General features: G+C 60.6%; 32 protein-coding genes and 1 pseudogene (1 of these 33 running past the window's edge). 10 read left to right on the forward strand and 23 right to left on the reverse strand.

The genetic code is table 11. The features are described 5' to 3' along the window. Positions 1-599: 599 nt before the first annotated feature. Entirely contained in the window at positions 600-845 is a 246-nt protein-coding gene (locus tag IVA81_RS13365; protein WP_247317882.1) for a helix-turn-helix transcriptional regulator, read from the reverse strand. Positions 846-1,015: 170 nt separating this feature from the next. Between IVA81_RS13365 and IVA81_RS13370 the strand changes: the two genes are divergently transcribed. After that, positions 1,016-2,005 carry a restriction endonuclease gene (locus tag IVA81_RS13370; protein ID WP_247317886.1) on the forward strand — a complete coding sequence of 330 codons (990 nt, stop codon included), beginning with the start codon at positions 1,016-1,018 and terminating at the stop codon, positions 2,003-2,005. A 57-nt stretch (positions 2,006-2,062) separates the two neighbouring features. On the opposite strand, the gene IVA81_RS13375 is transcribed toward IVA81_RS13370, so the two are convergent. From IVA81_RS13375 to IVA81_RS13420, 10 genes and pseudogenes are all read right to left on the reverse strand, one after another. Beyond that, entirely contained in the window at positions 2,063-3,430 is a 1,368-nt protein-coding gene (locus IVA81_RS13375) for a DNA methyltransferase (protein ID WP_247317889.1), read from the reverse strand. Between the two features lie 524 nt (positions 3,431-3,954). Further along, a complete protein-coding gene (locus IVA81_RS13380; RefSeq protein ID WP_247317891.1) occupies positions 3,955-4,464 on the reverse strand; it encodes a DUF5681 domain-containing protein in 510 nt (169 codons plus the stop codon). Next, entirely contained in the window at positions 4,454-5,011 is a 558-nt protein-coding gene (locus IVA81_RS13385) for a hypothetical protein (RefSeq protein ID WP_247317894.1), read from the reverse strand. The genes IVA81_RS13380 and IVA81_RS13385 overlap by 11 nt, the downstream gene beginning before the upstream one ends. Positions 5,012-5,518: 507 nt before the next feature. Next, a pseudogene (locus IVA81_RS13390) lies at positions 5,519-5,799 on the reverse strand (single-stranded DNA-binding protein); the annotation flags it as partial. After that, on the reverse strand, positions 5,783-6,643 hold the full coding sequence (locus tag IVA81_RS13395; protein ID WP_247317911.1) for a YqaJ viral recombinase family protein: 861 nt from the start codon (positions 6,641-6,643) through the stop codon (positions 5,783-5,785). The pseudogene IVA81_RS13390 and the gene IVA81_RS13395, both read right to left, overlap by 17 nt. Before the next feature lie 682 nt (positions 6,644-7,325). After that, complete coding sequence (gene terL, locus IVA81_RS13400) at positions 7,326-8,765, reverse strand: phage terminase large subunit (protein WP_247317914.1); 1,440 nt, start codon at positions 8,763-8,765, stop codon at positions 7,326-7,328. Beyond that, entirely contained in the window at positions 8,762-9,178 is a 417-nt protein-coding gene (locus IVA81_RS13405; protein ID WP_247317931.1) for a DUF5681 domain-containing protein, read from the reverse strand. The genes terL and IVA81_RS13405 overlap by 4 nt, the downstream gene beginning before the upstream one ends. After that, entirely contained in the window at positions 9,171-10,514 is a 1,344-nt protein-coding gene (locus IVA81_RS13410) for a DNA methyltransferase (protein ID WP_247317946.1), read from the reverse strand. The genes IVA81_RS13405 and IVA81_RS13410 overlap by 8 nt, the downstream gene beginning before the upstream one ends. A gap of 59 nt (positions 10,515-10,573) precedes the next feature. Then, the gene (locus IVA81_RS13415; protein WP_247317949.1) at positions 10,574-11,449 is read right to left on the reverse strand and encodes a hypothetical protein; all 876 of its coding nucleotides are present in this window, start codon (positions 11,447-11,449) and stop codon (positions 10,574-10,576) included. An 870-nt stretch (positions 11,450-12,319) separates the two neighbouring features. Further along, positions 12,320-12,565 carry a PilZ domain-containing protein gene (locus IVA81_RS13420; RefSeq protein ID WP_247317954.1) on the reverse strand — a complete coding sequence of 82 codons (246 nt, stop codon included), beginning with the start codon at positions 12,563-12,565 and terminating at the stop codon, positions 12,320-12,322. A gap of 358 nt (positions 12,566-12,923) precedes the next feature. Between IVA81_RS13420 and IVA81_RS13425 the strand changes: the two genes are divergently transcribed. Both IVA81_RS13425 and IVA81_RS13430 read left to right on the forward strand, forming a co-directional pair. Then, complete coding sequence (locus tag IVA81_RS13425) at positions 12,924-13,142, forward strand: hypothetical protein (RefSeq protein ID WP_247317957.1); 219 nt, start codon at positions 12,924-12,926, stop codon at positions 13,140-13,142. Between the two features lie 551 nt (positions 13,143-13,693). Beyond that, positions 13,694-24,451 (forward strand): Ig-like domain-containing protein, encoded by a 10,758-nt coding sequence (locus IVA81_RS13430; protein ID WP_247317974.1) that lies wholly within the window; start codon positions 13,694-13,696, stop codon positions 24,449-24,451. 979 nt (positions 24,452-25,430) lie between these two features. Here IVA81_RS13430 and IVA81_RS13435 read toward each other — a convergent pair. Next, positions 25,431-26,771, reverse strand: a complete 1,341-nt coding sequence (locus IVA81_RS13435; RefSeq protein ID WP_247317976.1) for a helix-turn-helix transcriptional regulator — start codon at positions 26,769-26,771, stop codon at positions 25,431-25,433. A gap of 777 nt (positions 26,772-27,548) precedes the next feature. Between IVA81_RS13435 and IVA81_RS13440 the strand changes: the two genes are divergently transcribed. After that, positions 27,549-38,354 carry a VCBS domain-containing protein gene (locus IVA81_RS13440; protein WP_247317979.1) on the forward strand — a complete coding sequence of 3,602 codons (10,806 nt, stop codon included), beginning with the start codon at positions 27,549-27,551 and terminating at the stop codon, positions 38,352-38,354. A 144-nt stretch (positions 38,355-38,498) separates the two neighbouring features. Here IVA81_RS13440 and IVA81_RS13445 read toward each other — a convergent pair whose 3' ends face one another. From IVA81_RS13445 to IVA81_RS13460, 4 genes are all read right to left on the reverse strand, one after another. Continuing rightward, a complete protein-coding gene (locus tag IVA81_RS13445; protein ID WP_247317982.1) occupies positions 38,499-38,717 on the reverse strand; it encodes a hypothetical protein in 219 nt (72 codons plus the stop codon). A gap of 33 nt (positions 38,718-38,750) precedes the next feature. Continuing rightward, positions 38,751-38,915 (reverse strand): hypothetical protein, encoded by a 165-nt coding sequence (locus IVA81_RS13450; RefSeq protein WP_247317985.1) that lies wholly within the window; start codon positions 38,913-38,915, stop codon positions 38,751-38,753. Positions 38,916-39,388: 473 nt separating this feature from the next. Beyond that, the gene (locus tag IVA81_RS13455; RefSeq protein WP_247317988.1) at positions 39,389-39,634 is read right to left on the reverse strand and encodes a PilZ domain-containing protein; all 246 of its coding nucleotides are present in this window, start codon (positions 39,632-39,634) and stop codon (positions 39,389-39,391) included. Positions 39,635-40,244: 610 nt separating this feature from the next. After that, positions 40,245-40,916 (reverse strand): hypothetical protein, encoded by a 672-nt coding sequence (locus IVA81_RS13460; protein ID WP_247317991.1) that lies wholly within the window; start codon positions 40,914-40,916, stop codon positions 40,245-40,247. Positions 40,917-41,407: 491 nt separating this feature from the next. Between IVA81_RS13460 and IVA81_RS13465 the strand changes: the two genes are divergently transcribed. After that, positions 41,408-41,662, forward strand: coding sequence for a hypothetical protein (locus tag IVA81_RS13465; RefSeq protein WP_247317994.1), 255 nt, complete (start codon positions 41,408-41,410; stop codon positions 41,660-41,662). A 658-nt stretch (positions 41,663-42,320) separates the two neighbouring features. Further along, on the forward strand, positions 42,321-44,441 hold the full coding sequence (locus IVA81_RS13470; protein WP_247318015.1) for an MASE1 domain-containing protein: 2,121 nt from the start codon (positions 42,321-42,323) through the stop codon (positions 44,439-44,441). Here the strand turns inward: IVA81_RS13470 and IVA81_RS13475 are convergent. Then, positions 44,436-45,098 carry a response regulator transcription factor gene (locus IVA81_RS13475; protein ID WP_247318018.1) on the reverse strand — a complete coding sequence of 221 codons (663 nt, stop codon included), beginning with the start codon at positions 45,096-45,098 and terminating at the stop codon, positions 44,436-44,438. The genes IVA81_RS13470 and IVA81_RS13475 overlap by 6 nt on opposite strands. 502 nt (positions 45,099-45,600) lie before the next feature. Here IVA81_RS13475 and opgC point away from each other — a divergent pair. Beyond that, on the forward strand, positions 45,601-47,037 hold the full coding sequence (opgC, locus tag IVA81_RS13480) for an OpgC domain-containing protein (protein ID WP_247318021.1): 1,437 nt from the start codon (positions 45,601-45,603) through the stop codon (positions 47,035-47,037). A gap of 560 nt (positions 47,038-47,597) precedes the next feature. On the opposite strand, the gene IVA81_RS13485 is transcribed toward opgC, so the two are convergent. Then, positions 47,598-47,891 carry a hypothetical protein gene (locus IVA81_RS13485; protein ID WP_247318039.1) on the reverse strand — a complete coding sequence of 98 codons (294 nt, stop codon included), beginning with the start codon at positions 47,889-47,891 and terminating at the stop codon, positions 47,598-47,600. Positions 47,892-49,031: 1,140 nt separating this feature from the next. Next, the gene (locus tag IVA81_RS13490; protein WP_246918874.1) at positions 49,032-49,295 is read right to left on the reverse strand and encodes a hypothetical protein; all 264 of its coding nucleotides are present in this window, start codon (positions 49,293-49,295) and stop codon (positions 49,032-49,034) included. A 602-nt stretch (positions 49,296-49,897) separates the two neighbouring features. Here IVA81_RS13490 and IVA81_RS13495 point away from each other — a divergent pair. Further along, complete coding sequence (locus IVA81_RS13495; RefSeq protein ID WP_247318042.1) at positions 49,898-50,164, forward strand: hypothetical protein; 267 nt, start codon at positions 49,898-49,900, stop codon at positions 50,162-50,164. Positions 50,165-50,246: 82 nt separating this feature from the next. Here the strand turns inward: IVA81_RS13495 and IVA81_RS13500 are convergent, their stop codons facing one another. Next, on the reverse strand, positions 50,247-50,984 hold the full coding sequence (locus tag IVA81_RS13500; protein ID WP_247318422.1) for a metallophosphoesterase family protein: 738 nt from the start codon (positions 50,982-50,984) through the stop codon (positions 50,247-50,249). A gap of 606 nt (positions 50,985-51,590) precedes the next feature. Between IVA81_RS13500 and IVA81_RS13505 the strand changes: the two genes are divergently transcribed. Beyond that, positions 51,591-53,018, forward strand: a complete 1,428-nt coding sequence (locus IVA81_RS13505; protein WP_346659389.1) for an undecaprenyl-phosphate glucose phosphotransferase — start codon at positions 51,591-51,593, stop codon at positions 53,016-53,018. Between the two features lie 42 nt (positions 53,019-53,060). Here IVA81_RS13505 and IVA81_RS13510 read toward each other — a convergent pair whose 3' ends face one another. The 3 genes from IVA81_RS13510 to IVA81_RS13520 all read right to left on the reverse strand — a co-directional run bounded on the left by IVA81_RS13510 (position 53,061) and on the right by IVA81_RS13520 (position 56,567). Further along, positions 53,061-53,348, reverse strand: a complete 288-nt coding sequence (locus IVA81_RS13510) for a hypothetical protein (RefSeq protein WP_247318048.1) — start codon at positions 53,346-53,348, stop codon at positions 53,061-53,063. Positions 53,349-53,737: 389 nt separating this feature from the next. Then, entirely contained in the window at positions 53,738-55,969 is a 2,232-nt protein-coding gene (locus IVA81_RS13515; protein ID WP_247318080.1) for a Wzz/FepE/Etk N-terminal domain-containing protein, read from the reverse strand. Positions 55,970-56,000: 31 nt separating this feature from the next. Then, the gene (locus IVA81_RS13520; protein WP_247318084.1) at positions 56,001-56,567 is read right to left on the reverse strand and encodes a hypothetical protein; all 567 of its coding nucleotides are present in this window, start codon (positions 56,565-56,567) and stop codon (positions 56,001-56,003) included. Positions 56,568-57,184: 617 nt separating this feature from the next. Here IVA81_RS13520 and IVA81_RS13525 point away from each other — a divergent pair. Then, a protein-coding gene (locus IVA81_RS13525) for an acyltransferase (RefSeq protein WP_247318086.1) crosses the window boundary here: on the forward strand, positions 57,185-57,671 show its start. 716 nt of this gene lie beyond the right edge of the window; only the first 487 of its 1,203 coding nucleotides appear in the window; it begins with the start codon at positions 57,185-57,187; the stop codon falls past the right edge of the window.

A 57,671-nucleotide genomic window follows, 5' to 3' on the forward strand; every position in this document is an offset into this window, starting at 1 on the left:
ACGAGCGATGAAATTCGAAAGCCTGTCCGCATGGCGCCGATTCTCCGTTGAAGAACCACAGTCGCCGGCGAACTTCATCAGAAATGAGTCAGAGCCCAATATTGACCCCCTAAGCCGGGGGATCGGCGTCCAAAATTGGACGCCGATGAGGCGTCAAATTTGCAAGCCGATTGACACTCCAGGACCTCGCGCATCTGCTCGCCTTGTTCGTGATCCATAGGGGTAGGACGATAGACTTGCATAGCCGGGCTCGCTGTTTGACGGGAGCGCAAGTGGCGTTCTCACGCAGATAAACCAGCGCCGTCCGTGGATGAGGACACAGCGCGCGGTGGGAACGGTCAAAGTCCGCTCGGGGTCAAAAGGCGCCCTTGGCCACTCGAGTTGCGCTGTTCGGCTCATTTTCCAAAAGCTGACATCGTAGTCCTCCCAGCGAAGGCGACAAATCCTCGGACCATCATTGTTGTGCCCTGCACCAGAGGGCTGAGCTCTTGAAGTTTTTCCCAAATAAAGCTTGTAGCTGAAATCGGGAACGCTCTGGGCTGACATCCGGCTTACGGCGAGCCAAGCTAGGCGCGATCGGAGCAGCACTGGACCCGCAGCTATTGCTGTCTTCCGCTTATGAACCGTCGCAGCAGTTTCAGCGGATCGGCGCCAAGTGCCTCGGCGATGGCGATGAACTCGATGACATCGAGGCGGCGCTCGCCGCCCTCGTATTTGGCGACAAAGGATTGCGGCTTGCGCAGCTTCTTGGCCAAGCCTTGCTGGCGCATTCCCGCTTTATGTCGCGTTGCGACAAGAAGTGCGATCAAACGGGCATATTCGGCGGATTTGAGGGACTTTTCCATGGCCGCCGGGGCTTTGCGATTCGGCGGCAGTCAATCTGATCCCGAATCGGGATTATCCCAAAATAGGATCAGATTAACTCTGTTCTGCTAACGGTAGCAGATCCGGCTCGACTTCGGGGGCGGGCAGAGCGAAGTGGGCATCAGTTGCTCGCGTGAGCCGATGGTGTCCGATGAATAAAGTAACCTTGGTAGATCAGACGGGGTGGACGGGCGATGGCTCGCAAGCTGCGCCTCTCAAAGTGGGCGCAGTGCGCTACATCAAGCTTGGGCCCGGCCGGAAATGGGCCAATGCTGCGATCCGACGCGGCATCGTCCCGCTTGATTTTCGCGGCGTCGGCCACGACGCCTGTGTCACGGGAGATTGGGACGATGTCCGCCGGCAATTGATAGCGATGGGCCGGAAACAGCGAGCTCTGAAGGACGACGAGCGCGAACTGAAGGATTTTTATAGTCTCGGGCCGGACACGCTGTGGTTTACCATTGTCGACGGACATGTCTGGTGGACCTTTGCGCAAGATAGGGTTCTCGAAGGGGACCGGAGCGATGTTGATGCGCCCCCCAGGTTTCGTCCGGTCCGAACTCCTTGGCGCAACACAAGCCTGACGGGCCGTTTGCTGACGGCACGCAGCCTCAGCTCGGCTCTCAGCAGTATCGCAGGCTATCAACGAACGATTTGCGCAGCGCGAGAGGCCGACTATTTGCTGCGGCAAATTCGGGGAGAGGCTGAGCCGCTTCGTCTCAAGGCCGACCGATTGCTTGGCGAGGTTTCGGCTACCGCTGCGGACTTGGTCCGCCGGCTGGATTGGCGGGATTTTGAGACGCTCGTTGATCTGATCTTCGCTCACAGCGGCTATAAGCGCCAAAGCGCGCTCGGGGGAGCCCAGCCGGATGTCGATTTTGTCGCCCGGCAGCCGCTGACAGGAGGCAGCGCCTGGGTGCAGGTCAAGTCGCGCGCGACGCAGGCGGTGTTTGAGGACTATCTCAAGCGCTTTCTCCGGCAGGCTGGGGCGAGCGCCTTCTTCTTCGTCTATCACTCAGCCGATCGACCGATCCGGATGCAGACAAATACGCCCAACGTCTACATCTGGTCGGCGGACTTGGTCGCAAGCGCCGCGGTAGAGGCCGGCCTGTTCCGCTGGGTGACCGAGCGCATGCTTTAGCGAGGCTAAGTTCAGCAGCTCGGCCGCCGCGGGACCGGCCGAGCCCTAGCCCTGCGGTTATTCGGCTGCCTCGCTAAGGTACGCCTCTTTGCCTAGACGGCGCGCGGCAACCGCCTCGAACGGCTCTCCGGTCGCGTCCAGGACTGCATCAAGTCCGCACACGGCCTTGAGCCGCCGGAGCACAACGTCGCAATAGCGCGGGTCGATCTCGATGCCGTATCCGACGCGCCCCGCGCGCTCTGCCGCGATCAGCGTCGTGCCCGAGCCGAGGAAGGGATCGAGGACTGGCCCCTTCCTGCGCGAACAGTCGTGGATCGCGTCCTCCACCATCGCAACGGGCTTGACCGTCGGATGCAGCTTCAGGTCCTCGCGGCCCTCGCCGAAGGCGTTGACGCCGGCATAATTCCATACATTGGTGGGGTTGCGGCCGAACTTGCCGAGTTCGATATTGTTGATGTGCGGTGCCGAGCCGGACTTGAACACGCAGACGAGTTCATGCTGGGAGCGGTAGAAGGAGCCCATGCCTGCGTTGTTCTTGGTCCAGACGCAGAGGTTCTTCAGCTCGCTGTAGACGCCTTCCGCTGCTGTGAGCATCTCCTGAACGTGCCGCCAATCGATGCACTGAAAGTGAATCGCGCCGTTTATGGAGTGCGCGACGAGGTGTCGGAACACCGCGTTGAGAAAGGCGACAAACTCGCTCTTGGACATTTCGCCGGAGGCCATCGCGAATTCGGGATGGATGATCTCGCCCCTGCCGGAGACGTGGCCGGCAATCGGCACGTTATAGGGCGGATCGGAGAAGATCATCTGGGCGCGCTTGCCGCCGAGCAGGGCTTGGTAGACCTCAGGATCGGTCGAATCGCCGCAAATGAGCCGGTGCTCCCCGATGCGCCATAGATCTCCGCTTTGGCTGATTGGCGGGCCGGCCGTGGGCTCCTCGGGCTGGTCTGCAGCATCATCACTCTCGTTTGCGCTGTCCGAGACTTCGCCGATGAGGATGTCGATCTCTGGCGCCTCAAATCCGGTGATGGTGATGTCGAGGTCGATCTCGAGCTCGGATAGATATTGCAGCTCGAGCCCGAGCAGACGCTTGTCCCAGCCGGCGTTCTCCGCAAGCTTATTGTCCGCAATGACGTAAGCCCGGATCTCCGCCTCGCTCATGTCAGCGAGACGAACGGTCGGCACCTCAGCGAGCCCGAGCAGCTTCGCCGCGGCAAGGCGCCCGTGGCCCGCGATGACGCCGTCGTCCTGGTCGATCAGGACCGGATTGGTGAAGCCGAACTGCCGGATCGCGCTGGCGATCTGCTCGATCTGCTTCTTGGAATGAGTGCGGGGGTTGGTTGCTCGTTGTTTGAGGTTGGATGGGTCCCGATAGTTTATAGCGAGCTGGCGATGTCGCGGCTGGCTTGGCAGTTGGTGTTGCATGAGGAAGTCTCCTTGGTTGAACAGCAAGGAGGCTTAGACGCCGGTCGCCCTCAATTCATTCAGAACAAATGATCGCTATTTTCGTGAATGGAGTTGGTTCAGGAATGATCTCCAATGGATAGGAAGCTTCCATCTTGTCACCACCTCCGCGGCGATGCGTTCGTGTGCAGGTCTGTGGAGCCGGCCCTTCGGGATTGGCCTGTTTTCGGCCCTGCGGTCGGCCCTTGCGGCGTCGCGGGCCTCATCCAGCCTCCAGATGTAATCAGCTCGGGCCAGCCAGAGGCGGGTCTGAAGGGAGCTCTCCCTCGGCGGACGGCCGCGCTTGGCCTTCAATTCGCCCCTCAACGCCTTTGAGAGTATCGGTCCCAGCCACGGTGGAAGCGGCTGGTCGGGGTTGGCCTCGAGCAGACGTGCAAGCTGCTCTGCGGTGGGCAAGACGCCAGCTTGAACTTGCCGTCTCCAAAATTCGAAGCTGGTTTCATCAAACAGGTCGTACAGCGTCGGCTCCTGGCTACTCATCTCCATCAGCCTCTGTATTTCTGGTAGTGCGCGAGCAAGGCACGGCCGTAGACCGTCGGCTCGCCCAGGACGGCTTTGGTGAATTCCTCCGCATCGAGGTTGATGGCGCTGCCAGGCTCGACCTTATTCTTGTTAAGCTCCTCCGCTCTCGCGATCCATTCCTCCTCCGACAAAATCTCAGGCACGAGGAGGACACCTGCTTTCGCGTCCGGCTCACGCGGGGCGAGCTTTGTTCGGAGCTTGTGCAGTTCCTCACTCGCCGCAGGCAATCCCGCAGCAGCAAGTGCGACGAGTTGGCGAAGCACGATATCGAGCCGCGTCAGCCTTTGCCGCCGACCTGCCTGTTCATACGAAAGCCTTTTCGAGGCGAATTTTCTGGTAATTGCGCTGACACTGACCGCACCCTTAGGTCTGCCAGCCGGATTACCGGATCTTCCTTCCTTGAAGCGCCTCGCCGCAGGTGGAGGCTTTCGCCCCGACGCGGAGGCGCCGTTTGGTGGCTTGCTAGTAGACATTCTCGCCCCCTGCGCGGGCAGTGGCGAGTGCCTCTTCCTTCAACGTTTGGAGCCGCGCGAGGTCGCCTTCATAGTCCAGCAGATAAGGTCGCAACGTCGCTTCGTCCCATGGAGGCGCGCCCTCCCTCAGGAAAACGTATCCTGCAAGGTCAATCGGCACGTCTTTCGGGATATGGATCACGGCGGACTGCTGCAGGACCTCTGGCTCGAGCAAGCAAGCCCGCTCAAACTCCCTTATGAGCTGCTTGATCGCCTGGAGCTGTCCGCGAGCCGCTTTTACGAACAGGCTAAGAAGCATAGCCTCATGCGGATGCAGTTTGGTGGCCTGACCGCCAAGCTTGACCTCGACAAGCTGATCTAACAGCCCTGCAACATGCGGCTCCTTGGGGGAGCGGCTTGGTCGATTTCCTGTGCCGTGACGGTGTGGTTGTGGCCGCCTTCCGAACTGCGTGTGCTTTGGCGGCTTTCCGTACCCGACATCATAGTCACGCGTCTTCGCTCCAGCGCGAGCTGGCTCGTGTTCCGGGTTGTCGTCGTCAGATCTCATCGTCTCAACTCCTTGTTTGGCGTAACGCCCAGGAGTGAGACCTCTTATGCAGCAGAAGCCACGCAAAGATGCCGCACACCGAGGCGCCACTGGGGCACGTCGTGTTCATGTCGGTTCTATGAGTGTTTCTGAAGCGGCGAATAGGCGGACCTAATCGTCAGGTTTAAATAGGAAATAAAATCGATGTCGTCAAACACATTTGGACGCCTCGATGCCTGCATCGGAGACGAAGACGGAAGATGGAGCGCTCTCGTTCGCTGCTCCCGATACCCGCAGCCATTCACTTGAAATTCCCGCCAGGGCTGGCGCGGGAATTTGGCCGCTAAATGGTTGAATTCGCTGGTTTTGTTGCGGCCTAGATCGACTGACCGCCGACATCCATGCCATTTGGCCTGTTAATTCCCGATCGAATGGTCGGCGGCGTTACCGCTCGGCTTGCGTCACCTTGCCCTCGCTGGGTAGCACGCCGGGCTGACCAGCTCGAGCTTCGTCAACGCGCATATATCCAGGCGCGTCCAGATCGTAATTCCGACGAGGGCAAATAGAGCGTACCGGCGGGCATAAGTCAGCGCCGTGGTCTGGATGGTGGCGATCTCCTGCCGGCTCAAGGTCTTGCGCACGACGTCGAGGCCGCTCGCCAGCGAGGCGTAGCGAAAGGTGCGGTCGTCATCGCGCAGGAACGGGGAGCGGATCATCCCGGTCAGGGTTTTTTCCGGGTTGGTCAGTTCGGCTTGGGCGCGGGCCAAAGCCGCTGCGATCGCCCCGATCTGCTCACTGGCCTGGTGCATGGACGCGCTCCATCTCCACCGGATCAAAGCTGATGGCGCCGGCTCTGGAGCGCTTGGCGCGAATGCCGTGGCCGAACGCTTCCTTGGCATCTTCAGGCAGCAGCTTCTTGAGCTCGGTCTTGGCGAGTTCGTGCTCGCCATGGGCGTCGCGGGTGCGCAGATAGGTCGCCGCGCATGCGGCCCACAGATTGGAGGCGGTCATGTCGACGACCTTGACGGCGGCGAGCCGCGGCCGCGGGGTCTCGATCCCGAACAGCAGCGGCGGCTCGCCGCTCTGCACGCAGCGCCAGAACTTTTTCTCCGCCGTCAGCAGCAGGTGTTGGTAGAGCGGGTCGGCATGCACAGTGATCTCGACCCATTTGCCGCCGCCGGTGATGATTGAAAGCACGGCCGCGCGCGCCGCGACCACCCACATGTTGTGCTGCAGCTGCGCCATGTGCTTCTCGGCCGCCGCCTCTTCGCTAAAAGCCCAGGGCAGCATGAACTTGGCCTCGAACACTGCGCCGGTCGGCGCGACGATGCCGTCCAGCGTCGCCGCCATCCAGGCATGGACGGGGTGCTGCACCCGCTTCTGGATGTCGGTGATCGCGTGCCCGGTGACGCTCTGGTACCAGCTGCGGTTAAGGTCTTCGGTGGCGATGCCGAGCTGAACGATCAGGTTGTGCGACAAATCTTGCGGCGCGATCTCGCCGCGCTTTTCCTGCCACAGGCGCAAGAGCTCGTCCTGGTCGTCGCCCATGATGATGCGGGCGTCCGAGCCGCCGATAAAGGCGCGGCGGTCGTGGCGGTTGAACGTGAGTACGGATTGGGGCGCCGCGGCGCCGTCGGTTGCAATCGTGGTCACCGGTCTCTCCTGATTTGGCAAACGCGGCTTGCCGCCGCACCACCAAAAGCCCCGCACCGGCGAGGAGAGAGACCGGGGCCAACGGCCAAGGCCCGGTCCCATCAGTAACGCTCCGTTTGCGAGAGAATGCCAGTCCTTTCTGCAGCGAATTTGCTGCTCTTTTGGGCTAAAAATCCTTGAGATGTCAGGGCGTTGGAGCGAGCTTTCCGGTGCCGAAACCTGCCCCGGTCGAGGAGCTCGGAGATGACGTCAATTCGACAAATCGAAGCCAATCGCGCCAACGCCAAGCGCAGCACCGGACCGAGAACGATGCCCGGAAAGGTGAGGTCCAGCCGCAACGCTTTGCGCCACGGACTCGCCACGAGTTGCAAGCCGGATGTGCCGACGTTTGTAGCTGCAATTCGCGCGGGCCTCGGCTGTGAGATTGGACCCGAAACGGCCGCCGCGGTTGCGGATGCCAAGTGCGAGCTATGGCACGTGCGACTGGTCCGCCACGCGCTGTTGACCGCCCTCGGTGGGGACCCGGTTGGAGATGTCGCGCTCCGGCTCGAGGCGCTTGGGCGTTACGAGCGCAGCGCGCTGGCCGCGCAGAAGCGCGCGTTTCGATCGCTAAGGTCAGCGCGCGTGTAAGCTTGCGATTGGCTTCGTTCTGGAGAAACTCTCGATCTTGCCCGGTGACCGATCATGGGAAGCCGTAGCCATAACCCTCTCGGCCGACCGAAATGATGTTGAGCTGGATGTCATCGAACATCGGGTGGTTGCCCGCCCAGTTCAAGAATTGCGAGGTACTGTCCACCTGGTCGTCATGCTTGCCATGGGGAAACGCCAACAGCTCCAGCAGATAGTCGTCCAGCCAGGGAGCATCTATGGGCAGATGCACCTGTCCGGCCTCGATCCGGAAGGATTGTGCCGCCATGCGATCGACCTTGCTGCCTTCGGGCTTGATGCCGATTGGCCGCGGCATGCCGTTCGGCGTATTGCGTTGCAGGTCCTGCAACATCGCGATGCCGGGCCCGGCGTCCTCGACCAAAACCGCGTCCGCGTTATATTTTATAGCCAGCGCGACCACGGCGCGCCGCAGGTCGGGATATTGATGTCGGCCGCGGTAGAGATCCACGAGGTAGTAGTCATTCTTGATCATGCGCCAGGTGGTGCAGACCGAATAATCGTTGGCCTTTCCGGTCATCATGGCGGTGTCCCAGCTCTGCACGACATAGCCGGATGGACCTGCGGCCGGCAGTTGATCGTAGCTTCGAAACCAGTCGCGCTTGATCAGGTTGCCCTCGAGTGGCACCGGCCGTTGCTGGTATTGCGCCGAGAATTGCAGGCTGCCGATTTCGGCCTTGATCCGCTCCAGCACCAGCTTGCTTTCGCGCCGCGGGTGCAAGAGGTCACCAGTGCGACGAGTAAAGACGCGATTGTTGCCGATGGCGATGGTGCTATCGTCGACGGCAATGGCCGGCAGATCGAGGTGATGCCAGCCGCCGGCTTGCAGCAGATGACCTGCGAGGTCATCTTCATGCAGGCGCTGCATCACGACGACGATGCGGCCGGTGTCCTTATCATTCAATCGCGAGACCAAGGTGCCGCCGAACCAATCGGTGACGCGCCTGCGCGCGGCCTCCGACATTGCCTCCTCGGCCTTGAGCGGATCGTCGATGATGATGAGGTCCGCACCCCGGCCGGTCAGCGTGCCCCCAACTGTGGTCGCGTAACGGCTGCCGCCGGCCGTGGTCACGAGTTCGGTGCCGGTGTCCTTAGCCGGGCGCATGGCCGGAAATAGCTCCTGATACCAAGGCGACTCGATCACCATTCTGAACTGGCGGTGCAGCTCGGCGGAAAGCTCGCTCGCGTAGCTGACCACGATGATGCGGCGGCTCGGGTCGTGGCCGAGCCACCAGGCGACGAACGCGACCGAAACGGACAGCGACTTGAGCGAGCGCGGCGGCTGGTTGATGAGGAGCCGAGGGCAATCGCCGGCGTGGACGCGCATGAGCTGATGGGCGATCGCATCGATATGCCAGTTCGTCAGATAGTCGCTGCCGGGGAAAACGGTCATGAAGGCCCGTTGGATGAAATAACGCACATCCGTTCGCAGCAACGCCGCCACCACCGACATCATGTGTCGTCCTCCCCCTCGCGCTTGGGCGGAGCCGCAGCGGTCGCCTCAGCCAAGATTTGCTGCCGAAATGCCTCAAGGATGGCCTGATCGTCGACGGAGGAGCTTTTGGTGGCGTCCTCCGTGGCGTTGCCGCTCATCGCCATCGCGTAGTAGAGAAACTTGTCGAGTGCCCTGACCTCGCCTTTCAGAGCTTTCTCGCGCAAGCGAAGCAATGCCGCCTTTTGCGTGGTGACGCGTCGGGATCTGCCACCGTCGTTCAGCGCGACCGGCGCCAGTAGGGTGTTTTTCAGGTCGGTAGCAAAATTCAAGCTGCCCTTCGGACGCCCACGCGGGTTGCCGGATTGGCCCGGGTTGAACCGGCTGTGCAGCGGCGGGCTGCCGTAGCCGACGCCGTTGTTCGATTTTTTAGCCATCGGCGTGCTCCAGCTTCGTGGCGCCGGTCTGGCCAAACGGCGCGCCGGTCGCGGCGTGGACCGCCACCTTGCCGGTCAGATGCTGCCAGCGGCGGATGGTGACGTCGACGTAGGCGGGGTCGATCTCGATTAGCCGCGCCCGGCGCCGGGTCCTCTCCGCGGCGATCAAGGTCGTGCCGGCACCGCCGAACGGGTCGAGCACAATGTCGTGTTCGTTGGTGCAATCGCGGATCGCGTCTGCAACCAGCGCGACCGGCTTGACGGTCGGGTGCAACGAGAGCTTTCCTTTGGATGAGTTTGACCAGGTATTTTGGCATGGATAACTCCAGACGTTCGAGCGGTTTCGACCGTTCCGGCCCAACTGCACGTTATTGACGTGTGGCGCGCGCCCCTTCTTGAACACGAAGACGAGTTCATGCCCGGACCGATACAGCGATCCCATGCCGGCGTTTGTTTTGGCCCAAACACACAGGTTCTTCATTTCCGTGTAGATGGGGCTAGCGGCCGCCAGCAACGGTCCAATCCCGCGCCAGTCCATGCAAAGGAAATGAATGGCGCCATCCCTGGTGAAGCTGGCGAGATGGGCAAAGCTTGTCGCTAAGAACGCTTCGAATTCAGCCGTCGACATCTCGCCGGATGCCATCGCAAACTCCGCATGGGTGATTCTCCCCTTGCCGGATACGTGCCCATCGACCCTCTGGTTATACGGCGCATCCGCGAACGCCATGTCTGCCAACTCACCATCCATGAGCCGACGGTAACTTTCTTCATCCCTTGCATCGGCGCAGAGTACGTGGTGCTCGCCGAGTGTCCAGATATCGCCAGGCTTGGTGATTGGTGGCTCAGCTGCCGTTGCGGGCAAGTCGTCTTCCCAATCGTCTGAATCGGACGCAGCGGCGTCGAGTTCTCCCATCGAAAATCCGGTTAGTTGCAGGTCGATCTGTGGGTCGATGGTCAGGAGCTCACTCAATTCGAGACGCAGAGCCTCGACGTCCCAACTGGCCTCTTCAGTTACGCGGTTGAGCATAAGTCTCAGCATTCGCAGCTGAGCCTCGCTGAGATCGGTAATGGTGACGGCGAGGACATGATCCAGGCCGATCTGCGCCGCCGCTGCAACGACCGCCCATCCCGCTATCACCCGTAGCATCGCGTCAACGAGAATAGGAAGAACTTGACCGTACTGGCCCAAGCTTATCGCCAGCGTGTCGATTTGACGCTTGGGGTGGCGACGCGTTTGGTTGCCGAGCGGCGGCTTGAGGTCGCCGATCCGAACGGGAACGGCTTTCAAATCATGGCGAAGTGCATCGCCATTGGTTGGTAGGGTGTAGTTCTCCAAGAGAGCCTCCGTGTGCGATATGCCTGTCGGCATATTGGCGGGAGGCGCGCACGATGCACTTAGAAGGACGTGGACCTGATCCCCGATTTGCGATCGCGGGTGCGATTTCGCCGTTCGATGGCGGCGGCCATCAGGCTGCAGACATTTTGTGCGGTGATGGACGGAACGCAACTCTGCAAGAAATTCAGCACAAACTGTCCGGCGGCCGTCTGGGGGGTACCCTTATACTCTAAGCCCAGATAGGGACTGTGGGTGAATGTGCCGCCGTAGCGCTCGATTAGCTCGCCGAGGGAAATTACGGCGTACAGCAGCATCGGCCGCGGGAGCGGTCCGCCGCGTTTTTTGCTGGATTCGAGCGCGCTACGGGTCGCACCCTCGAGTTGCTGGGCGATCCGCACGGCATCAGCGAATTCTCGCACCTCGTAATGGCACGGGTTGGTGAGGTCCCGAAAGGTCTTATCCTGAAAGATCCTATGCTGTGCGGGCTCGTTCAGCAGGGTAAGATATTGCGCGAGGTGGTCGGCCGCATCGGCCAACATGATAAGCTCAGCGTTGCCTGCCTGCCTGGCGCTGCCGGCAAGTGCCCGCAATCGGCTTGGAAAGGAATAGGCGAGGCTCATAGGACCCGCGGGTTCGATCGGCGGATTCTCAGCGAGCCAATCGAAGTCAACTCTCTGCGCGCAGTTGAGAAACTCGCAGACGAGGAACGCGAATCGGGCCAGCCCTGCGTGAATCTGGGCTCGGCTTGGTTGCTGAGCAAGCCCCCTATCTTCCTTCAGGATGAGTTCGCGAAGCCAATCCAGCTCTTTGCGAATATCAATCTCGTGCCCGTCGCGGGAAGGGCCAGGGAAAGCCCTCATCAAATCGTTAAATTGGTCGTTGCTAAGGAGAAAACCTTGAGAGGCGCCGCCCGGCCCCGCGTCCGGATCATACATTTGTCCGTAACCGTCCAGTCGGACCAGTCCGGACCAGCCACATTGTGCATCAGCGTGCCCACGCATTAACGTCGCCCGCATCAAGGGGGTAGTTCTTAGGTTCAAACGGAACATTCGGCAGCAACCATGCTTAGGCAAGTCCGGACAAACACGGTGGTGCACGGCAGCGAACGGCCGCTCTCGGGAGGGCGCTTGGATCCTCTCTCTCCTTGTCTCTTGCAATAAACTCATAAAATTCCCTCGATGTCATTTTTTCAGAAGTAGCCCCATTTCGCGCGCCATTCGCTTGACTCAGCCGACATGGCGGCGAAGAGCCGCGGCAATTTCCGCCGCGCCGTACCGCCGGCGGATCATCGCCGAAAGCTTCTTGCGTTCGAGGTCGCTCCATTCCTTTGGCTTCGAGATTTTCATGGTGTCATCTTCCCGCCGGCTCAAGACGGGCGACATTGGGAAATTTACGGGTGCCATCCTGAGTTGTGCCCAGAGGCCGAGGAGAGTTTGGGGGCTGGGGCTCGTGTATGGCCCAACTGCAGCGGGTTCGCCTTCACACCCTTCAGGAGGGACGGCGGCGCGTTTGATCGCCACGAGCTTCGACGAACCCGCCGCTTGCGTGTCAAACACCGCAAATGCGGCTTACTCGACCTTGCTGCTTGCGGACGCGCTGCAATCGACCGGAGACCGCCAGGCGGGTGCGGCCCAATCGTTGGCCGATCTCGCTTGCGGTCACACTCCTATCGAACAGCGCAAGAAGTTGTGCTTTTTCCTCGGGCGACCACGAACGGATTGCCGCCTATTGTCGGAACTATCTATGCCAGCGAAAGCATCGCGAGAATCCGTTCTCGGGCCGGATTATAAATGAACTTCTCGGCCTCAGAGATCCTCGAACGCGACTCCAATTTGATTGCCACGCGACCAGACCAGGCGGCAACTTCGGATGATGCGATCTTTCTCGAGCATTAGCTTGAATGTGGAGTTCATGTACTGCTTCAACGGAAGCTCAATGGATGCCCCTTGTTCCGACATGTTGACCACGCGACAGCGTAAGCTGGCGCCGTCGCCTGAAATATAGGCCACCTCGTTCACATCGATGCGTTCGAGCTTTCGACGGTCTATCATTTTATGACTGTCCGCAATGAACTCAGTCGCCCGATGTGCACCTTGCCTCTAGCAGCCGGAATTGTCGCGCGATTTGCGCTGCTAGGTCTGATCGTTCCTTGGCAAGGCTTCTTCTTTGCTCAATCATGTCGTGTCCGTCCCATTCGAGCACTTCAATCAAGATGGTTTGGCTTTCAATATGAAGTTGCCTCGCTGAGATGTCTCGCGCGATAGTAGCTAAGCAATTCACCGCGAGACTGAGTCTTGACCTGCTTCATTTTTTCCGCCATTTTAAATCAGCTATTTAATTTTTGGTTTTTTTGAAGCGGCTTTTCAGAGCTATTTTGCAACATTGGGCCGCTGCCTTTTTGGATAGAACATGAGCGACGAAACGATTGTCCGTTTGCAGACCCATAGGAAGAATGTTGAGCGGTATTTGCGCCTGCTGGAAACTGCGTTGACCGACGTTGAGCAGCAGTACATTGAGAAGCGCCTAGCTGAAGAAGGATTGGCCATGGACCAACTATCGCTTCAGTTGGCCGTGGCGGTGAACGCTCTCCAAAAGACCTGCAATCACCCGCCCGGCGACAAACAGTAAAAACTGCAAGCAGCGGTCAACCCGCGGTCTGTCGCAATTGTCCACTGGCGAGATGTGGTAGGATACGCGTGGCGAGTGAACGCACCCGCCCAATCGCGCCGATAATAAGGGGGCGGGGCGCGGGACTTTCGTCAACTAATCCTTGGATGTATCTCGCAGCACAACTTGAATGGCTTTGCGGATTCGCCGACCTCCTTTGGGGTCGATCGCATCCAAGTGATAAATTCGACATAGCAGACCATTGATGCGCCTCACAATGCCCCTGTCATTGGAGTGCCGATTGCGCGCGCGCACCAGCTGACGGCGCACTTCCAACAGGTCCAGGCGATGAAGCCCTCTTGATTGCACCATGCGAATGGACCCAGCGCGTGTCATCTTGGATCGTCAGCCACGGACACTCGGTCCAACGTGATTATCAAGGGTCAAACCACCGCAGGCTTTCAGCGTTCTAGCTCAGATCAAAAATCTATTTTAATTTAATCCACGAGGTGTTATTAGCAGTTAATTATTTAATGTGCAAATATTTGGGTGGCGCTGGTTTGAATACCCCCTTGAACCAAACGTCTGAGATGGCTGGGGCGTCCTTTAGTTTCCCTAAGCCTGCCCCAGCTCACGCACTCATCATTTCGGACGCGCATCTCCTGTTCTCGGGGGACTATGCACGTTCAGGTCATGATCTCATCATTTCCGATTCTGACCATCGGATCACGATCCCCAATTACTTTCTCGGTGAGAAGCGTTTGCCGCTCAGCTCGTCGGACGGCGCGCTGCTCGATGCGAGAGTGGTCGAAGCCCTCACCGGTTATCAAACCTTTGCGCAAGCCGGAGGTAATGCCGCTGCCGGAAAGGTGATTGGCCGTGTCGCGACCGTAACGGGAAGCGCCAGCATCGTTCGCAACGGCGTTACGATCGAGGCGAATAATGGGGATGTCGTTTATCAGAACGATGTCGTGCAAACTGGAAGCGGCTCTGCCATTGGTCTCGTCCTTATCGACGGCACCACGTTCAACCTGAGCGCCAATGCTCGGTTCATGTTGAACGAATTGGGGTATGAGGGGCAGAGTAGTGCGAGTGGCACCTTAGTCAGTCTGACGAGTGGCACGAACCATTCGATGTTCACTCTCATCCAGGGTGCCGCCAGTTTCGTCGCTGGCCAGGTCGCGAAAACCGGCGACATGCAGGTCGTGACGCCTACTGCCGCGATTGGAATTCGCGGTACTGCCGTCCTTCTCAGCGTCGATGCTGTGGATGGGAAAGTCTCGGTCTCTGTCGCTGATCAGCAAGACGGCCGAGTTCATTCCGTACAAGTCTTCAAATGCGTTCCAGCGACGAACTTGCTTCAAGGCGTTTGTACTGCGGGGGATCCGATCGGGATAGTTACCAGCGACGGTCCATCGCTAACCATCACGCCAACCGCGAATTTCGAGGTGATCACCCAAGCCGTCAGCAAGACCCCAGGGCAAGTTGCGCAGGAGTTCAACGCTTTTCAACAGGTGTTAACGACCTACGATATCGGGAAACAGATCGCTCCAGACACTCCGGCACCTAGCGACGGCAAGCGAGGAGACGTCGACACAAAGTCGCTGCAGAAGTTCGCTGGGAGCCCCCCACCATCACCCACTGAAGCTCCAACCACGGTTATTGGGGACGACATAAAAGGCCAAGCTGGTGGGGGATCAATCACCCCAGTTGTTGTGACCCTCGCTTCCATCGCGGGGACTTATGTCTCCGCCTCGAAACCGCTCGTCCCCACTTTGGACCCATCGCAAGCTGTTGTTATAGCTTCATTCGGACCTGTCCTTATCAGCAGCGCGGGCGGTCCAACCAACCAAGGAAATCAAACAATCAGCGGAACAGTTGATCCGTCCTTCGTTGGAAGCGCGGTGACGCTGTACGACACATACAATGGTGTTACGACGCAGATTGGAACGGTTACCGTTGGCTCCGGCGGCGTTTGGAGCCTGGCGGTCACCCTGGCAGGTGATGGCGACCACAGCATCGTGGCTTTGGACCCTAGCGCCAACGTTACAACGAGCGTGCCCGTTGTTTTCACGCTCGACACGACGGCGCCGACCGTCGCCATCACCAGCGCGGGCGGACCGGTCAACCAGGCCAGCCAGACCATTACCGGCACGGTGGGCGTCGCCGATGCCGGCGCCACCGTCACCATCCTGGATGGCGCCACGACGATTGGCACCGCCATCGTGCAGGCCAACGGCAGCTGGAGCACCACGGTCACGCTGAACCAGGGCGGCAACTCCCTGACCGCACGGGTGAGCGACGCGGCCGGCAACACCGCGACCAGCGGCGCGGTGGTCTACACCCTCAGCACCACCGGCCCGACCGTGACCGAGGCCCTGGTCGCCGACACCGGCACTTCGGCCACCGACCATGTCACCGCCAATCCGGCGCTGAGCGGCACCGGCCTTGCCAACACCGTGGTGCACTTCACGGTCGACGGCAGCCCGATCGCGGCGACGACCACCACCGATGCGCAAGGGGCCTGGTCGTTCACGCCGAGCGGGTTGGCCGACGGACCGCACACCATCGTGGCGAGCCAAACCGATACCTTTGGCAACACCGGCTCGGCCTCGCTGAGCTTCACGCTCGACACCACGGCGCCAACCGTCGCGATCACCAGCGCGGGCGGACCGGTCAACCAGGCCAGCCAGACCATCACCGGCACGGTGGGCGTCGCCGATGCCGGCGCCACCGTCACCATCCTGGATGGCACCACGACGATCGGCACCGCGATCGTGCAGGCCAACGGGACCTGGAGCACCACGGTCACGCTCAGCAGCGGCCCGAACTCGCTGACCGCACGGGTGAGCGACGCGGCCGGCAACATCGCGACCAGCGGCGCGGTGGTCTATACGCTCAGCACCACCGGTCCGACCGTGACCGAGAGTCTCGTTTCCGACACCGGCACCTCAGTCACCGACCATGTCACCGCCAATCCGGCGCTGAGCGGCACCGGCCTCGCCAACACCGTGGTGCACTTCACCATCGACGGCAGCCCGATCGCGGCGACAGTGACCACCGATGCACAAGGCGCCTGGTCGTTTACGCCGACCGGGCTGCCTAACGGACCGCACACCATCGTGGCGAGCCAGACCGATACCTTTGGCAACACCGGCTCGGCGTCGCTGAGCTTCACCCTGGATGCCACGGCACCCGCGGTCGCGATCACCAGCACCGGCGGACCGGTCAACCAGGCCAGCCAGACCATCACCGGCACGGTGGGCGTCGCCGATGCCGGCACCACCGTCACCATCCTGGATGGCACCACGACGATCGGCACCGCGATCGTGCAGGCCAACGGGACCTGGAGCACCACGGTCACGCTGAACCAGGGTGGCAACTCCCTGACCGCGCGGGTGAGCGACGCCGCCGGCAACACCGCGACCAGCGGCGCGGTGGTCTATACGCTCAGCACCACCGGTCCGACGGTGACCGAGAGTCTCGTCTCCGACACCGGCACCTCAGTCACCGACCATGTCACCGCCAATCCGGCGCTGAGCGGCACCGGCCTCGCCAACACCGTGGTGCACTTCACCATCGACGGCAGCCCGATCGCGGCGACAGTGACCACCGATGCGCAAGGCGCCTGGTCGTTTACGCCGAGCGGGCTGGCCGACGGATCGCACACCATCGTGGCGAGCCAAACCGACACTTTTGGCAACACCGGCTCGGCCTCGCTGAGCTTCGCGCTCGACACCACGGCACCGACGGTTGCGATCACCAGCACCGGCGGACCGGTCAACCAGGCCAGCCAGACCATTACCGGCACGGTGGGCGTCGCCGATGCCGGCGCCACCGTCACCATCCTGGATGGCACCACGACGATCGGTACCGCCATCGTGCAAACCAACGGGGCCTGGAGCACCACGGTCACGCTGAACCAGGGCGGCAACTCCCTGACCGCACGGGTGAGCGACGCGGCCGGCAACACCGCGACCAGCGGCGCAGTGGTCTACACGCTCAGCACCACCGGTCCGACCGTGACCGAGAGTCTCGTCGCCGACACCGGCACCTCAGTCACCGACCATGTCACCGCCAATCCGGCGCTGAGCGGCACCGGCCTTGCCAACACCGTGGTGCACTTCACGGTCGACGGCAGCCCGATCGCGGCGACAGTGACCACCGATGCACAAGGCGCCTGGTCGTTTACGCCGACCGGGCTGGCCGACGGATCACACGCCATCGTGGCGAGCCAGATCGACACTTTTGGCAACACCGGCTCGGCCTCGCTGAGCTTCACGCTGGACACGGCGGCACCGACGGTCGCCATCACCAGCACCGGCGGACCCGTCAACCAGGCCAGCCAGACCGTCACCGGCACGGTTGACGTCGCCGATGCCGGCGCCACCGTCACCATCCTGGACGGCAGCACCGCAATCGGCACCGCCATCGTGCAGAGCAACGGGGCCTGGAGCGCCACGGTCACGCTGAACCAGGGCGGCAACTCCCTGACCGCACGGGTCAGCGATGCCGCCGGCAACATCGCAACCAGCGGCGCGGTGGTCTACACCCTCAGCACCACCGGCCCGACCGTGACCGAGGCCCTCGTCTCCGACACCGGCACGTCGGCCACCGACCATGTCACCGCCAATCCGGCCCTGAGCGGCAGCGGCCTTGCCAACACGGTGGTGCACTTCACCATCGACGGCAGCCCAATCGCGGCGACGACCACCACCGATGCGCAAGGGGGCTGGTCGTTTACGCCGAGCGGGCTGGCCGACGGACCGCACACCATTGTGGCGAGCCAGACCGACACTTTTGGCAACACCGGCTCGGCCTCGCTGAGCTTCACGCTGGACACGGCGGCACCCGCCGTTGCGATCACCAGCACCGGCGGACCGGTTAACCAGGCCAGCCAGACCATCACCGGCACGGTCGACGTCGCCGATGCCGGCGCCACGGTCACCATCCTGGATGGCACCACGACGATTGGTACCGCGATCGTGCAGGCCAACGGGACCTGGAGCACCACGGTCACGCTCAGCAACGGCCCGAACTCCCTGACCGCACGGGTGAGCGACGCGGCCGGCAACATCGCGACCAGCGGCGCGGTGGTCTATACGCTCAGCACCACCGGTCCGACCGTGACCGAGACCCTGGTCTCCGACACCGGCACCTCCGCCACCGATCACGTCACCGCCAACCCGGCGCTGAGCGGCACCGGCCTCGCCAACACCGTGGTGCACTTCACCATCGACGGCAGCCCGATCGCGGCGACAGTGACCACCGATGCGCAAGGCGCCTGGTCGTTTACGCCGACCGGGCTGGCCGACGGACCGCACACCATCGTCGCAAGCCAGACCGACACTTTTGGCAACACCGGCTCGACCTCGCTGAACTTCACCCTGGATGCCACGGCACCCGCGGTCGCGATCACCAGCACCGGCGGACCGGTCAACCAGGCCAGCCAGACCATCACCGGCACGGTGGGCGTCGCCGATGCCGGCGCCACGGTCACCATCCTGGATGGCACCACGACGATCGGTACCGCGATCGTGCAGGCCAACGGGACCTGGAGCACCACGGTCACGCTCAGCAACGGCCCGAACTCGCTGACCGCTCGGGTGAGCGATGCGGCTGGCAACATCGCGACCAGCGGCGCGGTGGTCTATACGCTCAGCACCACCGGTCCGACCGTGACCGAGGCCCTGGTCGCCGACACCGGCACTTCAGTCACCGATCACGTCACCGCCAACCCGGCGCTGAACGGCACCGGCCTCGCCAACACCGTGGTGCACTTCACCATCGACGGCAGCCCGATCGCGACGACAGTGACCACCGATGCACAAGGCGCCTGGTCGTTTACGCCGAGCGGGCTGGCCGACGGACCGCACACCATCGTCGCGAGCCAGACTGACATCTTCGGCAACACCGGCTCGGCGTCGCTGAGCTTCACCCTCGACACGACGGCACCGACCGGTGGCACCCCAGATCTGACGGCGGGTTTGGATACTGGTACCTCGAGCACGGACAACATCACCTCGGCGACCTCGCCGAGCTTCACGGTGGCGCTGAACCCGACCGATGCCATCGGCGATACCGTGCAGCTGGTGCTCGGCGGCGCGCCGCTGGCGCATCCGGTCGCGCATGTGATCACGGCCGCCGACGTGACGGCAGGCAACGTTAATCTGACGGTGACTGCCGGCGATCTCGGAGCCGATGGCACCAAACAGATCGCGGCCCAGTTCAGCGATGCCGCCGGCAACAGTTCGACGAGCGCAGCGCTGAGCTTCACGCTCGACACCACGGCACCGACGGTTGCGATCACCAGCACCGGCGGACCGGTCAACCAGGCCAGCCAGACCATCACCGGCACGGTGGGCGTCGCCGATGCCGGCGCCACCGTCACCATCCTGGACGGCACCACGACGATTGGCACCGCGATCGTGCAGGCCAACGGGACCTGGAGCACCACGGTCACGCTGAACCAGGGTGGCAACTCCCTGACCGCACGGGTGAGCGATGCGGCTGGCAACACCGCAACCAGCGGCGCGGTGGTCTATTCTGTCGGCGTGCCCGGCGCCATTCTCGGCGATGCTGGCGACAACACCCTGACAGGGACCGCCGGGAACGATGCATTCCAAGGCTTCGGCGGTAATGACACATTCAATGGTTTGTCGGGCGTTGATCGAGCGGTCTATGTCGACGCGACCGGGGGCATCACCGCCGATCTGACGGCAGGAACCGTGACGGGGCCGGGTGTCGGCACCGACACTCTAGTCGGTATCGAAGCCATCCAGGGCAGCAACTTTGCCGATCACTACTCGGCGGTCGGTTTCAGCGGCAATTCCGGGGTGCCTGGCACTCCAATTGGCTTCAACAGCTTCGAAGGCATGGGGGGAGATGACATCATCGCCGGCACGGTCAATCCTTCCGGAGAGATTCTGACCCGCATTTCCTATGTCAGTGCGACAGCGGCAGTGGTCGTTGATTTCGCCGCGGGAACAGCGAACGGCGATGCATCAGTCGGCAGCGACACCTTCACCAATGTCAATTCGGTCATTGGGTCAGCATTTGGAGACACGCTGCGGGGCAGCGACAATCCGAACGGCACTTTCGAGCAATATGACGCTCGTGCCGGCAACGATCTGATCGATGGCCGCGGCGGCTACGATTTTGCCGTCTACAACAACGACGCCACCACCACCACGGGCTTAACCGTCAATCTTGCGGCCGGTACCGTCACTGGCGACGTGACAATCGGGACCGATACGCTGCGTTCAGTGGAAGCCGTCCGCGGCACCAACTTCGCCGATACTTACGATGCCGCTGGTTTCAGCGGCACCAGCACCAATGCCGGATCGAGCGGCACCTTCAATAATTTCGAAGGCATGGGCGGCAACGATGGCATCATCGGCAACGGCAACACCCGAGTCCAGTATACGCAATCAACCGCCGGCGTGACTGTCGATTTCCTCGCGGGCACTGCAACCGGCGATGCCTCCGTGGGTACCGATACATTCACCGGCGTCAACGCCGTCATGGGCTCGATGTTTGCCGACACCTTTGCTGGAAGCGGCGCCAATGAGAACTTCATGGGCCTTGCCGGCGATGATTTCATCGACGGAAAAGGCGGCTTCGACACGGCGCAATATGCCAACCTGACCTTCACGACGGGTGGGGTCAGCGTTCACCTTGCAGCTGGAACGCTGACCGGAGATGCCTCGAGCGGCACCGACACCTTGCGTTCAATCGAAGGCATTCAGGGTACTAATTTTACCGACACTTATGACGCGACTAATTTCGGCGTCACCGGCGCTATCGATCCCGCGACCGGCCTTCCCTATGCCAATGTCGGCAACAATGGCACCTTCAATCAATTCGAGGGAATGGGCGGTAACGACATCATCACCGGCAACGGCAACACTCGTCTGATCTACACCAATGCAACCGGCCCCGTGACGATCACTTTCGCTCTCAACGGCTGGACCAGCACCACCAGCGGCGCGTCGGGTGCCGTAACCGGTGATGGGTCCGTAGGCACCGACACCTTCTCCGGTGTCGGCTCGGTGTCGGGGTCGTCATTTGCCGACACCATCACCGGCTCGAACAATCCAAACAACACCTCGGAGGAATTTGCCGGTCGCGGCGGCAATGACTTCATCGACGGTAAAACTGGTTTCGACAGAGCTTTCTACAACAACGACGGTTCCGCGTCAGGTATTCAAGTCGATATGGCTTCGGGCGTGGTGACCGGCGACGCTTCGATCGGAACAGACACTGTTCGATCAATTGAGGCGATTCGCGGGACTAACTTCGACGATATTTTCATCGCAACCAACTTTGGCACCTCCGGTGCAAATGCCGGCGATTTAGGTACCCTCAACGAGTTCGAGGGAATGGACGGCAATGACACCATTACCGGCAACGGCAATACTCGCATTGCATTCTACAATGCTCTGGATGGGGTCACTGTCGATCTAGCCGCCGGCAATTCCCATGGGACGGCCTCCGGTGACCTCGCAGGCACCGGGACGGATACCTTCACCGGCGTGAATGCCGCCCGCGGTTCAGCTTTCGCTGACCTCATTCTCGGCGATGCCAATGCCAATGCCCTCGACGGCAGGGACGGCAATGATCGGATCGACGGCCGCGGTGGCGCCGATACCTTGACCGGCGGCAACGGCGCCGACACCTTTGTCTACGCCGATGGTGACGGAGCAGACACCATCACGGACTTTAACCGGACCCAAGGCGACACGATCGATCTGACAGGGTTGTCAGGCTTCTTCACGCTCGCAGATGTTCAATCGAAGGCAACGGTGAGCGGCGGCAACACCATCATCGATGTCGGAAGCGGGAATACCCTGACGCTGATAGGTGTAACAAGCCTCCAGCAGAGCGACTTCATCTTTCCCAACGCCACCAACGGCACCTCGGGCTCGGATATGCTGCTCGGAACGAGTCAAGCGGATGCAATCTCCGGCCTCGCCGGAAATGATCGGCTTCAGGGATTCGGCGGCAACGATCTGCTCGATGGCGGGGCCGATTTTGACCGCGCTGTCTATACCGATGCCACGGGCGGGATCTCCGTGAACCTTGCGGCGGGAACGGTATCCGGACCGGGAGCGGGTACCGATACGCTCGTCGCGATCGAAGCCGTGGTTGGCAGTGATTTTGCGGACACCTTCAATGCGACCGGTTTCGCCGGGGGCACCGGTACGCCCGGTACGCCGATCGGGTTCAACGAGTTCGAGGGCCGCGGTGGCAACGACACCATTCTGAGTGACGTGAATCCTTTAGGCGCGGCTCTGACGCGGGTCTCCTATGTGAGCGCCACCGCCGGTGTGACTGTCGACATCGCAGCCGGAGCGGCGGATGGCGATGGATCCGTTGGTCACGACACGTTTGTTGGCTCGGGGATTCTTGTCGTCTGGGGCTCTTCGTTCGCCGATACTCTTTTCGGAAGCAACAATGGATCCGGCACGGTCGAGGTGTTTGCGGGCTTCGTTGGCAACGACGTGATCGATGGCCGCGGCGGCTTCGACCGCGTCGACTATAATAACGATCCGACCACCACGTCAGGAATTACTGTCAATCTCGCGGCTGGCACCCTGACCGGAGATGCCACTGTCGGCACCGATACTCTTGTGTCGATCGAAGCTGTTCGCGGCACCAATTTTGCCGATACGTACAACGCCTCCGGATTTAGCAACACCAGCACGAACTCTGGATCATTGGGCACCTTCAATGAGTTCACCGGCGAGGGCGGCAACGACGTCATTACGGGCAACGGCAACACGCGCCTCGGATTCAACAATGCGACCGCAGGCGTCGTGGTGGATATAGCAGCCGGCACGGCTACCGGGAACTCTTCGGTCGGAAGCGATGTGTTCACGGGTGTCAATGCCGTCATGGGCACGATGTTCACTGATTCTTTGTCCGGTAGCGGGATCAACGAGACATTCACCGGACTTGGCGGCAACGACACGATTGACGGTCGCGGCGGCTTTGACACCGCCAGCTACAACAACATCTACCTTTCGACTGGCAGTATCACCATTGACATGGCGAGCGGCACCGCCACTGGCGACTCCTCGATCGGAATAGACACGCTGCGTTCGATCGAGGCTATCCAGGGAACCAACCTTGCCGACACCTATGTGGCCATGGGGTATGGCCTTGCAGGCGCTCTTAACGTCGGCAACAACGGCACATTCAACCAGTTCGAGGGACTCGGTGGTGGCGACACGATCACCGGCAACGGCAACACGCGGCTGACCTACGCCAATGCGACCGGTCCCGTGGCGATTGCTTTCGGTCTCAATAGCTGGACCAGCACCACCAGCGGCGCGTCGGGTACCGCAATCGGCGATGGGTCCGTGGGCACCGATACTTTCTCGGGCGTTGGCTCAGTATCAGGGTCGTCCTTCGCCGACACCATCACCGGCTCTAACAATCCGAATGGTACAGCGGAAGATTTTTCCGGTCGCGGCGGTAATGACTTCATCGACGGCAAAGCTGGCTTCGACCGAGCTTTCTACAACAACGACGGTTCGGTTTCAGGTATTCAAGTCGATATGGCGTCAGGCGTGGTGGCCGGCGACGCTGCCATCGGAACGGATACCCTCCGATCCATTGAAGCGATCCGCGGGACCAATTTCGACGATACTTATGTCGCAACCAGCTTTGGCACTTCCGGTGCGAATGCCGGCGATTTCGGCACCCTCAACGAGTTCGAGGGAATGGACGGCAATGATGCCATCACCGGAAACGGCAATACCCGGATTGCGTTCTACAATGCGCTGGATGGGGTGACAGTCGACCTCGCCGCTGGCAACTCTCGCGGGACGGCCTCCGGTGACCTCGCAGGCATTGGGACAGACACGTTCACCGGCGTGAATGCCGTCCGTGGTTCATCTTTCGCAGACATCATTTCCGGCGATGCCGGCAGCAACACCTTGGATGGTCAAGCGGGAAATGACGGGATCCAGGGGCGGGGCGGTGCCGATACGCTGATAGGAGGAGGGGGAGCCGACCAATTCGTCTTCACTGCGATTTCTGACTCGACGATTGCGAACCACGATACGATCAGCGATTTCGTTCATGCTGCAGACGTCATAGACGCTTCGGCAATTACCGGAGTGACGAGCGTCCAGGGTTTGCTAGCTGAGAGCGCCCAAGTCGAGGCGCACAGTATCGGGTGGATCCAGAGCGGCGCGAATACGATTGTCTACGTCAACAGCTCGGCCACTGCGCAGAGCGAAGGGGCGGCGGATATGGAAATTGTCTTGACCAATGTAACTGCGAATACACTGACCAGTCAGGATTTTCTCCTCCACATCTAACGGACTCTTTCTGAAGGATGGCCGGCTTCCAGGTGCGAGTCCGCGCCGAGGGGACGTTCCGTGAATAACTCTCAACGGATCTCATAGCGGAGTTCGAGCCGGTCGCTTGTGGTCTTTGCTGCGTATTGAACACGCAAGGCAAGCCACTTTCGCGGTGCTTGCGACACCACAGGCAGGTGGCGCGATGAACACTTGCCGGTTGCCTGCTAACGCTGCCGCGGGTCCCAGTTCGCGATCGAAATTTCCCTGTTCCGAGATGGCATGCTTTGGCTACCAAAGGCTTGAATTTTCAAGGCGTTTCACCCGGCCCCTCGTCCAGGGGTGGCGCTTTAGCCGCGTTTTCCCTGCAGAATTCCCTGTAACCAGGGAATTGAAGTTAGCGGCCTTTCAAGCAAGGTCAGGGTCGGTGGCATGGGAGGAGGCAGCGCCTGTGACGTCCTCGGCTGGCCGAGGCTCGGCGTCATTGACGCCCTTGGTTAGCCCCAGAGCCGACCTGCCACTGTTTTTCCTGGCATAGCCCATTTGGGGGAGGCGCACCCGAAGGGGGATGGCATATCGCTTTCCGCTATCATCCATTGCACGCCGGCGTTCTCGCGCTCGTATGGGTCAAGGTGTCGGCAGGTCGTTAAGTAGCGAAATGACGTCAAACTGGTTGGGAGACGGACTAGTGAACTGGGACGACTTTTCGTTCTTCGAGCTCGAGATGCGCAAACGTTCGCGGAGCTGGGAGTGGAGTATTGGCTCCCGCGACCGAAAAGCCATTATGCGAGGAAGAGCGAGGAAACGCGTGGTGGCGAGGTATGAGGCGACCAGCGCGTTGTTTCTCTTGCTGATGAACGTGTCCGTGGCGGCTCGGAGCCGAAATGAAAGTGAAGCGCGAACCACTAAGGCCGCACCTTTCAGCTGAAGGGCCGAAAAGGTCGAGGTTCTTTCGCGTTCAGGCGAAATCCCTGAGCTCCTACGGGCACAATCCAAATGCTCACCCCAATTGCGAAACCAGCGTAACCAGCTCCGACTGGCGGTGCGCTCCCGTCTTTGAGAAGATCGCTTTCAGATGGTTGCGGGCGGTTTCGCGCGAGATGCGCAGGTGTTCGGCGGCGCCGGCGAGCGATGCGCCGGTTGCCAGCAGCGCAGCCAGCCGGGATTCCGCCGGTGTGAGATCGAAGGCCTGGCCAATCAGCGCCTGGTCCGGCGCTGCGCGCGGGACCAGGTTGGACAGGATCAGCATGGCCCGCGCGCCGAGAAAGACGGAACGCGCCGCGCCGTCCACTGGCAGGACCCGCAAGACGACCGGTGGCTTTGTCGTCCGGCGGACGAGGATCGGAGAGGCGGGGATGGCGGCGGCATCCGGCGTCGATCGGATCATGCTGATCAGCTGATCGAGTTTTGTCATCGCCTGCTTGTCGCGGAGAACGAGACGCCGGTCCCTGATGCGAATCTCATCGTCGAACCCACGGTCTGCGACCGCGTTCGTGCGCAGGACCATTCCTTCCCGATTGAGGACCAATGCCGGTTGTCGAACCCGATCGAGGACGTCGGTCATCGAGGTTAGCGCGGCCCGTCCAATCGCTGTCGCGAGCGTGGCGGTCTCGGTCAGGCGCGGCGCCAATTGAGCCAGCAGCTGCTTGTCGCGCGCCTCGAATGCCCCTTCGCGGCCCGTTCGTTGCAATGTCAGCGCCCACGCTGCGCTGTCCGCCCAGAAGCCGATGCCGGCAAACCACCGGTATCCAAACGGAAACAGCACCTCGTTGTACATGGGATCGGCGCGGATCTGCTCCGGGGTCATCACATCGTGGTCGGTGACGACCTCACCGGCCATCATGCGCGGAAAGCCCTTGGCGCGCGGGTCCCTCAAATGCCAGTTGTTCCTGAAGTAGAGATCGGTGGCCTCGGCGATCGATGCGGTGCGTGGAACGTCCGGAGTCCTGATGTCGCTCTGAAGGAGTAGGGCTGCTGACGCTCCGACCGCCTTGCAGATGTCATCCATGATATCGTGCCAGGCTTCTGGGTTCACGGCAGCCTCGCCAAGCCGATTGAGGACCTTCGACAGTTCCTCGCCGTCGATTTGATTGGCCTTCACGAGCGGTCCCCCTCCGCTGAGCCTGGTCATCGTTGCAAGCCAACGCGCGTTTGCGCTGGATGCCATGCAGACACCCCCTGACATTGGGGGCTTTCCGACGCGTTTCCCTGACCGTGATGCTTCGCGAGCAGGCGGTGCGACGCAAGCCCCCCTTGCCTGTTTTTCCTGAAAAATGGCGCTCGACCAAAGTCTAACGGCATAGTCCCGGCGGAGGAGGCTAGCTGGGCCCGGATGACCCATTCGGGTCATGCGTCAAAACGTGCCGGCGCTATTCCATGGACGAGGAATAATCTTCCTTCCGGGAATCGAGATGACGTTGCTCTGCGCGAGCCAGATGAGCTTCAGTGTTGGTTTTCTCCTCCCGATGTCGATCCGCGGGAGATCATGATGCGTCAGAGTGTCGCACGTGACCCAGCGCGACGAACCTCAAATCCTGAACCGGCGCTATCAGCGGTGGTAGCTCATTTGCTCGGCAGCTTGGGCGATCTCGTCGGGACGAGCCTCATGGCAAGGGCGATCGCTTCGTTCCAGCCCTTGTTGTGCTGCAGTCCGGCAGAGCACCGATCCCCCGGTTTGCTGAAATCGCGCCCGTTCGCAGATCGGGGACATGCGCTTTCGCAGCTGCACCGTCCGGTTCACACCCAGCTTAAGGTTAGCAGCTGTGCTGCCTTGACGCAGTCGCGCAACAATGGAAACAATTTGCAATTATCAGAAAAGTTTTTTCGACGGTCGGAAATTTCGACTTCGAGAATTCAGGCGACGCCTAGCAACGGGGCAAGGCGTCGCACAATAACAAGACCACGTCATTTCAAACTCGCGCCGTTGGGCTGACGGCGAACCTGAAAAATCGGGAAGTTACGGGAGGGGGCTCACCATGAGCGACCGCACGACGTCACGCGTGGCGTCCATATCGCGTTCCGCTTTCGACGATTGAAGATTTTTCCATCCGCACAACGCAAGCCGCTTCCGCGCGCTCGCGAGCAAAGCCTGTTGTCATATCGAGAAAGATGAATCGCCATGATCATTAACGGCACCAATGCAAACAATCAGATCACCGGCACCAGCTCGGCTGACATCATCAATGCAAGGGATGGCAACGATACCGTCGGCGCCGGGGGAGGCAATGACCTCATTCAGGGCGGCAACGGCAACGACAGCATAAATGCCGGTGCGGGCAACGACATCATCGACGCCGGCAACGGCAATGACACGGTGGATGGCGGCACCGGTAACGACATCATCCTCGGCGGCAACGGCAACGATACGCTGCTCGGTGGGGCGGGCAACGATCTGATCGCCGGCGACAACGGCGACGATATCATCGATGGCGGCGCCGGCACCGATATCGTCAGCGGCGGCAATGGCAACGATATCCTGATCTATCGCGTTTCGGAGAACGTGGATTCTGTCGATATCTACGACGGCGGCAAGGGCCAGGACACGCTCCGCCTCGTCGTCACGCAAGAGTTCGCGAACTCGGCTTCGTTCAGGTCCGATCTTGCGGCAATCCAGGCACTTATCGCTCGATATGGCAGCGCAAACTACGCGTTCAATAGCTTCGATCTGGCCGTCGTCTCGATCGAAAAGGTCGAGGTCGTCATCGAGGGCCCGACCAATCACGCGCCGGTTGCAGTCGCGGATATCGCCTCCCTCAAGGAGGACGTGACGACCGTTGCCAGCGGCAGTCTGCTCGCAAACGACACGGACGCCGATGCCGGCGACACCCACACCGTGTCGGCCGTGTCCGGAGGCACGGACAACGGCACCACGATCACCGTGGTCGGCACCTATGGAACGCTGGCGGTCACCAAGGCGACCGGCGCCTACACCTACACGCTCAACAATTCCAGCGCGTCCGTGCAAGCGCTCGCCGGAGGCCAGCAGGTGACGGAGCAGTTCACCTACACGAATGCCGACAACCACGCAGGAACGGGCTCGTCGACGCTCACCGTGACCATCACCGGCAGCAACGACCTGGCCACGATCACGGTGTCCGGGAGCCAGGATATCTCGGTGACCGAGGCCGGGAGCGTGGCCGGCGATCCCAGCGCGTCGGGCCAGCTTGCGGTGCACGACGTCGACAATGGCCAAAACCATTTCGCGGTCCCGGCCTCGCTGGCCGGCACCTACGGCAATTTCACGTTCAATGCGGCGACCGGGGCCTGGACCTATACGCTCGATCCCGTGAAGTCGAATCCGCTCGCCGCAGGACAGCAGGTCACGGACACCCTGACGGTTGCCTCGGCCGACGGTACCGCGACCCGCGATATCGTGGTGAACATCACGGGTACCAACGACGCAGCCGTGATCGGCAATGTGGCCCAGCACGATGTTACTGAGGACGGCGTCCTGACGGCGTCCGGCACGTTGTCGATCAACGATGTCGACCAGAACCAGAATTCGTTCCAGACCGGCGTCGTCTCGACGCCCGGCAATCTCGGGACGCTGACGATCGGCACCGATGGCGCCTACAGCTATTCGGTTGCCAACAATCTCGTTCAATATCTCGGCCAGGGCGAGACCCGCGACGAGGTCTTCACCGTCAAGGCTCAGGACGGCACAACCAAGGACGTGACGTTCACGATCCACGGCGTCAACGATTCCGCCGATATCGGCGGTCTTACTCAGCACGATGTCACGGAAGATGGTCAGCTCACCGCATCTGGCCAGCTCGCGATCAGCGATGCCGACCAGAATCAGGCGGCGTTTCAGGCGGGCCAGATCACGGCACCCGGGAACCTCGGCACGGTGACGCTGCTGGCCGATGGCCATTACAACTATTCGGTCGACAACACCGCAATTCAGTATCTCGGCGCCAACGAGGTCAAGACGGAGACCTTCACGGTCAAGTCCGTCGATGGCACGACCAAGAACATCAGCTTTGACATCCATGGCGCGCAGGACGCGCCTCATCTGAGCGTTCAGGACTCATCGGGCGCCGCCGATCAAATCATCACCCTCCATATCGCGGCGAGTAAGATCGACCAAAGCAGCGCCTTGTCGGTGAAGATCGAGGGGGTGCCGTCGAGCTTTACGGTCCAGAATGGCGCGGCGATCGGAGAGGGCACCTGGCTGGTGACGGGCGACTCAATTCAGAACGTCGTCCTGATCCCGAACCATGCCGTCGGCAGCCCTGATCCGATCACACTGAAAATCACCGCTATTTCCGACGACGGCGTTCATCAGGCGGTGAGCTCGGCCGAGCTCTCGCTGGCCGTGACGCCCGGTGCCAACGAGATCAACGCGCTTGATATCGACGGCTATATCGGCGGCGCGACCGTTTTTGCCGACGCCAATAACAACGGAATACTCGACGCAGGCGAGGCGTTCACGACGACGCGGGCTGATGGCAGTTTTACGTTGGCGGGCGGATCCGGTCCGCTCGTGAGTATCGGCGGTGTCGACATCTCGACGGGATTGCAGGTCGCCGGCGTGCTCAGGGCGCCGGAGGGATCGACCGTCATCACGCCGCTGACGACGTTGATCGTCGCGCTGGTCGACAGCACGGCAAACGGTGCGACTCCCCTCACCGTGGACCAGGCCATCAGCGCCATTGCGGCCGCTTTCAACGTCGATCTCGCCGCTGATCCCCAAAACCCCATTGACCTGCTGTCGTACGATCCGGTGCCCGCTGCCGTGACCGGCAATGCGACGGCGACGGCGGTGCTTGCCGCGGCCATCCAGGTCCAAAGCACGGTCGCGCAGGTGTCAGCGGTCGGCGTGGAGCCCGACGCGGTCATTACAGCCATTGCAGGCGCGATTACCGCGTCTCAGACCGTTCCCAACGCGCCGACCTTCAATCTGGCGTCTTCCGATACCGTTCAAAGCGTTGTCACGCTCTCCGGCGTCAGCACTGCAGCCGCCGCGACGGTTATCGAGGTCGTCGCTGCCGCGAACGACAGCATTCAGTCGGCCACGAACGTCACTGAACTGGCGCAGGCCGGCCAGGTCGCCCAGGGCGAGGCCGCCGACCAATTGGCCGCGACGGACTTCTCCGACCCGGATTCGGTGACTGAGCTCACGACGCTCTACGTCGACAACCTCGACCAGCAGGTCCAGGATGCCGTGCTGACCCCGGTCGGTAACGCCTTGTTCGGCTCGCTTGGCGATGACGTGCTTTCGGGCGGAAGCGGCAACGATCTGATCGATGGCCAGGACGGCAACGATCGTCTCAGCGGCGGTGACGGAAACGACATCCTGTTTGGCGGAGCCGGCAAGGACTACCTCACCGGCGGTTCCGGCAACGATATCCTCGACGGCGGCCCGGGCTTCGACCGCGCCGTCTATACCGACGCAACCGGCGGCGTCACGATCAACCTCGCGGCGGGAACGGCGTCCGGCGCAGGCGTGGGGACAGACACGCTCGTCAACATCGAAGCGGCCATCGGCAGCGACTTTGCCGATACGTTCAACGGAGCCGGCTTCACCGGCGATGCCCATGTCCCGGGGAGCCCCGTCGGTTACAACGAGTTCGAAGGCAAAGGCGGCGACGACACCATCATCAGCAACACCAACAGCCAGGGTGCGGAGCTGACACGCGTCTCCTATGTCAGCGCCACCGGGGCGGTGACGGTGGATCTCGCAGCCGGTTATGCGCAGGGTGATGCATCGGTGGGCCACGACACGCTCGTCGGGTCCGGCTTCAACGGCGTCTGGGGCTCTGCGTATAACGACACGATTCTGGGTAGCAACAATCCGATGTTCACCGCGGAGGTGTATGCGGGTCTTGCGGGCAACGACTATATCGACGGTCGCGGCGGCTACGACCGGGTGGACTACAACGTCGATCCGAACACCACGACGGGTATTACCGTCAATCTCGCCGCCGGATCTGTGACCGGCGATTCGACCGTTGGGACGGACACGCTGCGCGGGATCGAGGCGATCCGCGGCACCAACTTCGTCGATACTTACAATGCCGCAGGTTTCGGCTCGGGCAGCGTCAACGCCGGCTCGAACGGGACATTCAATGAGTTCACCGGCAATGGCGGCGACGACACCATTACCGGCAACGGCTTTACCCGGCTCGGTTTCAACAACGCAACCGCCGGAGTTCAGGTCGACCTCGTCACCGGCATTGCCACCGGCGATTCATCCGTCGGCACCGATCACTTTACCGGCGTCAACGCCGTCCAGGCTTCGATGTTCGACGATACGCTGCTCGGCGGCGCCACCAACGACACCTTCACCGGCCTTGCCGGCAACGATGACATCGACGGCCGCGGCGGCTTCGACGTGTCATCCTACAATAACATCTTCTTCACCACGGGAAGCATCACCGTCAATATGGCGGCTGGTATCGTCACCGGAGATGCGTCGAACGGCACGGACACACTTCGTTCGATCGAAGGCATTCAGGGCACCAATTTCGCCGATACCTACGATGCGACCGGTTACGGCGTGGCCGGGGCCAATATCGGCAACAACGGCACGTTCAACCAATTCGAGGGCCTCGGCGGTGACGACGTCATCACCGGCAACGGCAACACGCGCCTGATCTTCGCCAACGCGACCGGCGGGGTGACCGTCAATCTCGCGGGCGGCAGCGCCACCGGCGACAGTTCGACCGGCAACGACACCTTCACGGGTGTCAACAGCGCGCTCGGTAGCGGTTTTGACGACGTTTACGACGCGACGGGATTTACTGGCGTCAACGCGAACTTCAACTCGTTCCAGGGCAACGCCGGAAACGACACCATCTCCGGCAACGGCAATACGCAGATTCAGTATGGCAACGCCACCGGTGCCGTGAGCATCAACCTCACCGCCGGCACAGCCGTCGGCGACGGCTCGGTCGGCCACGACACCATCACCGGTGCCGTGTTCAACGTTCTGGGGTCGAATTTCAACGACACCATCATCGGCAGCGCCAGCAACGACAGCCTCTCCGGCAGCGTCGGTAACGACACTCTGGATGGTCGCGCCGGCAACGACTTCCTCAGCGGTGGCGCCGGAACGGACACTTTCGTCTACGCGACCGGTGGCGGATTCGACTTCATCCAGGACTTCGTCCATGGCCAGGACAAGATCGATCTGACCGGTGTGTACGGCATCTTCAGCCTTGCCGATCTGCAATCGCATGCGGCGCAAATCGGCTCCAACACGGTCATCACGTTCAGCTCGGGTGACGGCCTCACGCTTCAGAACGTCGATCTGAACAGCCTGACGGCGAGCGATTTCCTGTTCGGCACCCCGGCCGCTCCGATTGTCGGCGACGACAACGCGAACGATCTCGTCGGAACCGCCAATGCCGAATCCATCAGCGGTCTCGGCGGCAACGACCGCCTCCAGGGCCTCGGCGGCAGCGACCTCCTGGATGGCGGCCTCGGCTTCGACCGCGCCATCTATACCGACGCGACCGGCGGCATCACCGTCAACCTCGCAGCCGGCACCGCCTCGGGGCCAGGGGTCGGCACCGATACGCTCATCGGCATCGAGGGGGCGGTCGGCAGCAACTATGCCGACACGTTCAATGCGGCCGGGTTTACCGGCTCGACCGGTCTGCCCGGCGCCGCAGCCGGACAGAGCGAGTTCGAAGGGCGCGGCGGCGACGATATTGTCATCGGCGATCTCAATGCCCTGGGGCAGGCAGTCACGCGGCTGTCCTATCTGGGAGCAACCAGCGCGGTCACGGTCGATATCGGGGCAGGGACCGCAGATGGCGATGCCTCCGTCGGCCACGACACCTTCTCCAACGTCTCAACGGTATGGGGATCGGCCTATAACGACACGTTCTACGGCAGCGACAATGCGGCCTTTACCTATGAGACCTATGAAGGCCGCGGCGGCGACGACTATATCGATGGCCGCGGCGGCTACGACCAGGTCACCTACAATTCGGACACGACGACCACGTCGGGTATCTATGTTCACCTCGCTGCGGGCACGGTGAACGGCGACGCGACGGTCGGCACGGATACGATTCGCAACGTCGAGGCCGCCCGCGGCACCAATTTCGACGATACCTTCGATGCGACCGGGTTCGGTCAGGTCGGCGCGATCAATGTCGGCTCCTCCGGCACCTTCAACGACTTCGCCGGCGCCGGCGGCGACGACACCGTCATCGGCAACGGCTCCACCCGCTTGAACTACCAGATCGCCGCCTCGAGCGTCAGCGTCGACCTCGAGACCAGCGTCATCGGGGCCACGAATGCGGTCACGGTGACCGGCAGCGCCACAGGCGCGACCGAGGGCACCGACAGCTTCACCGGCGTCAATGCGGCGCAGGGTTCGACCTTCTCCGACACGCTGCTGGGCAGCAGCTTCAACAACAACTTCACCGGTCTCGGCGGCGACGATTACATCGACGGCCGCGGCGGCTTCGACGTTGCCATCTACAACAGCCTCAGCACGGTCACGAGCGGTGTGAGCGTCGACATGGCGGCGGGCACGGCGACCGGCGACGCTTCGATCGGCACCGATACGCTGCGCTCGATCGAGGGCATTCAGGGCACGGGCTACGCCGACACCTATGCGGCAATTGGTTACGGCCAGGCCGGTGCGCTCAATATCGGCAACAATGGCGGCTTCAACCAGTTTGAAGGCTTAGGCGGGGATGACCAGATCACCGGCAACGGCAACACGCGCCTGCTCTACACCAATGCCACCAGCGGCATCACCGTCAGCCTGAACGCCGGCTCGGCAACGGGCGACGTGTCTGTAGGACATGACACCTTCGCGGGCGTCAACAGTGTCTATGGCAGCAATTTTTCCGACATTTACGATGCAATAGGCTTCGTCGGTTTCAATTCCTTCCAGGGGTTGGCCGGCAACGATCTCATCTCCGGCAACGGCAGCACGCAGCTGCTGTTCGCGAATGCGTCCTCTGGCGTAGTCGTCAACCTCGCAAACGGGTCCGCAGACGGCGACGGTTCGATAGGGCACGACACCATTGTGGGAGTGACCAACGTCTCGGGCTCGAACTTCAACGACACGGTCACCGGCTCCAACGGCAACGACCAGCTGTTCGGCAACGGCGGCAACGACCTGCTCAGTGGCGGTGCCGGCAACGATGCCCTGAACGGCGGCATCGGTGCAGACACATTTGTCTACGCCATCGGCGGCGGTGCCGACATCATCGGCGACTTCGTGCAGGCGGACGCCGACAAAATCGACATCACGGGAGTCCCGGGTGTCTCGACGCTTGCCGACATCCAGACGCTTGCCACCCAGCAAGGGTCGAACACCGTCATCAACTTCGGCAATGGCGACACCCTCACTCTGCTGAACGTGACGTTGTCGAACCTCACCGCCGCTGACTTCATTCTGGGGCAAGGCGTCCACCTCACCGGCGACGCTGGCGCAAATACGCTGATCGGCACCGCCTACGCCGACAGCCTGAGCGGCCTCGCCGGCAACGACCGCCTCAAGGGCCTCGATGGCAATGATCTGCTCGATGGCGGCCTCGGCTTCGACCGCGCCGACTATGTCGCGGCCACGGGAGGCATCACCGCCAATCTCGCGGCAGGCTCCGTGACCGGTGCGGGCGTCGGCACCGATGCGCTGACGAATGTCGAGGGCATCGTGGGCAGCGACTACGCCGATACGTACAACGCGACCGGCTTTGCGGGCGATACCGGCATTGCCGGCACCAATGTGGGCTTCAATGAGTTCGAAGGCCGCGGAGGGGACGACACCATTACGGGAGCAATGAACAGCCTGGGCGCGCTGCTGACGCGCATCTCTTATGCCAACGCGGCGGGCAGCGTGACCGTGGATCTAGCCGCACATTCGGCGATGGGAGATGCTTCGGTCGGGACCGATACCTTGGTGGGCTCTGGCTTTGCCGGGATCGTCGGCTCCGGATATGCCGACCAACTGCTCGGCAGTGCCAATGGTCCCGGGACCGTGGAAGTCTTCGAAGGCCGCGCGGGCAATGACTTCATCGATGGGCGGACCGGCTTCGACCGCGCGGACTACGCGCTCGATCCCGCCGCAGCAGGCGGTATCGACGTCCAGCTGGCCTTGGGTATTGTGACGGGCGACGCCGCGACAGTCGGCACCGACACGCTTAAATCGATTGAATCCGTGCGCGGATCAAACGACGTGGACACCTTCAACGCCACCGGCTTCGGTGCGGGCAGCACAAATGCCGGGTCCAACGGGACCTTCAACGAATTCATCGGCATGGGGGGCAACGACAACATTGTTGGTAACGGCAACACGCGTGTTGCGTTCACCAACGCAACCGGTGCGGTGATCGTCGATCTTCTGGCGGGGACGGCGAGCGGTGACGCATCCACGGGCCTCGATACGTTCAACGGCGTCAACGCCGTGATGGCCTCGATGTTCAACGACACCATTCGCGGCAGCAATAGCACCGCGACTACGGAGAGCTTCACCGGCCTTGCCGGCGACGACGTCATCGACGGCCGCGGCGGCTTCGACATCATCAGCTACAACAACATTTACTTCTCCACCGGCGCTGTCACCATCGACTTCACAGCGGGCACCGCGACCGGTGACGGCTCGATCGGCAATGATACGTTCCGCGGGATCGAGGCTGCCCAGGGCACCGCTTTCAACGATGTCTTTACGGCCACGAATTTCGGCGCTGTTGGCTTCCAGAACGGCGCAACCAACAACGTCGGCAACAACGGCAATTTCAACCAGTTCGAAGGCCTGGCTGGCAACGATATGATCACCGGCAACGGCAACACCCGCATCATCTATTCCAGCGCGACCGATGCCGTGACGGTCAACCTGCAGGCGGGGACTGCGACCGGCGGCAGCTCGATCGGTACCGACACCTATGTCGGCGTCAACAGTGCGACCGGCAGCAACCTGAACGACACCTACAATGCCGCGGGCTTCACCGGCGTGACCTCGGCCGGATCGTTCGGGACCTTCAACCTGTTTGAAGGCCTCCTCGGCAACGACACCATCACCGGCAACGGCAATACGCGCGTCTCGTATTCTCAGGCGAGCGGGGGCGGCGTTTCCGTCGACCTATCGACGGGAATTGTGGGCGGTGTGGCCGGCGCCGATTTCATCACGGGCGGCGTCAACAGCGTCCAGGGGTCGAACCAAGCCGACACGCTGGTCGGCGGCTCAAATAACGAGTTCTTCTTTGGCGGTAACGGTGGCGACACGATCAACGCAGCTGGTGGAAACGATGGCATCACCGGCCAGGGCGGCGACGATATGATCGACGGTGGCGCCGGCACCGACATGGTGATCTTCTCGGGTGTGCAATCGCAGTACAACGTCACGACGTCCGGGACGATCCAGGTTCAAGATACCATAACGAACCGTGACGGCACCGACACCCTGACCAACGTCGAAGTGTTGCAGTTCAGCGATGGCATCGTGCTGCTGTCGTCGGGCACTTCGGGGAGTCCGATCGATCTCTCGACGCAGCAGCTCTCTGGTGCAGCACCCGTGATCGGAACGGCGGGAGACGATTATCTTCGCGTCGGAGCCAATATCTTCGGACACACTCTCAATCTGGGGACGGGGACGGGCGACACCGTCCTGCTCAACGGCATCTTCGGTAACGGATACACGCTCAATCTCGCCGGTGTCGAGAACCTGGCCGGCAATGGCAACGACGAGTTCGTCAACCTCGCGACGAACGCCAACGGATTGATCGTCAACCTCGGCGGCGGCAATGATCAGCTCAACCTCGCGGGCGGCGCCAACACGCTCAGCCTGATTGGCGTCGATGGAATCGGCGGATCCGATTTCGGCGCGACGCCCGGCGTCGACGACGTGCTCACGTTGACGACGACGGTCACGGGCCTGAACATCAGCCTCGGCAACGGCGACAATACGATGAATCTCGCTGCCGGCGCGAACTCGTTCGTGAACATCTACGATGTCAATCACGTGTACGGAACGGCCAGCGACGACACCCTGACCGTCACTGGCGCGATTGCAGCGGCCAACGGCGTTGCGATCGATCTCGGCAATGGCGATGATACTATCGTCCTCGACGGAAACTTCGCTTCCTTTGCCGCAACGGGTATCGAGCAGATCAACGGCAATTCGGGCGACAATTCGCTCAGCTTGACGAACAACGTCGCCGGTATTGCCATCGATCTGGGCGGCGGAAACGACTTTGTGTCCCTCGCCAATGGCGTCAATTCGCTCAGCATCAGTGGCGTCGAAAACCTCAACGGCAGTGATTTTACCGGCAATCTCCATCCGTCGGACGATACGCTCACGCTTCTGAACACCGTGTCCGGAGTGACGGTCAATCTCGGAGAAGGAACGGCCAACGTCCTAAATCTAGCCGAGGGCAGCAATTCGTTCGACAATCTGTGGAACGTGAATCTGCTCAACGGGAGTTCGGCGGACGATATTCTGACGTTGCAGGCCAGCGCGGCGAACGTGATCGATCTCGGCGACGGCAACGACACCCTGAACTTCAACGCGAACGTCTACGACATCACCGTGACCAACGTCGAAACCGTCAATGCCGCCGCGAATTTCGACCGGATCACGATCGGCAACACGTCAGGTGACACGACGATTACTGCCGGCGCGGGTGCGGATGAGATCTTCGCCAGCGCGGGGCATGACAACTTCCGCTTCGTCGGCATCGCGGATTCAGCCGCCGGTGCTGCCGATACCATTCACAATTTCGATGCGGGCAATGATAAATTTACGTTCTCGGGCATCAGCGTTGCCGGCGGTCACATTGAGTATGTGGATGGTCCGACTTTGCTCGGCAGCAACCAGGCTTCCGCCATTCTGCAGAATTTCGGTTCGGGCAACGACGCCCTCCAGGTCGATATCGATGGCGACGGAGCTAGCGATATGGAGATCAGCTTGCTGAACGCGAATGGCGCGTTGCACAATAGCAACTTCCTGGTGAGCTAGTCTGAGCTGGCTCCGGAGTCGCAATAGACCGTCTCCGGAAGGGAGCGGCGGTGTTGCTGCGCGTCGCGCCTGAGCGATCGACTTAACTATCCTTACGCACAAGGCGGAACCGAGAGCTCGCGCTCGGGATCGCGATGTGATCTTTCAGCGCGGCCGGTGCAGCGGCCCACCTAGGCGCTGGTTCCTGATCTCGCGAAGCAGCAGTATGCGCTTGGTTTGCGCGGCATTGAGCAGGCCCTCGAACAGGACCAGGACCTCACGCGCCTGCACGTAGACTTCGCTGATGGCGTGGTGGTCGAATCGATAGGCCGCAAGCCGCGCGTCGATCTCGGTGGCGGCGATGGGATCGATCCGCCAGCTCAATGCGCTTTGTCGCGTATGGTACTCGGACTTATGTCATTTTTTCAGAAGTAACCCCATTTCGCGCGCCATCCGCTTGACTGAGCCGACATGCCGGCGAAGAGTTGCGGCAATTTCCGCCGCGCCGTACCGCCGGCGGATCATCGCCGAAAGCTTCCTGCGTTCGAGGTCGCTCCATTCCTTTGGCTTCGAGATTTTCATGGTGCTATCTTCCCGCCGGTCCAAGGCGGGCGACATTGGGAAATTTACGGGGTGCCATCCTGAGTTGTGCCAAGAGGCCGAGGAGAGGGTTGGGGGATTGCTGAGACTCGTGTATGGCCCAACTGCAGCGGGTTGGCCTTCACACCCTTTCAGGAGGAACGGCGGCGCGTTTGATCGCCACGAGCTTCGACTAACCCGCCCCTTGCGCGAAGACACGTCCGCTAATGCGGCTTACTCGAGCTTGCTGCTTGCGGAAGCGCTGCAATCGACCGTAGACCGCCGGGCGAGTGCGGCCTAACTGGTGGCCGCTCTCGCTTGCGGTCTCACTCCTATCGAACAGCGCAAGAGGTCGTGCTTCTTCCTCGGGCGACCACGAGCGGATTTCCAGGCCAATTGTTGGATCAACTATCGATGCTAGCGAAAGCACCGCGAAAATCCGTTCTAGAGCCGGGTCATAAATGAACTTCTCGGCCTCAGAGATCCTCGAACGCGACTCCAATTTGATTGCCACTCGACCACACGAGGCGGCAACTTCGGATGATGCGATCACTCTCGAGCATTAGCTTGAATGTGGAGTTCATGTACTGCTTCGACGGAAGCTCAATGGATGCTCCTTGTTCCGATATGTTGACCACGCGACAGCGTAAGCTGGCGCCGTCGCCTGAAATGTAGGCCACCTCGTCCACATCGATGCGCTCGAGCTTTCGACGGTCTATCATCTGGTACTGTCCGCAATGACCTTAGTCGCCCGATGTGCACCTTGCCTCTAGCAGCCGATGTTGTCGCGCGATTTGCGATGCTAGGTCTGATCGTTCCTTGGTAAGACTTCTTCTTTGCTCAATCATGTCGTGTCCGTCCCGTTCGAGCACTTCAATCAAGATGGCTTGGCTTTCAATATGAAGTTGCTTCGCCGAGATTTCTCGCGCGATAGTAGCTAATTCATCATCGCAATGTTGAGGCATAGCAGTCTCATGGCTGGCCTGTCGGCGAGGACAGCTACATCCTAGCTCGCCTTAGCTGCCAAACCGTTACCTGACCGGTGCAGTCGCTCAGCATCACACTACCGATACTCCGGAGGTCATGATGAAGCGTTTGCACAACCGCACCCCGAGGTAAGCCGCTCGGCTCGGCGAAGCGAGCGTGTATAAGCAATTTGGCATAGAGAAGCAGGCACCGGCTTCGCCAAAACACAACATTTTACCACCGCGCCACTCCGCCGACCCGCGTCGATACACGCTCACGGCTACTCACCGCATTCTACCCGTGCCATCTGCGATTGGGCCGAGATTGGGGAACAGACCGCTCCGCCCTTGGAACGATCGTCGAGGGTCACAGGACGCATCCGCACCGGGCCGATTCGGCATATGCCGAAAGGCGCGGGTCGGCCGCAGAATGCGACTCGCAAAAGCGATCGACGATGTGGATGACCTTCTCGCTGTAGTCCCGGTGCCAGTGCCCAAGCCCGTGTAGAGCGCTTTCCTGGCACGCGATCGATTTGAGCTGAAGGATGCGCTCCATGGTATGCAGCGCGCAAGCATGGAGCGTTGGCAGGTCAGGATCGTCAGGTAGAGCCAAGCTCGGAAACGCATCCCACCACATGTAGCAAACACCGTTCAGTGCGGTGGTATCGGCTTCGCTCAGGTGGGACAGGCGAGGAGCGCAACGTGGCTCAAACAATTTTGCAAATAAAGGAGCAACAGAAGTGACGCACCGAACACGGTCTTCGACCGGTACATCTGTTGAACAAAGCCATCGGTTATCGCCGCCTGCGTTCGTATTCACGAGGTAGGTTAAGCCTTGCGCGATTTGGCTATCGGCATATCCCAGCAACGCGGGCTCCGGGTCTTCAAACAGTCGAGTGAGATAAGACACGGCTTCTTCCGGAGGCGGGTCCCACCAATCATGCTCGGCATCGAGATACCAAGGTGCTTGCTGAAAGCGAACCTCGCGGCCAAAGGAGTGCTCCAGCCAATCGTCAAAAGTGAGAGTTTGAAGGCGCATCGCAACAGCCGCGGCTCATAGAACCTCATCGATCTGCCAAACCGCTGCGGTTTGGCGTCGCGCTCGCCAATGCTAGGCCGGGTAGGGGATGAAGCCAAGTCGTGAAAATCCTCAGGCAGATGCCCCTTCGGCACGATCAACCGAGAGGGGGGCCGGTTCGTCGCTTTGATCCAATCGCGATAACGTTCGGCTTCCTTGGCCCGGTCCGGCCGCTTGTATACTAGCCCTTCAGGCTCCTTCTGCAGCCAGCTTGAAACAGATCAGGGCCAAGATCGACGCGTTCAAAGGCAATTGACGAAGACGCCTTCAGGACGGCGCACCGAGAGGCTCTCAGTTCGGCTTCCATATCGAGAGGGGACACGTGCGCAGCTCGGTGAAGCAGCAGACGGCAGTGCCCACGTTGCGCGTCAGATTGAACGACCTCAAGGGCGCGGGGCGGGTCGCTCGAGCCGCGAAAGGTTTCATTAGCTTTCATGTGGCTAGCTGGGTGCGTGCCGATTACCGCCGATTGCGGCACATTGGAATGGGAATGCCGGCCCCGGCTGTTACCCCATCCTGCGGCTGGGGCCGTTTTGAACTTTCGCAACATCGTTCAAAGTTGGTTCACAATCATGCTTAGAGGCATTGCCATCGCGCTATTTGGAATGGGCATCTTTTCGCAGCTTGATCGCGCGCTGTTCTATGGCCGCCATACTGACGCCGCGCTCAGGCTGATGCGGGATATTGGCCGAGGCTTTGGACTGTAGGCCGGCCTGCGCCTAAATCGACGAAATCTCTTCGAGACTTCATTTTCTCAGGAGTAATCCGATTTCTCGCGCCATCCGCTTGACCGAGACATGATGTCCGCCGTGCAAGTCGTCGAACGAGGTCACTCGATCACCGGCTTCCTTACGGTTGTTCGATCAAAGGAGAATCGCGCCGCCCCGCGCAAACGCCAGGGCCGACGCAACGGACTCGTCGCCTCATCGTCATAGAGATGTTTCTGTTTGCTGAGCGAAGCTTCCGCTTCCTCGTCACGCGGCAGCAAGCTATCGTGCAAGTGGTTCAGTCCCGAGACTCCAACGAGAGATAGGCCTTTGTCGCGCACAGCGACCTAGTCCAGGTCCAAATCCGGCCTTTCGGAGCGCCTATCTTCGTCGTACGATGCATCCCTGAACACGAGACGGCGCGAATTCCTCGGGGTGCAACGGTGCCCTGTTCGTCCCACTGGTTCTGACGCAATCCGCGGGGATTGAACAGCAAGTCGGCAGCTCGATCGCACGCGCCGTCTCTTAGTCCGCCAGCAGACTGCTGTGATCAATTCGATCTGAGCGCATCTGCCGTATCCATCTAGCGATCTTGGATCCAGAGAGTCAAAAGTCAGTTTCGGTAGACCAACCAATTGCCTAATCCGGGACGTGGACGATGTCCAATCCTCGATTATTAGCTCCCGAGACAAATTCTAGCCGAGGCTTAAGCTACGTCGGTAGCCTGGTCGCAATCGGGGCCATCTATCTCGTCTTGGCCAAAGGTGGGCTTGCTCTCGCGTCCATTCATCCCAGTACAACGCCAATTTGGCCACCGACAGGTGTTGCGCTGGCCGCGGTGCTGTTGCGGGGATATCGGACCTGGCCGGCAATTTTTGCGGCAGCGTTGATCGCAAATGCGACGACGGCGGGCTCGGTTGCTACCGCAATCGCGATTGCGGCCGGTAACGCTCTTGAAGCGGTTGTAGGCGCTTATCTCATTAATCGGTGGTCGGGCGGATGTAACACGTTTTCAAGCCCCAATTCTGTTGCAAAGTTTGCTGTGATTTGCGTCGTAATCGCGACGCCGATCAGCGCCAGCATTGGACTGACCAGTCTGACAATCTTCGGGTACATCGAACAGAAGAGTTTCGCGGACGCGTGGATCACCTGGTGGCTGGGAGATGTGACAGGCGCACTGGTCATTGCTCCCGTTATCGTGCTTTGGGCGTCAAGCCGCTATCAAGACTTCGAACGCCATGCGCTTCTGGAGACGGTCGGTGTCCTCACGACAGCGGCGGTTGTTGGACTCATTGCTTTCAGCCCTTTGATCGAGCAAACGCCCGGCCGAGATCCACTGGGTTTTCTAGCGATCTTGCCAATGTTGTGGGCGGCGCTGCGCCGCGGTCCACGTGATACCGCGACGGTCGCCCTGGTGCTTGCGGGCATCACGATCTGGGGCACGCTCACGGGCGGCGGCCCGTTCACAACTACGGACCTTAACGCATCGTTCCTGCTGGTGTTGATGTTCTTGATCAGCATTACCGTTCCAAGCTTGCTGCTGAGCGCCGATGTCGAGGTGCGCAAGAAAGCGGAGGAGCGTCTGCGCCGCGCGCGCGTCGAACTCGAGCGGAAGGTCGCAGAGCGGACGCAAGAACTGGAGCTCGCCAGCGCAGCAAAATCACGCTTCTTTGCCATGGCAAGCCATGATTTGCGGCAACCGTTACATGCATTAGGGCTGTTTGTTGCCCAGCTGCGCACGCCGCTCGAACCAGGGGAGAGGGCAAGGACGATCGAGCGGGTCGACGCAACGCGCAAGGAAATGGATGAAATGTTCAATTCGCTGCTGGACATTTCGAGAATCGACGCCGGGATGCTCAACCCCATTATTACCGAATTCCCGATCGGGCGCCTGTTGCAAAAAAGCGAGACGGCGTTTGATCAGGCGACGCGTGAAAAAGGCTTGCGCTTGCGCGTCAGGCCAAGTGACGCCTGGGTACGGAGCGACGCCATGCTGCTCGAACGCATACTCCGGAATCTGGTATCCAATGCTGTACGCTATACGTTGCAGGGCGGGATCCTGGTCGGATGCCGTCGGCGCGATGAAATGCTGCGCATCGAAGTATACGACACCGGTCCCGGTATTCCCGAGGATCAAAAGCAGAATATCTTTGGCGAGTTTTTTCAAGTTCCTGCTCCGGAGCAGAACCGGTCCGGCGGACTGGGGCTCGGCCTTGCCATTGTCGACAGGCTTCGCTTGCTTCTCAACCATCCAATCGAGCTCGCTTCGACTGTGGGTCGCGGTTCGCGATTCACGATCCTGGTTCCGAAGGTCGACGAATGCGTCAGGGCCGCAGCGCCCGCCGACTTACCACACCCCGGTGCTTTTGCAGTCGACGGCAAGGCAATTCTTGTTATTGCCGATACTCCAATCGTGCAGGAGGGAACGGGCGGATTGCTCAGCAAATGGGGATGTTCGGTTCTTGCCGCCGGATCCGACGAAGCCGCACTGGTCCGACTTGCTGAGCGCGAACGACGCCCCGACCTTATAATCTCGGACTATCATCTCGCACGCGGGAAGACCGGAATCAGGGCAATTGAACAAATCAATGCGGCGTTTGGCTCGTCAATTCCTGCCATTCTCATCAGTGGCGATACAGCAGCTGAACCACTGCGGGACGCTAAGGATAGAGGATACGTTTTGCTGCATAAGCCGGTCGACCCAATGCAGCTCCGCGCTGTCATGCACAAGCTGTTTAGGGATCACGATGGTGGGAGAGACGCTGGGGCAGTTTCATGATCCAGATTTCGGCGGCCACTCCCAGCCCATTTTTCCGACCTTTATGACGGCCTCGATGCGCGTCGCTACGCCCAGCGCCTTGAGAACGACCGTGATGTGATTCTTCACTGTAGGCACTGCCATATTGAGCATCCTGGCAATGACCTTGTTGCTCTTTCCCTTCATCAGGAGTGCAAGTACTTCAATCTGCCGATCGGTCAACCCGAGCCTCTTGAGCGAGTCGGGCGCCACCGGCTCGTTCGCATGCCGTGGGCACGCTGTCTTCTCCAGTATCTCCAACGGGATGTAAACTCCGCCGGAGAACACCAACTCAATAGCGTTGAGCATCACCTCGCGTTCCGTGGTTTTCGGAATGAAACCCAGCGCGCCGAGTTTGAATGCGCGCCTGACCGTGTCTTGATCATCGGAGGACGAGAGAATGACGACAGCAGTCTTCGCATAGCGATCGCGCAGTTCGCAAAGGACAGAGAATCCGTCGCGATCAGGCAAATTGATATCAAGCAAAATGAGGCTGATGTCGGGATGCTCCTCGACGATGTGCATGGCCTCTCGGCCGCTCGAAGCTTCGAATATGACGGCTTCTCGCTTTAGTTGCTTCAGGACAGCGTGCAACGCGGCCCGAATCAATGTGTGATCGTCAACAACAAGCACCTTCATAAAAAAGCTCTCCGTCTTCTGACCGCCCGGAGATCAATAGAAAATCATACACCCACCTTAGAAATCGTCCATCTTCCATCTCGGGTCCGGCCAGCGGTTCGCCGTCAGGTAAGAAGGGAGCGGACTACGTGAGGCGCGGAGCTCGCTGGCCCCTTGGTCCATGCGAGCGATGAATTGCTCTTCATGTGTCTGACCGAGGCCAATGGACGGCAGGCAGGACGGTACCTTGGTCATAGGACCTAGGCACCTCTCTATACCGACCTCCGGCCGATTTACAGGCTGCGGCGCTTGCAAGATGATGACGACAGTCAGCCTCTCCACCCAGAAGGTTGTGCGCAGCGCGGCCATACGGTCATTGTCGCAATTGCTGTCGTGGCCCGGTCGGTGTGAAGAAATTCTGAACTGCGGCGCTGTCAGAGTCCCGCAGCGTGCTTTTTGTTACATTCGGTTCCTCTCGATCTTTCCTAATCGAAGCCTGCGCGTACCTGGACGAGGCAAGCAAATGCAGGATCGGACCGCATCCCCGAAGCCATTTGTGGGCGCTCTGCCGGAGCTCAAAGTCTACAGCCGCGACCTGCGCATTGATGCCTGCCGCGGCATCGCGCTCTGGTGCATCTTTCTTGATCATGTCCCCAATAACATTGGAAGTTGGCTGACGCTACGGAACTACGGCTTCAGCGATGCCGCGGAAGTGTTTATGTTCGTCTCGGGAGTCACCTGCGCGCTGGCCTACGGCAAGGTACGGAGTTGCGAGGGGTGGACCAGCGTGATCCGCCGGACACTGCGGCGAAGTTGGGACATCTATGTCGCATTTCTGCTGCTGACGCTCGCCTGCGCCATCTTGGTTCACCTCGCAGGCGGGGACCGTCTTGCTGATGAGAGCAATACGCGCATTCTGTTGGACCAGCCGGGCTCGGCGCTCGCGCACGCAGCGATCCTGCAATACCGTCCGGTCAATACCGACGTGTTGCCGATCTTCGTGCTTCTCCACCTCTTTTTCGCGCCTTTGCTGTGGTTGCTGCTCCGAATGCCGAACGTGACGCTTGGCGCCTCGCTGGCGCTTTATGCGCTGGTGCAAATGTTCGGCTGGTCCATGCCGGCGTGGCCGAGCGGCCATTGGGCTTTCAATCCACTGGCCTGGCAGCTATTGGCGGTCCTTGGCGCGTGGATGATAATCGAGGGCGAAAGAGTGCGCCCCTGGCTAACGTCTCGCACGGTGCTCGTGCCTGCCACTCTCTATCTGGTCTTCAGCCTCGTCATCGCATTGAGCTGGAGAATCATGCCGTTGGAAGCGTTAATCCCGCAGGGGCTGACCAAGTTGGCTTACCCGCTGGACAAATCCAATCTCGATCCGTTGCGTCTATTGCATTTCTTGGCTCTTGCGGTTGTGGCGGTATGGCTCGTGCCACCCAGTCGGCAAGCATTGACGACTGCGGTGATGCGCGGCGCCATCCTCTGTGGCAAGCACTCGTTGCCAATCTTCTGCCTCGGCGTCCTGCTGACGCTCGCTAGCCTCCTGGCGCTGCTCGACATATCGGAAGGGCTTGCGATGCAGATCACGCTCAGCCTTGGTGGGATCCTCATGATGATCGTGGCGGCGACGCTGCTGAACTTGGTCAAGATCACGCCCAGGCTGCAGCCGACCGTTGCACTGCCTGCGGGCGTGCGCGTCCAGCCGGACGCCTGGGGCACCGTTGGCTGGCGTCCCTTGGAGGCGTTTCGCCGAGGACTGCGCGAGTTCGGATGGGCCGGCGGCCGGAATCCCGTCATCAATTGCTGGTTCGCGGATAGGCAATCCCACCGGGTGTACCAGGTGTTTGGCCTCGCAGGCGCATTAGTACGGCCGAAGGCGGATGTCATCGCGGCGTCGCCGAAGCCTGCAGCGATGGCGGCCAGGAATGCAACCGCGACCATACCATCGGCGGAATATGGCTTTTGACGGAAACCGGCAGACCTCGAGCCGCCCTGAGAGATCACTCCCCATCTCAGGAGCAAGAAGTCCACTTTTGCTGTTATAGGCATGTCCACCGCGGAGGCCGGCGATGGATGACGATCAATGGCAGTGCCGCCGCGGTGCCGGGCGCCGGCCATATCTTCGTCCGGGTTGGCGAAGGATCGCATTTCTTCGCAGCGTGAGGCGGAATGTCTCAGCAACGGAAAGTTCAGTCGCCATTCAGGCTGGAACGGCTATTCAGCCTCTTTCAGAGGTTTCGGGAGAAGTCCGCCGGAGAACTCATCGATCTTGATGATCTCGGCGCGAACGTCTTCGCCGTAAAGTATCTATCCCAATCGATGTTGTGCAAGCCATTGTTACATTCGACCGAAACGAGCCTGATTTGAGTGCTGAGCTGCCGACGAACCAAAGCAAGTTGCCATACCTTGTGATCTCCGCCGCGATTATCGTCGTGCTTGTGGGCTGGTATGGGTGGCTTCTGGCGTTGCAAGCAAGCCAGAGCCAAATGTGGGTCTTTTGATCCTTGATCAGCCGCGGTGCCCCAGTCATCTTGCGCCATCGCGTGCATTCCGATTGTTATTCTTCGGCGCTTGTGGGGCAGTCGTGATGCTGCTGTTAGCATTCGCGGAGGCCAGCCCATCCACGCGCGCGCTCAACGCTCCCAGCTGATCGGACAGAAGCTTGCGCTCACCTCCTTCTGACGCCAGCTTTCGGCGAAGGCCGTCTACTTGCTCGCTAACCTTCTGCTGATTGGACTGAACCTCTTGAACCGTTTGCTGAAGTGTGGTGAGCGCCTGTTTAACCTCTTGGGCATCGAAGTCCTGGTGCGTGGCAGCCATCGCTTGGAGTGCTTCGACCTTTCGCTGCGTCCAAAAGAACCCACTAATAGCGAGGACGGCGACCAGGGCCAGTACGATCCAAGGGAGCGCCTGTCGGCTAGAAGCGACAGAGTCGGACGTTGGAGGCATGACAACTCCTTGAGACTGGGGGGCCCAGGCCAACGCCACCAATCTGACTTAGTTTCAGCGGGAGTGATCCCTCAAAACGTTCGCACCGGATTTACTTGAGGCTTCGCGAGATCAGGATGAACCTCTCGATGAGTGGACACCTGTAGTAGGCTCAGAGAGCCCGGAGGCGTCGAATGCAAAGAGGTCAATGTGATTCACGGACGACTATAAGCGCTCCCAGTTGGACTGGCGCTATCGCGCGGTCGATCGATCGGATCGATCAGCGAGGACGGGTCTGCGCGACCCGGCGCTACGACGCTGGGTGGATAAACTCGACGGGAGACGGCATTGGCGGCGTGGCGCCCACGCAGGCGACGCCGATGCGGCGCACCAGCAATTCTCTGAGCGCTCCTGGCCCAGATGAGCGTTCGCGAACGGTGTCCCATCTTGCTCCCGTTCAAATTGTAACTGGAGAGCGGGACTACATAGCGTTTTACGAAACTGCAGGAGACCTGGGCGAGAAAATTGGGTGCTATGTTGCCTGTTTGGCGCGAGCACATTCCCTGATCATCAGCGGAATTTCCCTGTTCCGAATCTCATGCATCGCGCCGCAATGCCACGATTCCAGCGCTTCATGTCGCAATTTCATGCCCGGTAGCACCCCTGCGGCAGATACTTTCCCTGCAGACTTCCCTGTAACCAGGGAATTGAATGTCGGCGACTTTCCGCAAGGTCAGGGCGGCGGGTCGAGAAGTGTTCGGCCAGCGCGGTCGTGTGCAGGGAGACGAGCGTGATCAGCTCCGGCTGGGCGGGGGGGCTGGCTTGAGAATATCGACTTGAGGTGAATGCGAGCCTTTTCGGCCGAAATGCCCGGTGTTCAGAAGCGCCGTTGATCGATGCGATTGTTGCACGCGCCCGCAGCCCGTCGGGGCTATATGGCGCGGCTCAAATGAAAACTGCCGCCACCCGGTTGCCCCGCGTGGCGGCGATGGTTAGTCGGGCCGAGCTCCGCTCAGCCAATCGCTCCGCCCCTTACCGGACGTACCAATATCCCCACCAGCGCTGGGATACGGGCCGTGCCTGCGCCTTCATGGCTGCGACTTCCTCGACCGGACGAAGCTGGGGACCATAGATCGCAGGCGGGTAAACGTCGTCCCACAGCACAACACCGCCCTGGACGGCGGCCGCCCGATGTGACGGAGCAAGCGCGAGCTCGGCGGCCGGCGCGACGGAGGCCGTCACGGTGAGGCCAAGGGCGGCCAGGGCAATGGATGGAATAAGGGCGCGGAAGTTCATTGGATTGAATCCCTCTGAAATGCGATGGCAAATAATGCGACGGCTGCCGGACGGTTGCAAGGGCACGGCTCGACCGATCTGCCCGAAATTCCTCGTCGTGGGACGAGGTCTGCTCGACGCATCTGCTCGGCCAAATGCGCGGCCGGGCCGCGAACGCGTCCTTCACTCTTATATGGAGTGGTCGCTATACAGACTAGTCGGTGATCGTCGCCGATCGAGACGGGATGTGGCAAAGGCCGGCAGGCTCGGTACGAGTGCTTCATGCACACAAGGGATCGGGTGTTGAACAATCTTTCGGCGTCCATGAATTCTGAAGAACCATGATGTCGACACACTGCTCGCTCTTGATGAGAGCCGGACATCCAGGGCGACTCTATGACTTCTACGTTTTTCTCCGCTTCCATTTTCGGCGCTGGCCTCATCCTTGGATACGCGCTGAGCGCTTGGCGCGTCCAACGAAAAGGTGCGAACGCATCCTACGGCGCCTCACACCAGGCGTCCCAACCCACCTCAACGTTCGGTCACGCCCGACGAGCCTTTTAGATGTCGTCTAATTCGTTGTCGGCATCCAGCTACACACTGAAACGACGGGGCATCATGACATGAGCGAGCCTAAGAAGGACGCTCCACGACGCTACATCGTGGATGGCGCCGGACAGCGCGTGCTCGTTGGTCTGACGATCTCGGAAACCATCGAGTTCGAAGCGCTGGACAAGCCGGACACCGACTTGATCGGCGAAGCGGCGCGCGTCCGTCAGGCCCAGCACGGCGAACGTTGGGTGGAACTCTACATCAAGCACGAACGAGCCTGGAGCGACTGGATGGCGCAGACGCGTGCGCGGCTGGAGAAGCCGCCGCTACTCAATTAGAGTTTGCCCCGGAGCCGCGGTTAAACCAGTCACATCCTTGCGAGACCGTCTCGCGCGTCAGTGGCAGGCGGTTGTCGCCACTTCACACCGCGAGCATGCGGCTGCCCTGAATGCTCATCAGGGTGAGGTTGCCGGTCGCATAGGCGCCGGTGTCGATGTTGACGCGGTTCGCCAGGAATTCGGCACTGCGGACCGGCGTATGTCCATGCACGACATACTTGCCGAATTGTTCCTCGCTCCGCAGGAACTCTTCGCGAATCCAGAGCAGATCGCGCTCCGTCTGCTCGGCCAGTGGAACGCCCGGGCGAACGCCCGCGTGAACGAAGAAGAAGTCGCCGCAACTGAAGCTCAGCCGCAAATTGTCCAGGAATTCCAGATGTTCGGTGGGCATTGCCCGAATCAAATCGCGCAATATCGATGCCGGCTCGTCGCGCTTCAGGTCCGGTGGGGCGAGCCCGTAGGACATCAGCGTCTGGGTTCCGCCGACCGCGATCCAATCCTCGAACAGTGAAGGATCTTCGAACACGCTCACAAGAAATGCCTCGTGGTTTCCCTTGAGGAAAACTGCGTTTCCCCGGCGGCTGCGTTCGACCAGGACGTCGAGAGTGGCGCGCGTATCCGGGCCGCGATCGATGTAATCGCCCATGAAGACCTCGACCGCATAGCGCGGCCGGCTGCGGGCAACGTCGGCGTCGATTACCCGCAACATAGGCTGGAGCAGATGGGCGCATCCGTGAATATCGGAGATCGCATAGATGCGAACTCCCTCCGGCAGTTGCGGCTTGGGGATGGGCGGGCGTGGTCGGGCGAGAGATTTCATGGCGCTCAATCGATTGGGTCGTCGAAAAATTTTCCCCAAGTCGCCGGCACCGGAGAGCATCCAACGCGAACAACGTGAATTCGGTGAGGGAGCGTCCTTGTTCTCCAGCGCGATCACGCCAAAAGAAGGGCGGCATTTTTTGCCGACCTTGTTGTCGACGGACAGCGCGAACGATCGGTCCGCACAAATGCATCGCTGAACGCGAGAACGCGGCAAAGTTGCATGACTGGGGCGATTCTTGCGACGCACGCCCAGATAGAAATCCGTCGAAATTCTCGCAAATGATTCATTTTGCTTCATTGGCGCATTTCATCGCCCGAAAGATGAGCGACTGTCATTCGCGCGACGACAAGTCATCGCGTTGCACGTGGAACTTGATTCAAAATAGGGCAACGCGTTCGCTCATATGTCATCACTGTGACGACTTTTTCAGCGCGTCGAATTTCGCTGCGCATTTCAACATCGCGCATGATCCGTGCGCCGCAAAAGTTTTGCGTGCAGCGCCACAATCTCGCTGCGATCAACCAACACTTTCCGTGCGGGGAATTGACGAGTCTTCAGCATCACGATGAGCGTCAGACACTCTCTCGATTGACAGAGGTACGAATGGCTGTTGCAACTTATGGTTCTGAAAACGCCCACGCGTTGTCGTCGACGCGCGGCAGCTCGCTTCAGAGGCCATTTCAGATCGTCGTCATGGCTGCCGACTTTCTGCTGATCTTGTTGAGCTATGCCGCCGGTGCCTCGCTATACGGTGCGGCGGTCGCTTCGCCCGATGGCGCTTCGGTAGGGGCGGGGTTGTTTGTCGGCGTGGTGTTCGTCGCGGTCGCCTATTTCCGGGACGTCTACGCCACACACCGCCTGCTCAATATCGTCTGGCAGCTGCGAAAGGCGGTGTTTATCTGGCTGACGTCGCTGACGATCCTTGCCGTTGCGGCCTTCTTGCTGAAATCGACGGACAATCTCTCTCGGGGCACCGTCATCGTGTTCGCCGTGATCGGCGGACTCGGCTTGATCAGTCTCCGCTTCGTCTGGCAGGCGGTGTTCGGCACGAGCTTTGCGAGAAGCCGGCTGGTCGATCGCAAAGTGATCCTGCTCAGCCTCAAGCCGCTTGATTTCACCTCGAGCCGCTTCAAAGACCTGCGAAGGAATGGCTTCGATGTCACGCGCCATTTCGTGCTCGGCGCCGATCGGGATGACGGCCAATGGGAGCGGCAGATTCGCGACGTGATCCGGCAATCGCGCTCGGCTGATGTCGACGAATATCTGCTTGCGATCGACTGGAACGAATTGCCGATGCTCCGCAAGCTGGGACACCATTTGCGCGCCGTCCCACAGCCCATACGCCTGCTGCCGGACGACCCGGTCGCTGATCTGGTGGCCCGTCCCTTTCTGCCGGTCAGTGGAACCGTAGCGGTTGAAATCCAGCGGCCGCCTCTCAACATTCTCGAGCGGTTGCAAAAGCGCTGTCTTGACGTTGGCGTGGCCGTGTTCGCGCTTGTGATGCTGACGCCGCTGCTGCTGACCGTTGCCATGCTGATCAAGCTCGACTCCCCGGGAAACATTATCTTCCGGCAGTCGCGGCGCGGCTTTAACGGCAGACCGTTCGAGATCTGGAAGTTCCGAACCATGACCGTCAGCGAGAACGGCGAGACAGTTACGCAGGCAACCAAGAGGGATGCCCGGGTTACAAAGATCGGACGATTCCTTCGCATGACCAGCATCGACGAGCTGCCGCAGCTCTGGAATGTGCTGCGCGGGGATATGTCACTGGTTGGCCCGCGTCCGCACGCGCTGGCTCATGACAATTACTATGACGAGCTCATCAGCAAATACGTCTACCGGCACCACATGAAGCCGGGCCTGACGGGCTGGGCGCAGGTGAACGGGTTCAGAGGGGAAACGCCGACGATCGATCTGATGGAGAAGAGGGTCGAGTACGACGTCTGGTACGTCAGCAACTGGAGTATCTGGCTCGATCTGAAGATCATGGCCCGCACCGCATCCGCAGTGATGTTCCAGGAAGCCTACTAACCGCTCAATTTCCCGATCATCAGGAACCGTAGGGTCGAGCGATCAGGTTCCATCTCGCGACGACCTGCCGAAGAGCCGCACGATCGCATCGCGCAACGCGAGCAACGGCGGCACCAGCACGAAGAAAGCCCCCATCGCTACCGAGACGATGACATGGCGAATCGAGAAGGGTTCGTCCTGCTCAATTTCTCGTTGGCTGGGGTCGATGGGCGCAGGTGAAAGCGTCGGCGCCATCGGCTGCCGATGCGGCTTGCGGGGGGGAACCACGATCAACACGAATAGGATGTTGAGCAGAACCCAAATAGTCAAAATCGTCAGGACGATCAGCATTCCGAGCCCACCGGAAAAGAACTACAAATATGAGCCGAGGTTAGCCTCAGGGAACCCAGAAAGAAAGATGCCCAAAGTTTCGGCATTTTGAAGCATCGAGGACCGGATTGTCTCGTCTTATCGATGAATGGCTGCCAATTGGCGCAGTGTCCTAGCCACCATCGTCTTCGTCAATCCTTGCTTTTGGCTAGAGCAATAACTGCAAGTTGTGGATTCCGGACGAATACGGAGGCCTGAGCAGTCGGGTGGGCTTGGCGCAATCCCGGCCTCGTGCGCGAAGGCGCATTCGATCGCCTTCCAGCGACAGTTCCGCTAGACGCGAAAAAAGGCCCGCGGCCAAAATGGCAGCGGGCCCGAGGTCGTTACAGTTCGGCTAGGCGGCGTCTCCGCTAGGCATGCTCGACGTAGTAGCTGTTGTGGTGCTTGCCCTTGTACGCCTCGATGCGCTTGAGCATCTTCGGGTTGGCGCGGTTGAGCACGGCGCCGAGCAGTTTCTTCTGGAGGACTTCCGAGCCGGAAACCGACTCCTGAAGAGCGCTTCGTGTCGTCTGTCCCCATTCAATCACGTAGACCATGGCGTCGATCAAGAGGCTGACGGCCTTCGAGTCCGCCACCGGCATCACCGGGGCAAGGTCAATCACGATGTATTCATAGTGCTCTCTCAGCACCTTGAGCAGTTCGGCCATCGCCTTCGATCCAATGACGTCGGCCGAATTGACCATGCGGGAAGCCACGACGGACGGCAGGAAATCCAGGCCCGTTTCCTTGCTTCGCTGCACATGGTAGCCGAGGCTCGCCGGGTCGGCGAGGGCCTCCACCAGTCCGCTCTTGGCATTGGGGGCGAGCTCTCGGGTCAGCGAGCGCGTGTGCAGATCGCCGTCGATCAGGACGGTGCGATGTCCGGTAAGGGCGATCAACTGTGCGAAGTTGGCCGCCACCGTCGTTTTTCCTTCCTTGGGAAGGGAAGACACGATGCCGATCACCTTGATCTCGCGGGTCAGGCGCGCAACATCGATCGACACCTTGATGTTGCGCAACGTCTCGGCGAACCGCGAGAATGGATGATCGACGACGTAGCGGGACAGATCGGGTGAGGCTGTCTTGGCTGAGGTCGAAAGCAACGCGCCGGTCGTCGTCGGCGGACGAATGTCCGGCAGGACTCCGAGGCACTTGACGCCGAGCTCCTCCTCGACCTCGGCGGGGGTCCGCAAGACGTCGCTGAGCAGCTCACGCCCAAATGCGACGCCGAAGCCGAGGCACAGGCCGCCGACCAGGCCACCGACGAGCGCCAGGACCGTACGCGGCGAGCTCTTGCGATCCGGCTTGGTGGCCGTGCTGATGAGGCGCGACTCGCTGAGCGGAAAGCTCTGATTCTGCGTCGCGCTTTGCAGTTTCTCGAGGAAGTTGTTGTAGAGGTTGCGATAGGTGTCGGCGGCGCTTTCGAGATCGCGCAGCTTGACTGCGGCCTGGCCGGTATCGCCGGCTTGGGCGACGAGCTCCTTCACGCTTTTCTCGAGCGATGCCTCCCGGCTCTTTGCGATCTCATAGTCGCTGCGATAGGCATCTCCGATCCGATGCAGCTCGTCGGCGATGTTCTTGCGCAGTTCCTCCATCTTGTTGGCCAGATTGACCGCCGCAAGATGCTGCTTGCCATAGCGTCGCGACCAATCCGCATATTGGGCCTGAAGGTCGAGATATTGGGCGCGCAGGCGGGTGATGACCGAGTTGTTGAGAGCGTCCGTCACGGTTGACTGCGCAACATCCTGGTCGGAGATCGCGTTGATCCGGTCGAGACGAGCCTTGGCTTCGGCCGTCGCCGCTCGCGCTTGAACCAGCTGCGTGTTCAGGTCCGACAATTGCTGCTCGGACATCAGGCCGCGGCTGGTTCCGACGATGTTGTGCTCGGCTTTGAACGTTTGCACGGCGCGGTCGCTGGCCGTTGCCTGCTCGCTGAGCTCGATGCTGCGCTGCTGAAGCCATTCGGTTGCCCGCTTGGTGGACTGATATTTGGCCTCCAGGGCGCCGACGAGGTAGGCATTGGCGATGGCGTTGACGATCTTGGCGGCCTTGTCGGGGCTCCGTGCGCGATAGTTCATCGACAAGACATACGTCGTCAGAACGCGTTCCGTTCTCAAGTTCTTCTGAACTGCCTCGACCACGGCGTGCTCGAGCCGCTCCTGGGACGCCGGTTCGCCGGAGCCAAACAGCGACATGACCTTGCCGAGGACGATGGACAGCAGGCCCGGATTGGAGCCGTTGAATTCGGGATCGTCCGTCAGCTTCAGGCGACGGACGACCGAGAGAATCAGGTCGTCCGAATTGATGACCTCGACCTGGCTGTCGACGTAACCGGTATCGATGAGGGCACTGTTGGCGTTGCTGTCCTTGTCCAGCACCTGCGCCTGACGCGTATCCATCATGATGCGGGCATTCGCCGTGTACATCGGTTGCGCCATGACCAGGTAGATCATCACCAAGGCCAGAGAAGCTCCGGTGCACGCCGCGATGATCGGCCACTGCCGGCGCAGGACGTCGGTCACGCGCTCGAAGCTGAGGACGGCTCCGCCGAATTCGATGCCGAATCGGTGTCCCGACTGGAAATGTTCTCTGGGCTGGTACATTTTTGAATTCGCGTCCTTTGACGATCGCTGATCAGTTCGGAAGGGGGACGGGCTTGAAGGGGTTGGCCAGCTTGGTTTTGAATTCGCCGTCGAGCAGGGCCCCGCCTCGGGACGGTTGCGCCGGGCTCTTGTCTTGCGATTGAGCCTGGACGCCCGAGGCGTCCTCTCCTGCGGCGGAATAGCCCGCTTGCACGTTGAGATCACCAACCCGTTGCGCGAAATCCCTGATCTTGCGCGCCGCGTCCGGCTTCGTCGACGTGCACCGTCCTTCCGCAATCCTCAGTGCAGCGCCGATGGCGGAACGATCGGTCGAAGTCGAGGCCGAGATGAGCGTCTGCACGGACGGCAACACCGACGGGTTCGTGGCGATGTAGGTGGCGAGCCGAAATCTCAGCTTCTCCTTGTCATTGCGCAGGCGCTCCAGAAGCGAAGAGGGCGATTTCACGAACGTGTCGAGTTCGAGCTGCGAGGCACGATCCGAAAATTCGACGCACTGAGCGCGGCAAGCATCGATGCTCGACACGATCAAGGCAGAAGCTGCCAAGACGATCGGTAGCCATCGTAGCCTTGCATGACGAATTGTTAGTCCGCAGCCCATCCGTGTCCCTTCCTCCCTGTTGCAATAGGAGAACAGGTGAAACTTGGCAGGTAACTGTGTCAATTTTTGTGCGACGCAAAAGCCGAGTGTGTTTGGCCGGCGATAACGGGTGCATTGCCTGATTTTCGATCGGTTGCAAAACGGGGATATGCAATGCATGCGAGATCGGCACGCTCGCGCCTAGGAATGTTGCAACTTGAAAACATAAGAGGCGTTTGTGCTGAGGACGTCGCAAGCGAACGTCGCAAAACCGACACAAGTCGTCAGCTGCTCATTGGTTCCCGCCCACGAAAAATTATCAGTGCATCATGTGCGACATCAGCATGCGGAGAAATCAGAACCCTCGCGGCTACCTTAATCGCAGCAGCGCCGAATTTCGCGCAAACTTTACGCGCAAATACTCGCGATCATCACGCCAGATTTGATTTGTGCGCCGACGCGACGGCGGTCTCAGGCAAAAAGTGGCGTGAACTTGACGCTCGCATGTCCGAATGAACTGCGAGCCTTGAAATTATCGTCGATCGTCATGCGTCGAATGCGAGTCCGCGATCGCAGAGATTGAACACGCGCCAAGTCCTGATACACACTGCTGCGGTGCAATAGCTGGGAATGTTGATGTGACGGACTTGGTTCATCGTGAGAAGGCGCATGTCCTGGCGCTCGACAGCATCCGAGGTATCGCCGCGACATCGGTGGTGATTCACCATCTCCTGCTGATGCCGACGTTCCTCGCGGCGTTCCCGCACAATGCGTGGATCAACTGCTCGTTCTTCAGGAGCTCCTGGCTGCTGGTCGATCTGTTCTTTGTTCTCAGCGGGATCGTCATGTCGCTCAGCTACGTCGAGAGCGACTTCGGGCGTTTCTCGCTGCGAGAGTTCATGGTGCGGCGCCTGGCGCGGGTCTATCCGCTGCACATCGTCATGCTGATGGCAAATCTGTTGTTTCGCCTCCTGCGAATCAGTCTGGTCATGGCGGGTGTCGTTGTGGCCGCGCCGGCTGCGTTCGAAGTGAACAATGCCTATTCCTTCGTTCTCAACGTCCTGCTTCTGCATTCGATGGGGTTTATCGACTATCTCAGCTGGAACGCGCCGAGCTGGAGCATCA

Source organism: Bradyrhizobium sp. 141, from assembly GCF_023074055.1.
Classification (GTDB): domain Bacteria; phylum Pseudomonadota; class Alphaproteobacteria; order Rhizobiales; family Xanthobacteraceae; genus Bradyrhizobium.

What these genes read in the sequence shown, in the direction of transcription:
- IVA81_RS13470 (WP_247318015.1), top strand. Translation starts at nt 42,321, where the DNA reads ATGTCCAATCCTCGATTATTAGCTCCCGAGACAAATTCTAGCCGAGGC.
- IVA81_RS13370 (WP_247317886.1), top strand. Translation starts at nt 1,016, where the DNA reads ATGAATAAAGTAACCTTGGTAGATCAGACGGGGTGGACGGGCGATGGC.
- IVA81_RS13375 (WP_247317889.1), bottom strand. Translation starts at nt 3,430, where the DNA reads ATGCAACACCAACTGCCAAGCCAGCCGCGACATCGCCAGCTCGCTATA.
- IVA81_RS13490 (WP_246918874.1), bottom strand. Translation starts at nt 49,295, where the DNA reads ATGAACTTCCGCGCCCTTATTCCATCCATTGCCCTGGCCGCCCTTGGC.
- IVA81_RS13405 (WP_247317931.1), bottom strand. Translation starts at nt 9,178, where the DNA reads ATGGCTAAAAAATCGAACAACGGCGTCGGCTACGGCAGCCCGCCGCTG.
- IVA81_RS13485 (WP_247318039.1), bottom strand. Translation starts at nt 47,891, where the DNA reads ATGGCTGCCACGCACCAGGACTTCGATGCCCAAGAGGTTAAACAGGCG.
- IVA81_RS13440 (WP_247317979.1), top strand. Translation starts at nt 27,549, where the DNA reads ATGATCATTAACGGCACCAATGCAAACAATCAGATCACCGGCACCAGC.
- IVA81_RS13435 (WP_247317976.1), bottom strand. Translation starts at nt 26,771, where the DNA reads ATGGGTCATCCGGGCCCAGCTAGCCTCCTCCGCCGGGACTATGCCGTT.
- IVA81_RS13505 (WP_346659389.1), top strand. Translation starts at nt 51,591, where the DNA reads ATGGCTGTTGCAACTTATGGTTCTGAAAACGCCCACGCGTTGTCGTCG.
- IVA81_RS13460 (WP_247317991.1), bottom strand. Translation starts at nt 40,916, where the DNA reads ATGCGCCTTCAAACTCTCACTTTTGACGATTGGCTGGAGCACTCCTTT.
- IVA81_RS13500 (WP_247318422.1), bottom strand. Translation starts at nt 50,984, where the DNA reads ATGAAATCTCTCGCCCGACCACGCCCGCCCATCCCCAAGCCGCAACTG.
- IVA81_RS13420 (WP_247317954.1), bottom strand. Translation starts at nt 12,565, where the DNA reads ATGATAGACCGTCGAAAGCTCGAACGCATCGATGTGAACGAGGTGGCC.
- IVA81_RS13380 (WP_247317891.1), bottom strand. Translation starts at nt 4,464, where the DNA reads ATGTCTACTAGCAAGCCACCAAACGGCGCCTCCGCGTCGGGGCGAAAG.
- IVA81_RS13515 (WP_247318080.1), bottom strand. Translation starts at nt 55,969, where the DNA reads ATGTACCAGCCCAGAGAACATTTCCAGTCGGGACACCGATTCGGCATC.
- IVA81_RS13415 (WP_247317949.1), bottom strand. Translation starts at nt 11,449, where the DNA reads ATGTATGATCCGGACGCGGGGCCGGGCGGCGCCTCTCAAGGTTTTCTC.
- IVA81_RS13510 (WP_247318048.1), bottom strand. Translation starts at nt 53,348, where the DNA reads ATGCTGATCGTCCTGACGATTTTGACTATTTGGGTTCTGCTCAACATC.
- IVA81_RS13425 (WP_247317957.1), top strand. Translation starts at nt 12,924, where the DNA reads ATGAGCGACGAAACGATTGTCCGTTTGCAGACCCATAGGAAGAATGTT.
- IVA81_RS13455 (WP_247317988.1), bottom strand. Translation starts at nt 39,634, where the DNA reads ATGATAGACCGTCGAAAGCTCGAGCGCATCGATGTGGACGAGGTGGCC.
- IVA81_RS13520 (WP_247318084.1), bottom strand. Translation starts at nt 56,567, where the DNA reads ATGGGCTGCGGACTAACAATTCGTCATGCAAGGCTACGATGGCTACCG.
- IVA81_RS13365 (WP_247317882.1), bottom strand. Translation starts at nt 845, where the DNA reads ATGGAAAAGTCCCTCAAATCCGCCGAATATGCCCGTTTGATCGCACTT.
- opgC (WP_247318021.1), top strand. Translation starts at nt 45,601, where the DNA reads ATGCAGGATCGGACCGCATCCCCGAAGCCATTTGTGGGCGCTCTGCCG.
- IVA81_RS13385 (WP_247317894.1), bottom strand. Translation starts at nt 5,011, where the DNA reads ATGAGATCTGACGACGACAACCCGGAACACGAGCCAGCTCGCGCTGGA.
- IVA81_RS13495 (WP_247318042.1), top strand. Translation starts at nt 49,898, where the DNA reads ATGAGCGAGCCTAAGAAGGACGCTCCACGACGCTACATCGTGGATGGC.
- IVA81_RS13450 (WP_247317985.1), bottom strand. Translation starts at nt 38,915, where the DNA reads ATGAAAATCTCGAAGCCAAAGGAATGGAGCGACCTCGAACGCAGGAAG.
- terL (WP_247317914.1), bottom strand. Translation starts at nt 8,765, where the DNA reads ATGATGTCGGTGGTGGCGGCGTTGCTGCGAACGGATGTGCGTTATTTC.
- IVA81_RS13475 (WP_247318018.1), bottom strand. Translation starts at nt 45,098, where the DNA reads ATGAAGGTGCTTGTTGTTGACGATCACACATTGATTCGGGCCGCGTTG.